The following is a 47,847-nucleotide window of genomic DNA, read 5'->3' as shown; positions in this document are numbered from 1 at the left end:
ACGCGGCCCTGGGTGGGAGCGAGCCTGCTCGCGAAGGGGCCAGTCAAAACAACGCAGGAAGCAACTATTCCACCCGCATCTCACCACTGAACACCAGCGTACTGCGGCAGCGCCGGCACAGATACCGCCGCCCTTGCCGCACCAGACCGTGACGCTGGGCGGTAAACGGGAAATCACTGTCGGGGCAAGGGCATTTGTAGATATAGCGGGTCACGCTGCGCCGCTTGATTTCATAGGTATGGCAGCGGTCCGGCGGCAGTTCGTAGACGCCGCGCATGATCAGTTGCCACTCCTCGCCATGGGGCTGGATGCGGTCGCCGAACAGTTGATGAGCGATCAGGTGAGCGACTTCGTGAGCGACGGTCTGCTTGAGGAAGTGCTCGGTGTTTTCCCGGTACAGCTGCGGGTTGAAGCGCAGCAGGTTCTCGTGCAGATGCGCGACACCGGCTTTCTGCCCGCGCAGCTTGAGGCTGACGACGGGGCGTTTGAAGGAGCGTTTGAAAAAGGATTCAGCGAGTTGGTAACAATCTTCGACGCGGGTATTGAGTTGCTCGGGCATGCTTGATGGATCTCCAGAGACGCCGAGTATGCCGCAACCCCGGCGACTTGCGAATCGCCGACCTGCCGAATGGTCGTCGCCCCAACGAGAAGGCCGCCTTGCGGCGGCCTGTATTGGCAGATGTTGTTTTTCTCAGGCAGGAAACAGGTCAGTTGGTATAGACCGGGCCGACACCCAGGCCCCAGACAATCACGGTGAACGCCATGATCGCCACCAGCACCACCAGGCCGACAGCAAGCACCGAGCTGGAAAACAGGAAACCTTCATCCGAAGGGATGTTCATGAAGGTCGGCAGGCCGACATACAATAGATACACCGTATAGCAGATGGCCGCTGTGCCGACGATCATCCCCAGCCACATGTGCGGATACAGCGCCGCCAGACCGCCGACAAACAACGGTGTCGCGGTGTATGTGGCAAACGCCACGCAACGGGCCAGGCTTGGATTGGCGTCATAGGTGCGCGCCATCCAGTGCACGAAGGCGCCCATCACCGCGACCCCGCCGAGCATCGCCAGGTACGACATGATGGTCATCCACAGAGCGCTTTCAAACGTGAGCATCACCGGCGCGCGGTTGCCGATCACCCAACCGACCTGGGTCGTGCCGATAAACGCCGAGACAGCGGGGATCGCCGCCAGAATCAGCGTATGCGTCAGGTACATGTGGCTGATGCTTTCCTCTTGGTCGCCACGGATCTCCTTCCATTCCTGATCGGGGTGGGTAAATAGTCCCACTACGTGATGGATCATGCCATTCACTCCTCTTGTCATTGCCATCGCCCCCCAATGGAGCGCCTACGGGCCAAGATGGCCGAGCAAATACAGGTCTTCAGATGTGTGCGACCTTATGTCGCAGTATAGAAAGGACTCCAGCGCACCGGTATGCCGGGCTTAGAGCAAATCGCGCTGTAAACATTGCAGGTAATCGCCTCGGGGTCTTGCGCGGAAGGCATTTTTGGGGTTGAAACACTTTTGTGGCGAGGGGATTTATCCCCGTTCGGCTGCGCAGCAGTCGCCAAGCCATACACCGCGCAGTGTCAGGCAATACGAGTTCTCAGGTTTCAGGGCTGCTTCGCAACCCAGCGGGGATAAATCCCCTCGCCACAGATGCTTCGCGCTACTGGGGTTTTTGCGTAAAATGCCGGCCTTTCGTCACACCTCACGGATTTCGCGTCATGGGCACTCTTACGGTCAACCAGAACAAACTGCAAAAGCGCCTGCGCCGCCTGGCCGGCGAAGCGGTCGCCGATTTCAACATGATCGAAGATGGCGACAAGGTCATGGTCTGCCTGTCCGGGGGCAAGGACAGCTACACCATGCTCGACGTGCTGATGCACCTGCAGAAGGTTGCACCGATCAAGTTCGACATCGTCGCGGTGAACATGGACCAGAAACAGCCGGGCTTTCCCGAGCACGTGCTGCCGGCCTACCTGAAAGAACTGGGCATCGAGTATCACATCGTCGAGAAGGACACTTACTCGGTGGTCAAGGAACTGGTGCCGGAAGGCAAGACCACCTGTTCGCTGTGCTCGCGCCTGCGTCGCGGCACCCTGTACACCTTTGCTGACGAAATCGGCGCGACGAAAATGGCCCTCGGTCATCACCGCGACGACATCGTCGAAACGTTCTTCCTCAACATGTTCTTCAACGGCACCCTGAAAGCGATGCCGCCGAAGCTGCGCGCCGACGATGGCCGCAATGTGGTGATCCGCCCGCTGGCGTACTGTAACGAGAAGGACATTCAGGCCTACTCGGACCTCAAGCAATTCCCGATCATCCCGTGCAACCTCTGCGGCTCGCAGGAAAATCTGCAGCGCCAGGTGGTCAAGGAAATGCTCCAGGACTGGGACCGCAAGACACCGGGCCGTACCGAATCGATTTTCCGCAGCCTGCAGAACGTGGTGCCGTCGCAACTGGCCGACCGCAACCTGTTCGACTTCACTAGCCTGAAGATCGACGAGACCGCGGCTTCGCGTTTCGTCAATGTCGTCAATCTGTAAACACAACCTGTAGAAGCGAGCCCTGTGGTTGAGGGGACAGCTTCTGCATGGGTTATTCATTTCCAAACCTCAGGAGAGGGCATGCGCGATTACAAGTGGCTGCACGAATACTGTCTGAACCGTTTCGGTTCGGCGGCTGAACTGGAAGCCCATCTGCCCGTTCCCAAGACCCCCGCACAACTGCGCAAAATCCGCGACGACCGCTACCTCTCGACCATGGCCCTGCGGGTTTTTCGCGCCGGGCTCAAGCACAGCCTGGTCGACGCCAAGTGGCCGGCGTTCGAAGAAGTGTTCTTCAAATTCGATCCGGAAAAAGTCGTGCTGATGAGCGCCGAACACCTTGAGCGGCTGATGCAGGACGCGCGGATCATCCGCCACCTCGGCAAGCTCAAAAGCGTGCCGCGCAATGCGCAGTTCATTCTCGATGTGGAAAAGGACAAGGGCAGCTTCGGCGCGCTGATCGCCGACTGGCCGGTGACCGATATCGTCGGCCTGTGGACCTACCTGAAAAAGCACGGCCACCAACTCGGCGGGCTGTCGGCACCGCGCTTTTTGCGCATGGTCGGCAAGGACACGTTCGTGCCGAGCTACGACGTGGTTGCGGCGCTTAATGCGCAGAAGATCGTCGACAAAGTGCCGACCAGCCAGCGCGATCTGGCGACGGTGCAAAACGCGTTCAACCAATGGCACGAACAGAGTGGCGGACGGCCGATGAGCCAGATTTCGATGATGCTCGCCTATACCGTGAACCATTAAGTCAATCCGATCGTTCCCATGCTCCGCGTGGGAACGCCGCCCGGGACGCTCCGGGTCCCTGAGACGCAGAGCGTCTCTGGATGCATTCCCACGCAGAGCGTGGGAACGATCGGTGTAGCAACTGATGGCGATCGGTCAGGCGACGCTGATCTCGCCTTCACCCGCCAATTTGCGATTCAACTGATAGCGCCAGCGCACATACAACAGCGCCGAGCAGAACACCGCCAGGCTCGCGGCCATTTCCAGCAGGCCGAACAGCTGCCGGTTGGGGTCGTACGCCGCCAGGGCGCCTTTGATGAAATACAGGTTCACCACAAAACACATCCACGAATGGCCACGGGCGCTGCCCATGATCATCGCCGGGGCGAGCACCAGCCACGGGATCAGCTCGACCAGCAGAATCACCCACGGCCGCGCGCCATGCAGATCGGCGAACACCAGGTAATAAACAGCGAGCAAGCCGGCGAGGGAGAAAAAGCTCAGCAGGCTGAGCACGCGCATCGCCTTGACCCGTGGCTCAAGCCACTCTATCGAGGGCAGGACTTTCGGCTTCTTCGCCATCAGCCCACCAGTTTCTGCGCGGTTTTCGCCAGGCGCAGACCGAGTGCGCGACACAGCGCCACTTCATGCTGATCAAGACCGTTCTTGCCGTCGGCACCGGCGTGATGGCTGGCCCCGTACGGCGTGCCGCCACCTTCGGTTTCGAGCAGGGCCGATTCGCTGTAGGGCAGGCCGGTGATCAACATGCCGTGATGCAACAGCGGCAACATCATCGACAACAGCGTGGTTTCCTGACCGCCGTGCAGGCTGGCGGTGGAGGTGAACACACCGGCCGGTTTGCCGACCAGCGCGCCAGTCAGCCAGAGGTTGCTGGTGCCGTCGAGGAAGTACTTGAGCGGCGCGGCCATGTTGCCGAAACGCGTCGGGCTGCCCAAGGCGAGGCCGGCGCAGTTCTTCAGATCATCGAGGCTGGCGTAGAGCGCGCCTTCAGCGGGAATCTCCGCCGCTACCGCTTCGCATTCGGTGGAAATCGCCGGCACTGTGCGCAGACGCGCTTCCATGCCTGCCTGCTCGATGCCACGGGCGATTTGCCGGGCCATCTCGTTGGTCGAACCGTTGCGGCTGTAATAGAGAACCAGAATGTACGGCGTGCTCATGGCAACAACTCCAGCACGTTTTCCGGCGGGCGACCGATGACGGCCTTGTCGCCGACTTCCAGAATCGGCCGCTCCATGAGTTTCGGGTGCGCGGCGATGGCGTCGATCAGCTGCTGCTCGCTGAGGCTGGCGTCGGCCAGGTTCAGGGTTTTGTATTCCTCTTCACCGCTGCGCAGCAGCTGCCGCGCGCTGATCCCGAGCTTGCCGAGCAGGGCCCTGATCTGCGCGGCGCTGAGCGGCGTTTCCAGGTAGCGCACGACAGTCGGATGCAAGCCGCGGGCTTCAAGCAGTTCCAGCGCGCCGCGGGATTTCGAGCAGCGCGGATTGTGATAAAGCGTCAGATCGGTCATGGCGGGTCGCTTCTGGCGTAAAGTGGCGGCTATTCTAACTGTGCGGCGCGCAATCCAGAACCGTCAGAGGCGATGGGTCGCAGGCGCTTTCGAATTTTCACAAGGAACACGACATGACACGGCGATTGGCAGCGGCATTGACGATAATCGGGGCGTTGATGCTGGGGGGCTGCGGCAATGATTACGGCATCGACCAGAACGGCCAGAAGGTTGCGTCCGAACGTCTGGACAAACAATGGGTGGTGCTTAACTACTGGGCCGAATGGTGTGGCCCGTGCCGCACGGAAATTCCCGAGCTGAATCATTTGGCTGATGAGCTCAAGAGCAAGAATGTCGGGGTATTCGGGGTCAACTTCGACAATGTGCAGGGCGCGGAATTGAAAGAGGCGAGTGAAAAGCTCGGCATCAAGTTCACCGTGCTCGCGCAGGATCCGGCCGAGCTGTTCGACCTGCCGCGCAGTGAGGCGCTGCCGGTGACCTTCATCATTGATGACAAGGGCAAGGTGCGTGAGCAGTTGCTGGGTGAGCAGACGGCGGCGGGGGTGCTGGCGAAGCTGGAGGCGTTGCAGGCTACGAAGTAAACCGCCAGAAGCCCCTCACCCCAGCCCTCTCCCGGGGGGAGAGGGGGCCGACCGAGGTGTCTTTCGTCGTACATCGACCTGAGACACCGAGTTGATTATGGTCCCGTCAGACAGGATCCAGTCGATTATGGATTCGGCGAAGAATTACCACGTCGACATAACTCTTCAATATCCCCCAATCAGTCCCCTCTCCCTCTGGGAGAGGGCTAGGGTGAGGGCCTTGGCGATCCAGGGCGGATCAACCTTCTTCCAGCCACCAGCGCAACGGTTTGCCTTCAGCCGGCCAGAAGCGCACCTGCTCGATTGGCGAAATGTCCCAGCGCTCGACTTTTTCCAGCGCCTGCAAGAAGCGTTGTTCCTGCTCCATCAACGCCGGGGCGCAGAGCTTGCGGGTCTTGCCGATCTTGCCGAACCTCAGCTTGTCGCCGTCCTGCGTGTACGGCGCGAACCAATGGTTGCAGCCGCCGTTGCCGTAGGCGCGGCCGTCATCGCCGAGGGTCACGGTCAGATGGCTGTAATCCATCAATGGCCGCTCGCCGATCCATTCCAGAATGTAGCTGCGGTTGTGCTGCAGTTGCACCGGCTCTGCGGCGCAACCGACCAGGCCGACACCGATCAGTGCGGTCAGGGCGAGGCGTTTCATCACGCAGGCTCCTGGCATTTCGGGCACAGGTGCTTGTCGCCGACGACTTTCCAGCCCAGCTCGGCGATGCGCGCGGTGGCGGCAGGTTTCTCGGCGGACTTGCCGAGTTTGGCATCCACGGCGAATTCGAAGCTCAGCTCTTTCGCGCAGCTGTCGCAGTTGACCTGCCAGGTGTGAATGGCCAGTTCGCCGAACACCGGGCCTGTGGTCATCGCGGTCCATTGGCCTGGCGGATTGATAAGGTGGCGCACAGTGTCGACGGTCAGGCGCATGGACAAATCCTTGCTGCCTTTGAGCGTGACCAACAGGGCATCGCCGATACGGATCGAGCCACCGTTGCCGGTCACCTGATAGCGGCCTGGAACCAGGGCGCGGCATTCGGTGAGGGTGTGTTGCGGGTTCATCAGGGTGTAGCGGAAATCGTGTTCGACCATGGGTCCTCCAAATATGCGCGACATGCTAGCACGGGCTCGATTGCAGAATGATGCACGCGTGCGACCTTCGATCCGGTTCAAATGCGCCGACAGTCATGGCAAACTGCCGGCCCCCGAATCTGAAGGAACGGAACATGGCGCTGATCGAATGTTATGAATGCAAGCGGAGCATCAGTTCCGAAGCGCTGGTGTGCATTCACTGCGGCGCGCCGATGGCCGAACATGCCGCCATGCAGGCGCAATCGACGGCGGCACCGGTGCAAGCCGCGACGATTTCCTTCGGCAGCCTGCCACGTAACAACGCAGTGCCCGAGGCGGTTGCGCCGCCAGTGTCCGAGCCTTTACCCAAAGTGATGCCGGCAGCGGCGGGGCGCCGACGTCGTCAGCAGGCTGCGGAACAGGCCCGCCAGGAACAACAACCGCTCAACGCCGATGGCAGCCGCCCGGTGGAGGGCTGGCTGAAAATCATGGTGTTTCTGTTGCCAGCGTTTTTCGTCTGGTTCCTGCTGCGCAACGGCCATTCGAGCAAGCAGCGCCTGCTCGGTTTCGGCTGGCTGGGCTTGCTGATCCTGGCGTCTTCGCTGTCCAAGTAAAACGGTTCAACCCTCGACCTGGTTCTGCGGCGCGCCTGCCGCCCAGGTCGCGATGTTGTGCAGGGTGGTCGCGGCAATCGCGCCCAGCGCCTCGCGGGTCAGAAACGCCTGATGCGCGGTGATGATCACGTTGGGAAACGTCAGCAGACGCGCCAACACATCGTCCTGCAACGGCAGGTCGGAGCGATCCTCGAAAAACAGCTGCGCCTCTTCCTCGTAAACATCCAGCCCCAGATAACCGAGTTGGCCGTCCTTGAGCGCGTCGATCAGCGCTGGCGTGTCCACCAGCCCGCCACGCCCGGTGTTGATCAGCATCGCCCCCGCCTGCATGTGCGCCAGTGAGTCGCGATTGATCAGATGCTTGCTCTGTTCGTTGAGCGGGCAATGCAGGCTGATGATCCGCGACTGTGCGAGCAATTCCGGCAGGCTCAGATAACGTGCGCCCAACGCCTGCACCTCGAGATTGGGATACGGATCGTAAGCGAGCAGTTCACAGCCGAAGCCGTGCATGATTTTCGCGAACGTTGCGCCGATCTGTCCGGTGCCGACGATGCCGACGGTTTTGCCGACCAGATCGAAACCGGTCAGGCCATGCAGGCTGAAATCGCCTTCGCGGGTGCGGTTGTAGGCGCGATGCAAACGACGGTTGAGGGCGAGGATCAGCGCCACCGCATGTTCGGCCACGGCGTGCGGCGAGTAGGCCGGCACACGAACCACGGCCAGGCCAAGGCGTTTCGTCGCCGGCAGGTCGACATGGTTGTAACCCGCCGAACGCAGGGCAATCAGCCGCGTGCCACCGGCAGCGAGGCGCTCGAGCACCGGGGTGCTGAGGTCGTCATTGATGAACGCGCAGACCACTTCGTGTTGCTCGGCCAGCGCCGCCGTATCGAGGCTGAGCCGCGCCGCTTGAAAATGCAATTCAAGCCCGGCCGGGCAGTCGGCGGCGAGAAAGCTGTCGCGGTCGTAGGTCTGGCTGCTGAAAATGATCGTGCGCATGAATCCTCCTGGAACATCGACGCGGGCCGCAACGGCCCGCGACAACTGTAGCGCTTTGCGCGCGCCGTGCCTTGCCGTGGATCAGGCGCTGATGCGCGCCTGCGCCGCGAGTCGATTGATCGAGCGTTCCAGTTCATCCAGCGCGGCGGCGGCTTTCGGATCGTCCTGCTTGAGCAGGGTTTCGCTGCGCTGGCAGGCGGCGCGCAGTTGCGGCACGCCGCAATAACGGGTCGCGCCGTGCAAGCGGTGCACGCGTTCGAGCAGGGCATTCTGGTCGTGGCTGTCACGCGCGGCGCGTATCGCTTCGCGGTCGGCTTCCAGCGAGGCCAGCAGCATGGCGAGCATGTCCGCCGCCAGATCCGCCTTGCCCGCCGCCAGACGCAAGCCTTCTTCGTGATCAAGCACCGGCAGTTCCTGCTGACTCGCCGCGCTGTCGCCGCTGCGCTCCGGGGCCTGATTGCGCAGGGCCAGTCCGGTCCACTTCAACACCACCTGCGCCAGTTGCCGCTCGCTGATCGGTTTGGTCAGGTAGTCGTCCATGCCGCTTTGCAGCAGCGCGCGTTTTTCATTGGCCATGGCGTGGGCCGTGAGGGCGACGATCGGCAGCGGCGTGCAATGCCGCTCGCTTTCCCACTGGCGAATGGTTTCGGTGGTCTGGCGACCGTCCATGCCCGGCATCTGCACGTCCATCAGCACCAGATCGAAAGATTCGCTCTGCACGGCTTTGACTGCTGCGTAACCGCTTTCCACCGCGAGCACGCGGGCGCCCATGTCTTCGAGCAGGGTCTGCACCAGCAACAGATTGGCCGGGTTGTCGTCGACACACAGCACGCGCGGCGCACGGCTCGATAATGGCTCGCCCGGTTCGCTGCGGGTCTGGCGCGGATTGACCAGATCGGACAGCGCCCGGCGCAATTTGCGCGTACACGCCGGTTTGGCCTGAAGCTGGCTGTGCGGGTTGGGTACCGACAGGTGAAACAGCGTCTGTTCGGTGGTCGGGCACAGCACCAGCACTTTGCAGCCCAGGTGTTCGAGGTCCCAGATGTGCTGGTTCAAGCGTTCCGGGAGCATATCGTTGCTGGTGATGCCGATCACCGCCAGATCGATCGCCTGATCGGTCTGATGCGCGCCGGTGACGCCATTGCTCAGGCTCTCCAGAGTATTGAACGGCGTAACTTGCAGTCCGCAGTCTTCCAGCTGATGTTGCAAGGCCTGACGCGCCAGTTCGTGATTTTCCAGCACCGCCACGCGGCGTCCGAGCAATGGCGCGGCGGGCAGGTCTTCGGCGTCGTCGCGAGTCTTGGGCAGGCTCAGGCTGATCCAGAATTCCGAGCCCTCGCCCGGCGTGCTCTCGACGCCAATCTCGCCGCCCATCTGCTCGATCAGGCGCTTGGAAATCACCAGCCCCAGCCCGGTGCCGCCGGGTTGGCGCGACAGCGAATTGTCGGCCTGACTGAAAGCCTGGAACAGCGCGCGCACATCCTGACTCGACAGACCGATGCCGGTGTCCTGAATGCTGATGCGCAGTTGCACGCTGTCTTCGTGTTCGTCTTCGAGCATCGCCCGGGCGACGATGGTGCCTTCGCGGGTGAACTTGATCGCGTTGCTGACCAGATTGGTGAGGATCTGCTTCAAGCGCAGCGGATCGCCGACCAGCGACAGCGGCGTATCGCGATAGACCAGGCTGACCAGCTCAAGCTGCTTGGCGTGCGCGGCCGGAGCGAGGATGGTCAGGGTGTCCTGCAACAGGTCGCGCAGGTTGAACGGAATGTGATCGAGTACCAGTTTGCCGGCCTCGATTTTCGAGAAATCGAGAATCTCGTTGATGATTCCCAACAGGCTGTCGGCGGACTTTTCGATGGTGCCCAGATAGTCGAGCTGGCGCGGGGTCAGTTCGCTTTTCTGCAACAGGTGAGTGAAGCCGAGAATGCCGTTGAGCGGCGTGCGGATCTCGTGGCTCATGTTGGCGAGGAATTCGGATTTGATCCGGCTGGCTTCCAGCGCTTCTTTGCGCGCCAGGTCCAGCTCGATGTTCTGGATCTCGATGGTTTCCAGGTTCTGCCGCACGTCCTCGGTGGCCTGATCGACGCTGTGCTGCAATTCTTCGCGAGCGTTTTGCAGGGTGCCGGCCATGCGGTTGATACCCGAGGCCAGTTCGTCCAGCTCCTGACTGCCGAGGGGCGGCAAGCGGGTTTCCAGATGACCGTCCTTGAGTTGCGCGACAGCCTGCTTGATCTGGCTAAGCGGACGGTTGATGGTGCGGCCCATGCGCAACGCGAGGAGGGCGGCGCCGGCAAGTCCGGCGGCGATCAGCAGCAGGCTGGCGAACAGGCTGCGATAGCCGCGCAGCAACATGCCGTTGTGCGAGAGCTCCAGCTCGACCCAGCCGAGCAGGCGTTCGGATTCTTCGGGAATGATTTCACCGGCGAGGTTGCGGTGCTTGCCGAACACCGGCATCAGGTAGCGCGTCGCGTCATTGCCGCTGCGTCGTTGCAACAGCGCGCTGTCACCGCTCGGGGCCTGATTGAGCATGGTCGGGCCGGCGTGGGCCAGTGGCGAGCGGTCCGCCGCGAGGAAAGTCACCGCGCGCACGTCGGGTTGTTCAAGGGACTGGGTGGCGATGCGTTCAAGCAGATCGGCGTCGCCGTGACCCATCGCCGGCGCCACCAGCGGCGCCAGTTGCTCGGCGATCATTTCGCCGCGCTGCATCAATTGGCTGTGCAGGTCGGTCTGCTGCGTCCAGGTGAAATAGCCACCCAGCACCAGCGCCATCAGGCTGGTCGGCAACAAGGTCAGCAACAGCACGCGACCTTTGATTCCCAGTTTCTTGAGCACGCCTATCTCCCGCATCCCGCTGATCTGTTGACACATGCGTGCATCCGGCACGCGACATGGGCGCAGTGTAGCGATTTGCAGGCGGGCAATCTTGCGGAAAATGCAGCGCCGCCCACGCACTCGTTCGTCCGACAGGCCAAGCTTGTGTTGCCCGCTGTCGGACAATCTTGAATAATCCGCCAACTGAGAATTACTTGCAGATACTCATGACTCCTGTTTCCGTTAGCCAACCACGCATCCTTTCCATTGAAGACGACCCGGTCCTCGGCGCGTATGTGCACGAGCATCTGGGCCGCAGCGGTTTTCAGGTGACCTGGTGCCAGAACGGCCAGGAAGGTCTGAACATCGCCCAGCGTCAGCCTTTCGACGTGGTGCTGATGGATATTCTGCTGCCGGGGCTCGATGGTCTGCAGTTGTTGACGCAATTGCGGCAGAGCCATTCGACGCCGGTGCTGCTGATGTCGGCGCTGGGTGCCGAGGCCGATCGCATCAGTGGTTTCCGCCTCGGCGCTGATGACTATCTGCCCAAGCCGTTCAGCATGGCCGAGTTGCATGTGCGCATCGAAGCGATCCTGCGCCGGGTGGCGCTGGATCGGCGCCCGCCTGCGGTTACCGCTGCGGTGGTCAGCGGCGCCCTGCGTTTCGATGACGAACAGTGCGACGTGTTTTTCCGCGAGCAAGCGGCCGGGTTGACCCGTAGCGAATTCCGTCTGCTGGAAACCCTGCACCGCAACAACGAGGAGGTGCTGAGCAAGGCCTTCCTTTATCAGCACGTCCTGCAACGCGGCTTTGCGGCGCACGACCGCAGCCTCGACATGCACATCAGCCAGATCCGCCGCAAACTCAAAGCCATCGGTTACACCGAGCGCGAAGTGCGCACGGTGTGGGGCAAGGGCTACGTCTTGAGCGGCGCCGATGAAACTGTCTGAACTGCCGGGGCGGCATTCGCTGTTCTGGAAACTGGCGTGCCTGCTGGTGGCGTTCTGTCTGCTGATGATCTGGTTGAGCTGGTCGTGGGGCCGCTACATGGAGGAGCGCAATCAGTTCCTCTCCAGTGACGCGCGCAGCACCCTCAGCCGTTATGCCGCGCAAGCCGAACAGGCGTGGCAGCGCGGCGGGCGCAATGGCGTCGATGACTGGTTGCAGAGCATGGAATTGCGCGAGGCCAGTTGGGTCGGCGTGATCGGCGCTGATTTGCAGTCGCTGAGCAGCCAGCCGTTGAACGCCGCGGAGGTGCAGCACCTGACCTTTTTGCGCGGCCTCGACTGGCCGATCCACAAGAAGGGCCGACCTTGGCTGCGGGTACCGTTCCCCCAGGATCCGACCGTCGGCATTCTCGTCATTGAATTGCCCGAGCGTTTTGTCCCGGGCAAGTACCGGGTGTTCTGGCGGGTGATCACCAACGGTGTGATTCCCGGGCTGTTCACTTTGTTGCTCTGTGTCGGCCTGTATCGCCTGCTGGTGGTGCCGCTGAACAACCTGCGCGAACAGGCCAACGCCTGGCGCGCCGACCAGTTGAATGTGCGCCTGTCGAGCGGCATCACCCAGCGCCCGGATGAACTCGGTGAACTGGCGCGGGCCTTCGATTCCATGTCCGAGCGCCTGCAAACCACGGTCGCCTTGCAGCAGCAATTGTTGCGCGACCTGTCCCACGAACTGCGCACGCCGCTGAGCCGCCTGCGCGTGGCCAGCGAAAGCGAACAGGGCCTGGCGCAATTGCGCGAGCGCATCGGCCGCGAGGTCGACGGCATGCAACGTTTGGTCGAAGACACCCTGCAACTGGCCTGGCTCGACACCGACCGCTCGCCGTTGCCGGATGAAGCGATCCAGATTCAGGCGCTGTGGGAAATGCTCACCGACAACGCCTGTTATGAAAGCGGCTGGCCGAGTCTGCAATTGCAATGCTCGGTCGAGGCATCGTGCTGGGTGCGCGGCAACCTCAATACCCTGGCGCAAGCGCTGGAAAACATCCTGCGCAACGCCATTCGTCACTCGCCCGAGGGCGGCATCGTGCGGCTCGATGCACGGCACGATGGCGAGTATTGGCATTTGTGGCTGGAGGATCAGGGCGGCGGCGTGGCTGACGAAGATCTGCAGCGGATCTTTTCGCCGTTCATTCGATTGGACGGATCGAGACCCGGGGATGGTGGCTTTGGCCTGGGATTGAGCATTGCGCGCAATGCGGTGCAGCGCCAGGGCGGGTTGCTCTGGGCGGAAAATACCGGGGCGGGGCTGCGGTTGAATTTGCGTTTGTTGGCGGATGATGGTGTTGCGCCGACTGACGCTATCGCGAGCAGGCTCGCTCCCACAATGGCTGTGCATTCACCGCAGATCGCATAAGCAACATTCATCCCCGTGGGAGCGAGCCTGCTCGCGAATTCCAAGCAGCACCACGAGAACTGAGTGTTGCGCAAATAAAAGTCTCACCACTGGTGAGACTTTTGTGCCTTATTCCCATAAACCATAAGCACCGCACTTTGCGTGATATGGCCTGCGCGGGTTTGCCGGTATGATAGGCGCCCCCGCACGTCTGGATTGCGAATACGCCATGACCCTGCAGTACCCAACCATCGCCGATTGCGTCGGCAACACGCCGCTGGTGCGTTTGCAGCGCCTGCCCGGCGCCACCAGCAACACCCTTTTGCTCAAGCTCGAAGGGAACAACCCGGCGGGTTCGGTCAAGGACCGCCCGGCGTTGTCGATGATCACTCGCGCCGAGTTGCGCGGGCAGATCAACCCCGGCGATACGCTGATCGAGGCGACCTCCGGCAACACCGGCATCGCGCTGGCGATGGCCGCTGCGATCAAGGGTTACAAGATGATCCTGATCATGCCGGACAACTCCAGCGCCGAGCGTAAAGCGGCGATGACCGCTTATGGCGCCGAGCTGATCCTGGTGACTCAGGAAGAGGGCATGGAAGGCGCCCGCGATCTGGCCCAGCGTATGGAAGCCGAAGGCCGTGGCAAGGTGCTCGACCAGTTCGCCAATGGCGACAACCCGGAAGCGCACTACACCACCACCGGCCCGGAAATCTGGCGTCAGACCCAGGGCAGCATCACCCATTTCGTCAGTTCGATGGGCACCACCGGCACCATCATGGGCGTGTCGCGCTACCTCAAAGAACAGAGCGACAGCGTACAGATCGTCGGCCTGCAACCGATGGAAGGCTCGGCCATTCCCGGCATCCGCCGCTGGCCGCAGGAATACCTGCCGAAGATCTATCAGGCTGACCGCGTCGACCGCATCGTCGACATGGCGCAAAGCGAAGCCGAAGACGTTACCCGGCGCCTGGCCCGCGAAGAAGGCATCTTCTGCGGCGTGTCCTCCGGCGGTGCGGTGGCAGCGATGCTGCGCTTGTCCAAAGAAGTTGAAAACGCGGTGATCGTCGCGATCATCTGCGACCGTGGCGACCGTTACCTGTCGACCGGCATTTTCGACGCGCCGAACTGATGGCCAAACACGAGAGAGGCCTGCGCTTCCAGCCCACCGGCGGCAGCAAGGCGCCACAGATCCCGACCGGCAAAAAGCAGCGCTTGAACATCGAGCGCCTGGCCAATGACGGTCGCGGTATCGCGTTTTTCGAAGGCAAAACCTGGTTCGTCCTCGGCGCCCTTGCCGGTGAAGAGGTCGAAGCGCGGGTGCTCGGCGCCCACGGCAAAGTGGTCGAGGCGCGCACCGAACGGGTATTCACTGCCAGCGAATTGCGTCGTCCGGCAGCGTGCGCGCACTTTGGTCGCTGTGGCGGTTGCAGCGTTCAGCACTTGCCCCACGACGAACAACTCGCCCTGAAACAGCGCATGCTCGCCGAGCAATTGTCGCGGGTCGCCGGTGTCGAACCTGAGGAGTGGGCAGCGCCGCTGACCGGCCCGGAATTCGGTTACCGTCGGCGCGCGCGAATCGCCGTGCGCTGGGACATGAAGGCAAAAAAACTCGAAGTGGGTTTCCGCGCTGCCGGCAGTCAGGACATCGTCGCGATCAGCGAATGCCCGGTGCTGGTACAGCCCTTGCAGCCAATCATGACACGCTTGCCGGAGATGCTGCGGCGCTTGAGCAAACCGCAGGCGCTGGGCCATGTCGAGTTGTTCAGCGGCTCATCTCTGGCGGTATTGCTGCGGCACATGGCGCCGTTGTCCGAAGCGGATCTGACCATTCTCAAGGATTTCTGCCAGTTCCATGAAGCGCAGTTGTGGCTGCATGGCGAAGGTGAACCGCAACCGGTCGAAGCCGGTCAGAGCCTCGGCTATCGCCTGGAACAGTGGAATCTCGAGCTGGCTTATCGGCCGGGTGACTTCGTTCAGGTCAACGCCGGGGTCAACGAAGCGATGATCGCCCAAGCGCTGGACTGGCTGAAACCAGCGGCTGAAGAACGCGTGCTCGACCTGTTTTGCGGGTTGGGAAATTTTGCGCTACCGCTGGCCAAAGGCGTGCGTGAAGTGGTGGCGGTGGAGGGTGTGCAGACCATGGTCGAGCGTGCCGCTGCCAACGCCGTCAGTAACAATTTGCATAACACAAAGTTTTTTCAAGCCGATTTATCCCAGCCTTTGAGCGATGCCCAGTGGATCGGAAACGGCTTTTCTGCGGTACTCTTGGACCCACCGCGTGACGGTGCTTTCGAGGTGGTGCGCAAGCTCGCGACCCTGGGTGCCAAACGGTTGGTATACGTGTCGTGCAACCCGGCCACGCTGGCGCGCGACACGCAGGAATTGATCAAGCAGGGCTACCGGTTAAAACGTGCCGGGATTCTCGATATGTTTCCTCAGACGGCACATGTCGAGGCCATGGCGTTATTTGAAGCGAGCCAGGACGGCTCGTCTGAATCCGTCTGATCTGTCCGCGCAGCGCTCGCCTGAGCCCCGCGAGCGCGAACGGACACTGAGGATCAGCGATTTGACGCATTGAATCTGCGTCGTAGGGAAGGTAAAGCAGCATGGTACAGGTGAGAGCACACCAGCCGATCAACACCGACGGCAGTATCAATCTCGAGGCCTGGCTCGATCACGCGGTCAGTGTCGATCTGGCACTGGATCGCGAGGCCTTGAAAGAAGCCTGCGAGTTCGCTCGCGAGGCCGAACAGCAGTCCAATGCGAAGAAGAATCTGTGGGCCGAAGGCTCCGGCAGTTTCAGCACGGGCCTTGAGATCGCCGAGATCCTCGCCGACCTCAAGCTCGATCAGGATTCACTGGTCGCCGCCGTGTTGTATCGCGGCGTGCGCGAAGGCCAGATCGAGCTGGCGGCCATCGGCCAGCGCTTCGGTCCGGTGGTGGCCAAGCTGATCGACGGCGTGCAGCGCATGGCGGCCATCAGCACCAGTCTCAGCCCACGGCAATCGATGGTCATGGGCACGCAAGGGCAGGTCGAAAACCTGCGCAAGATGCTCGTGGCGATGGTCGATGACGTGCGCGTTGCGCTGATCAAACTGGCCGAACGCACCTGCGCCATCCGTGCGGTGAAAACCGCCGACGATGAAAAGCGCAACCGCGTCGCTCGCGAAGTCTTCGACATCTATGCGCCGCTGGCCCATCGCCTCGGCATCGGTCACATCAAATGGGAACTGGAGGACTTGTCCTTCCGTTATCTCGAACCCGATCAATACAAGCAGATCGCCAAGTTGCTCCACGAGCGGCGGCTGGATCGCGAACGCTTCATCAGCGACGTGATGACCCAGCTCAAGGACGAACTGCAGGCCACCGGCGTCGACGCCGACATCAGCGGCCGGGCCAAACACATCTACTCGATCTGGCGCAAAATGCAGCGCAAGGGTCTGGAATTCAGCCAGATCTATGACGTTCGCGCGGTGCGCGTGCTGGTGCCGGAAATGCGCGACTGCTACACCGCGCTCGGCATCGTCCACACCCTGTGGCGGCACATCCCGAAAGAATTCGACGACTACATCGCCAACCCGAAAGAGAACGGCTACCGCTCGCTTCACACGGCGGTGATCGGTCCGGAAGGCAAGGTCCTCGAGGTGCAGATCCGCACCCATTCCATGCACGAAGAAGCCGAACTCGGCGTCTGCGCGCACTGGCGCTATAAGGGCACCGACGTCAAATCCGGCTCGAACCATTACGAAGAGAAAATTTCCTGGCTGCGTCAGGTCCTCGAATGGCATGAAGAGCTGGGTGATATCGGCGGTCTGGCCGAACAGTTGCGCGTCGATATCGAGCCTGATCGGGTTTACATCTTCACTCCCGACGGTCACGCCATCGACTTGCCGAAAGGCGCGACGCCGCTGGATTTCGCCTATCGGGTGCACACCGAAATCGGCCACAACTGCCGGGGCGCGAAGATCAACGGCCGCATCGTGCCGTTGAACTACAGCCTGCAGACCGGCGAGCAGGTCGAGATCATCACCAGCAAGCACGGCACGCCGAGCCGCGACTGGCTGAACCCGAACCTCGGTTACGTCACCACCTCGCGGGCGCGGGCGAAGATCGTTCACTGGTTCAAGTTGCAGGCTCGCGATCAGAACGTTGCGGCCGGTAAAACCCTGATCGAGCGCGAACTCAATCGCCTCGGCCTGCCGGCGGTGGACTTCGACAAGCTGGCCGAAAAGGCCAACATGAAAACCGCCGAAGACATGTTCGCCGCCCTCGGTGCCGGTGACCTGCGTCAGGCGCATCTGGTCAACCTTGCGCAGCAATTGGTCGAACCGGAGCGCGGCAACGAACAGTTGGAGCTGATCCCGCGCAAGGCTACCGGTTACAAACCGGGCAAGCGCGGCGATATCCAGATCCAGGGCGTCGGCAACCTGATGACGCAGATGGCCGGCTGCTGCCAGCCGCTGCCGGGCGATGCGATTGTCGGTTACATCACTCAGGGCCGTGGCGTGAGCATTCACCGTCAGGACTGCGCCTCGGTGCTGCAACTGGGCGGGCGCGAGCCGGAGCGGATCATTCAGGTCAGTTGGGGGCCGGTGCCCGTGCTCACCTATCCGGTGGACATCATCATCCGCGCCTACGACCGTTCCGGGCTGCTGCGTGACGTCTCGCAGGTGCTGCTCAACGAGCGCATCAACGTGCTGGCGGTCAACACCCGCTCGAACAAGGAAGACAACACCGCGCTGATGTCGCTGACCATCGAGATCCCCGGTCTGGATGCGCTGGGGCGGCTGCTGGGGCGGATTTCGCAACTGCCGAACATCATCGAAACGCGGCGTAACCGTACTCCGTGATGCAATTGATTGTTCCCTGTGGGAGCGAGCCTGCTCGCGAAGAGGGCGTGTCAGTCGACATCTTTGTTGCAGACACAGCGCCTTCGCGAGCAGGCTCGCTCCCACAATGGTTTTGTGGTGAGACAGAAAAATGATGTACAGCCTCGAAGACCTGCTCCACCTGATGTCCCGTCTGCGCGATCCGCAGTTCGGTTGCCCGTGGGACATCAAGCAAACCTACGCGACGATCGTCCCGCACACCCTCGAAGAAGCCTATGAAGTGGCGGATGCCATCGAGCGTGGCGATCTCGACCATTTGCAGGGCGAGTTGGGCGATCTGTTGTTTCAGGTGGTGTATTACAGCCAGTTGGCCAAGGAAGAGGGGCGGTTCGAATTTGCCGGGGTGATCGACAGCATCACGCGCAAACTGATCCGCCGTCATCCGCATGTGTTCCCAACGGGCGATCTGTACGCGCCGCTCGACGTGCCGCGCTTGAGCGAAGAACAGGTCAAGCAGCGCTGGGAAGAGATCAAGGCCGAAGAGCGCGCCGAGAATGCCTCGGCGCCCGAGCAGTTGTCCTTGCTCGACGACGTGCCGGCCACGTTGCCGGCACTGTCGCGCTCAGCCAAGTTGCAAAAACGCGCCGGGCAGGTCGGTTTCGACTGGCCGGACGCTTTGCCGGTGCTCGACAAGGTACGCGAAGAGCTCGATGAAGTGCTCGAAGCCATGTCGGAAAACGATCCGGTAGCGGTGGCCGACGAGATCGGCGATCTGCTGTTTTCCGTGGTCAATCTGGCCCGGCATCTGAAGGTCGATCCGGAAACCGCCCTGCGCGGCGCCAATGGCAAGTTTGAAAGACGTTTCCGTTTTATCGAACAGGCATTGCGCGACACCCACCGTCCCATGGAAGATTGCACCCTCGAAGAGTTGGACGCCCTGTGGGGCGAAGCCAAACGCCAGGAAAAGAATGAGCCCAGCTGCGGCTGAGCCGTTGCCCAAGTGAGTAAGCATTGATGAGCCTTTCCCTTCGCGACCAGTTGCTCAAAGCAGGCCTGGTCAACCAAAAGCAGGCCAAGCAGGTCAGCAAAGACAAGCAGAAGCAACAGCGCCTGGCCCACAAAGGCCAGGCCGAGCTGGACGATTCGCAGCAGCGCGCCGCCCAGGAAGCCATGGCCGAGAAGGTCAAGCGCGACCAGGAGCTGAACCGTCAGCAGCAGGAGAAGGCCGAGGCCAAGGCCCGCGCCGCGCAGGTCAAGCAGTTGATCGAAGTCTCGCGTCTGCCCAAGCTGACCACCGAGGACTACTACAACTTCGTCGACGACAAGAAGGTCAAGCGCATCTCGGTCAACACGCTGATGCGCAACAAGCTCAGTAGCGGTTCGCTGGCGATCGTGCATCACAACGGCGGCTATGAAGTGATTCCCCGTGAAGCGGCGCTGAAGATCCAGGAGCGCGACCCGCAGCGCATCGTTCAGCTCAACGTGCAGACCGAAGAGGTCAACGCTGAGGACGATCCGTACGCGGCGTACCAGATCCCTGACGATCTGATGTGGTAAATCCACGGCTGTAACAACGACGAACCCCGCTCATGGCGGGGTTTGTCGTTTTCAAATGCTGTGTTGTTTCAGGCGGACTTCAGTTCTCGTTGCTGTTCCTGCACTTCCAGTTCGGCCTTGTAGTTATGGGCATCTATTTCGTTGTGGAACATGCCGACCAGCAAGTCTTGTTGATGCACATCCCAGATACGGATACCGGCGGCCAGGCCTTCGTGGGACATGTGTGAATCGTCGCGTTCAGTTACTTTTACAGTCATCTGCTAGCTCCAAATCTCAAGTTACTGCACCAAGGCGTGTGCAGGACTCTGTTATAGGATTTGTTAGTCAGCTAAGTAAACCGCCAATTGGCGCAAGGTGTTGTTGCGGATTTCGCAACAAAGCTGGAGGCCGCGTAAACCGCGACATTCGGTCGCAGGGGGGTAAGTTTCATGACAGAAGTTTCATCTCCAGAACGCTCTGGATCCCTGTCTTTGATCGTTCCCACGCTCCGCGTGGGAATGCCTCTGGGGACGCTCCGCGTCCAGTGACGCGGAGCGTCACGGGCTGCATTCCCACGCAGAGCGTGGGAACGATCAATATCGCATTCGCGAGCAGGCTCGCTCCCACAGGGTTTTGCGGTGTACCTGCTATTTTCTGCAGGCCAAAAAAAAAGCCCCGAACCAGTCGGGGCGTTTTCATGTGCGGCTCAGCGGTGGGGAATTACTTGCCTTCCCAGCGCTTCAGCACCAGCGTGGCGTTGGTGCCGCCAAAGCCGAAGCTGTTGCTCATCACGGTGTTGATGGTGGCGTTCTCGCGGGTCTTGGTCAGCACCGGCAGATCGGCCACTTCCGGGTCGAGCTCGTCGATGTTGGCGGAGCCGGCAATGAAGTTGCCTTCCATCATCAGCATGCAGTAGATCGCTTCGTGCACGCCGGCGGCGCCCAGGGAGTGACCGGACAGGCTCTTGGTCGAGCTGATCGCTGGAGCCTTGTCGCCGAACACTTCACGCACACCTTTCATTTCCGCAACGTCGCCGACCGGAGTCGAAGTGCCGTGGGTGTTCAGGTAGTCGATCGGGGTGTCGACGGTGGACAGCGCCTGCTGCATGCAGCGGATCGCGCCTTCGCCGCTCGGGGCAACCATGTCGTAGCCATCGGACGTTGCGCCGTAGCCAACGATCTCGGCGTAGATCTTCGCGCCACGGGCCAGAGCGTGTTCCAGCTCTTCGACGACAACCATGCCGCCGCCGCCAGCGATGACGAAACCGTCGCGGTCCTTGTCGTACGCGCGGGAAGCTTGTTCCGGCGTGTCGTTGCGTTTGCTGGACAGAGCGCCCATCGCGTCGAACAGGAACGACTGGCTCCAGTGCTCTTCTTCACCGCCACCGGCGAAGACGATGTCCTGCTTGCCCATCTGGATCTGTTCCATGGCAGTACCGATGCAGTGAGCACTGGTGGCGCAGGCAGAAGCGATGGAGTAGTTCAGGCCCTTGATCTTGAACGGCGTGGCCAGGCAAGCGGAAACGGTGCTGCTCATGGTCCGCGTGACACGGTACGGGCCGACGCGCTTCACGCCTTTCTCGCGGAGGATGTCCAGCGCTTCCATCTGGTTCAGCGTGGAAGCACCGCCGGAGCCGGCGATCAGGCCGGTACGCGGGTTGGACACCTGCTCTTCGGTCAGGCCGGAGTCAGTGATGGCGTCTTTCATGGCCAGGTAGGCGTAAGCCGCTGCATGGCCGACGAAGCGATAGATCTTGCGATCGATCAGCTCTTCAAGGTTGAGGTCGATGGAGCCGGAAACCTGGCTACGCAGACCCATTTCAGCATATTCCGGGTTGAACCGGATGCCAGGGCGGCTTGCACGCAGGTTAGCGGAGACGGTCTCTTTGTCATTGCCCAGGCACGAAACGATGCCCAGACCAGTGATAACGACGCGGCGCATGCGAATAACCCTTAGAAGTTGTCAGTGGAGGTGAACACGCCGACGCGCAGGCCTTCGGCGGTGTAGATTTCGCGTCCGTCGACACTGACCGAACCATCGGCGATGGCCATGTTCAGCTTGCCCTTGAGGACGCGTTTGATATGAATGTTGTAAGTGACTTTCTTCGCGGTCGGCAGCACCTGACCGAAGAATTTCACCTCGCCCGAACCCAGCGCACGGCCGCGGCCCGGCAGGCCTTGCCAGCCCAGGAAGAAACCGACCAGTTGCCACATGGCATCCAGACCCAGGCAGCCCGGCATCACCGGATCGCCTTCGAAATGGCAGGCGAAGAACCACAGGTCAGGGTTGATATCCAGCTCGGCGACCAATTCACCTTTGCCGTACTTGCCGCCTTCTTCGCTGATATGGGTGATGCGATCCACCATCAGCATGTTCGGGGCGGGCAGTTGCGCGTTACCTGGGCCGAACAGCTCACCGCGACTGCAGCGCAGCAGGTCTTCCCGAGTAAAGGCGTTTTGTTTGGTCATGCGAGCTCCTCAATAATCCCATGCGGCAGGTGGGGCAGATCTTCCCGACCGTTCAAGGCGTTCATGCCTCGAACCGGCAGCCTACTCATAGACTATTGCGTTGTGGTGAAAGTCACAGCACCAAGGACATGAATGTACACTTGTGCACTGAAATTTTTAATCAAGCCCCTTTTGGGGCTCGTTCGGGTGCCTAAGACTGCCGCACTTTCGCTTTTCACGCCAGTCGCAGATGGTCGAAAGGCCCACACTACGACACCCAGCGCTGCAAAATCTGCTGCAGGTCATTGCGTTTGAACGGCTTGGCCAGGTAATCGTTCATCCCCGCCGCCAGACAGGTTTCGCGATCGCCCTGCAAGGCGTTGGCGGTCAGCGCGATGATCGGCACATCGCGGCGTCCGGGCAGGTCGCGGATCTGCCGCGTGGCCTCGTAGCCGTCGATGATCGGCAGCCGGCAATCCATCAGAATCACTTCGAATTCGCCACCCTCGGCACTGCGCACCGCTTGCGCGCCATCGGTCGCCACGCTGACGGCAAAGCCGAGGCTGCGCAGCATCGCTTCGATCACGGTCTGGTTGACCGGGTTGTCTTCGACCAGCAACACATGGCGTCCTTCACCCTGACCACTACCGTTCAGGGTGCGCGGCGCGGCCAGCGCGGGCATTGCCTGCTTATAGAGCGCCAATGGAATTTCCAGAGTGAATACCGAACCGCGTCCTTCCTCACTCTGCGCGCGCAACGTACCGCCCATGCGTTCGGCCAGGGTCCGTGCGATCGGCAGACCAAGCCCGGTGCCACCGTAACGACGGGAGATCGAACTGTCGGCCTGCTGGAAGGCATTGAACATCAGCTCCAGACTCTCAGAAGAAATGCCGATGCCGCTGTCGCGCACCGAGCAGGTGAACCAGAGCAGTTCATGATCCAGCGATTGCCACTGCGCTTCGATGCTGACCCGGCCCTGCTCGGTGAACTTCAAGGCGTTGCCGACCAGATTGACCAGAATCTGCCGGATCCGCGTCGGATCGCCCTGCACCTGCAAGCCGCGCATGTCGTCGGGAATGCGCAGATTCAGTGCCAGGCCTCGCTGCACCGCGCTGTGCTGGAACGACTGCGCGCAGGCGCCGATCAGCTCGGCGAGGTTGAACGGGATGTGCTCAAGCTCCAGCTCCGAACGTTCGATTCGCGAGAAGTCGAGAATGTCGTTGATGACCTTGAGCAAATGCTCGGTCGACTCCGAAGCAAGCGCGGCGTATTCGACCTGCTCCTCGGTCATCTCGGTGGTTTCAAGCAACTGCAACATGCCCAGCACGCCGTTCATGGGCGTGCGCAGTTCATGGCTCATCATCGCCAGAAAATCCGATTTGGCGTTGTTGGCCTTTTCCGCCTCTTCGCGGGTCTGGATCAGCTGCGCCATCGCCTGCTGCTGCTCGCGGCTGGCCTGTTCCAGCGCCTGAGCAAGGTTATTGATGTGCTGCGACAGCGCACCCAATTCAGTGTCATCGACAATCGGCAACGGGGTTTTGTAATCGCCTTCCTGAATCGCCTTGACCGCATCGCCGATGTCGCGGATCGGCTGCGACAGACTGCCGGCCAGACGACGGGCGACGACGAAGGTGAAGAGCAGGGCGAACAGCGCGAGAATCCCGGCCTTGAACAGGATCTCCTGCTGGCGCTGACTGAACGCATCGTTGGACAGGCCGACGATCACTCGCCCGAGATAATCCTCGCCGGCGGCGCTGTTGCTGACTTTGCCGTCCTGGAAAAAATCATTGTGCAAGGCGATCCGCTGCAAACGCACCGGCGCCTGGAACACTTCGACCTGATGCGGGCGGCTGTGGCTATCGGCCGGTTGTTCGACATACACCAGAATCCGGTTGGCGCTGTCCTGCACTTCGAGAAAACGCACGTTGGGCGTGGCGAGCGTCGCCTTGAGCAGGCTTTCCAGCACTTCGTTGTTGCCGGAGATCACCCCGTATTCGGTGGCCGGGGCGAGTTGGTTGGCGATCAACTGGCCGGTGTGGTTCAGCTCCTGACGCAAGTCCTGGATGCGCACGAAGGTAAAGAAGCTGATCAACAGTAACGTCAGCAACAGCGCCGGCCCGAGGCTGATCAGCTGCGTGCGGGTGTTGATGTCCCAACGGCGACGAAAACTCATGGGCGGCGCTCTCCTTCGGCCAAGGCACTGGCGACAGATGCTTCATTCAGCGGTTCGATGCCTAAGGAACGAGCCACCTGCGCATTACTTGAGACTTTGAAACGAGCGGGGTAAAGCGCTCGCGGCCAGGCGCTGGTCGGCTGATCGAGCAGATGGTCGAGAATCGCCAGCCAGTCGCTCTGGTCGCTGTAGGTACTGGCGAGGCTGCCCGCGCGAACGAATGCAATGTTGGGGCCGATCAGCGCAACCTGACGCGAGTAGCTGCTGAGCAGGAGGTTTTTCGCCGTTTGCGAGTTGTACAGATCGGGATCGTCGAGGCCGAGCAAAACGTCGCTGCTTTTCAGCACCGCTTGCAGCGGACGGCTGTCATGAATGTTGTCCCAGCGCTGGCTGACAATCTCCAGATTCAATGGCCGCGCAGCCACGCGCAGTTCGTCGAGAAGAAACTCGCCGTGTTCATCGAACAGCACGCCGACCCGCCGCGCCTGCGGCAAGATCCGCCGGATCAGTTGCAATTGCCGGCTCAGCGGTGGGTCGCTCCAGAGCAGACTCAGGCGCGCCGGTTGGGCATCGGCGAAACGCTGGCGCGCCTGCAAGCGGCTGATGCGCAACACCAGCGTCGATGGGCCTTGTGAGTCTTGCAGGCGCCAGTCGAGGCTGGGCAGGTCGAGCAGAATCAAGCGCAGACTGGCCGGTAATTGGCCCGGTGCCGGCAAACTGGCCAGCGGCTGGAACCGCACATTGTCGGTCGGGCGCAGTTCACTCAGCGCTTGCACGAAGGCCTGCACGCCGGGGCTTTCCTCGGCGCCGGTCAACAGAATATCCGCCGCTTGCACCGCGACGCCGTGCAGCCACGCGGTCATGAACAGGCAGAGCCCGGCCAGCCAGTGGCCCAGGGTGGGCGTCTTCCGTGACGGGCCGGTGCGCATCCTAGAACTCCAGCTCGGCACTGAAATACATCACCCGGCGTTCATCGTAATTATTGTCGACGAAAGTATTCGGCTGATGGTCGAGGCGCTGTTGCAGCACGCCGGCCAATTGCAGCTGAGCTTGGCCAATGGCGATGCGTTTGGCGATGCGCGTGTCGACGCGTTCGAAGCGATAGCCGTTGAGCGCGTTGTCACCGTAATAAAAGAGGGCGCTGTTCCAGCCATGGCCCCAGTTGCGCAGCCAACCGGCGGAACCACTGTTGCGCGAGGTGAACTGTTGGTCCAGCGGATTGCTCGCCTCGGCGTCGACGAAGGCGTAGGTCAAACGCAAGCGGTCGGCGCTGCTGAGGCGCCAGTCGAGTTGCGTTTCGGTGCCACGAAAGCGCGAGCTGTTAGCGTTGCTGGCGATGTACTGGTTGTTGCGCAGCGGCTCGCTGATCATCCCGGTGATTTCGTCGTAGAACAGCTTCACGTCCACGGCCAGCCCCAGTTCGGCGAAGTAGCCGTTGTAGCCCAATTCCCGCGAGCGCATGTGTTCCTGATCGAGATCACCGGGGCCACGGGTCTTGACGAAATAGCGCGCCGACGACTGGCCGTAGGCCGAGGGTCGCAGGTTGCTGACCTGATAGCTCCAGTTGACGTTGTTCTCGAACATGTCCGGCGAACGGATCGCCTCCGAGTACACCGCGCGCAGGCCATGACGCGGGTTGATCAGGTAGTTGACCGCGAAGCGCGGGGTCAGCGAACTGCCGATCAGTTGTGTGTCTTCGAACATCGCACCGCCCTGCACCAGCCAGTGCTCGGTAGCGCGCCATTCCAGTTGGCCGAAGGCGCGCCAGGTGGTGTCGTCGAGGGTGCCGTTGAAGTAGGTTTCGGAATCGGCGCGGTCGTAGCGGTAATTCAGGCCGCTGACCAGTCGCAGGCTGTCGGACAGGCTGAGGGTGTCCTGCAGCTCGAGGTCGTAGCGCGATTCGCGGGCGCTCTGGTCGATATCGCCGCACAAGGTCTGGCTGGCACCGTTGCGCCATTGCTCGAGCACTTGATTGGCCAGCGCCATTTCCTGCGGCGTGCCGGGTGCCGCGCCGGGGCCGGTGAACTGGTTGATGTTGCGCGCCAGCCGTTCGGTGTAATTCGGGTTGAGCTGCCACAACTGCGCCAGCTCGGGGCTGAACGACACCTCGGCATCGCAGGCGCGCCAGACTTGCTGGCGATCCCAGTGCTGCGCCGAACCTTGCACATAAAGGCTGTGTTCGGGGTTGATATCGAGGTTCCAGCGCACCGAACCGGCGTAATCCTTGGCCACCACGTCGGAATTGTTCCCGGCGTCGGTAATCCCCGAGAACACCGGGCGATAGGTATAAGGTCGCTGATTGCTACCGTCCTTGGCGTTGAGCTGCCAGTCGAGTCTTTGCCCTTCATTGAGGTCGTGGCTGACCGCCAGGCTCAGACGATTCAAGCGTCGACTGTCGCGATAATCGGCGCCGTTGCGGTCGCTGTCGAAACCGTCGTCTTCCTGGCCGGACAGCGACAGGCGCAGATCACCGCCGTCCCAACCGGTGCCCTGACTGGCATAAAAGTCGTTGATGCCACGCTGGCCGTGTGTGATCTTCAAACGCGTGCCATGGCTATCGGCCGGGTGGCGGGTGATGATGTTGATCACCGCCATCAGCGCGTTGGCGCCGTAGCTGACCGTGTTCGGGCCGCGAAATACCTCGATCCGGTCGATGTCTTCCATCGCTACCGGGATATCGCTCCAGTCCACCGTCGCCAAGCCGGCGCGGTACACCGAGCGGCCATCGATCAACACTTGCATGCGCCGTGCTTCGCTGGCGTTGGTGCCGTGGTAATTCACCGCCGGCTGATTGCCGTTGATGCTGCCAACCATCATCCCCGGCACCAGTCGCAGTAGCTCGCTGATGTCGCGGGCACCGCTGGCGCTGATCAGTTCGCTGTCGAGAACGGTCATGCTCCCCGGTACTTCGGCCGGGGTCTGCTTCAGCCGCGTGGCGGTAAGCACCTGCGGCAGCGTCTGGCTGTCGACGAACAGATCGTCCGCCAGCACCAGCGGGCTGAACAGCAGCGCCAGGAGCAGCGGCGAGCGCGGGGGAGGAGGGCCAGAAAACACGACACAGCCTGCAGAGAGAAGAATTGGCGCGCATGTTAACCGAGGGCGGCGACTTTTCCAGTGACGTTGCAGGCATTTTCCTAGGTTTTATTGGTCTTCTTCCTACAAATGTCGGTAATTGTTGCTGGGGCTGGCCGCCACCGGGTCGCCCCGTATAATGCCCGGCATCGCCACTGGTATGGATTAACGGATTGCATATGACTGAACAGCGCCCGATTGCGGTCCTGGGAGGCGGAAGTTTTGGTACCGCCGTGGCCAATCTGCTGGCCGAGAACGGCCATCAAGTCCTTCAGTGGATGCGTGACCCCGAGCAGGCCGAGGCCATCCGGGTCAATCGCGAAAACCCGCGTTATCTCAAAGGCATCAAGATTCTCCCGGGCGTGACTGCCGTCACCGACCTGCAAGCCACCCTCGACGCCTGCGATCTGTGCTTCGTCGCGCTGCCGTCCAGCGCCTTGCGCACGGTACTCGCTGCCCATGCCGAGCGTTTGAGCGGCAAGATGCTGGTCAGCCTGACCAAAGGCATCGAAGCGCAGACCTTCAAGCTGATGAGCCAGATTCTCGAAGAGATCGCCCCGCAGGCGCGCATCGGCGTGTTGTCCGGTCCGAACCTGGCGCGGGAAATCGCCGAGCACGCACTGACCGCCACGGTGGTCGCCAGTGAAGACGAAGAACTGTGCAAAGCGGTGCAAGCCGCCCTGCACGGGCGCACCTTCCGCGTCTACGCCAGCGCCGACCGTTTCGGTGTCGAGCTGGGCGGGGCGTTGAAAAACGTTTACGCGATCATCGCCGGCATGGCGGTGGCATTGGAAATGGGCGAGAACACCAAGAGCATGCTGATCACTCGCGCCTTGGCCGAGATGACCCGCTTTGCGGTGAATCAGGGCGCCAACCCGATGACCTTCCTTGGTCTGGCCGGGGTTGGCGATCTGATCGTCACCTGTTCATCGCCCAAAAGCCGCAACTACCAGGTGGGCTTCGCCCTCGGTCAGGGCTTGAGCCTCGACGAAGCGGTGTCGCGTCTTGGCGAGGTCGCCGAAGGGGTCAACACCCTCAAAGTGCTCAAGGCCAAGTCCCAGGAAGTCGGCGTGTACATGCCGCTGGTCGCCGGGCTGCACGCGATCCTGTTCGAGGGACGCACGCTGGAGCAGGTGATCGGTCTACTGATGCGTGCCGAGCCGAAAACCGACGTCGACTTTATTTCCACCAGCGGTTTCAACTGATTCAGCTGTTACACGGACAGGAAGCAACCCATGAACGATTCGAAAAGCGAAACCCAGTACGAATCCATCCTCCTGCGGGTGTTGTGGATGATCGTTTATCTGCTGGTCTGGCAAGTCGCGCAGTTCATCCTCGGCGCGGTGGTCTTGGTGCAACTGATCTACCGCCTGATCTACGGCGCACCGAGCGCCAGCCTGATGAATTTCGGCGACAGCCTCAGCCAGTTCCTCGCGCAGATCGGCCGCTTCGGCACGTTCCACAGTGACCAGAAGCCCTGGCCGTTCGCCGACTGGCCAGCGCCGCGCACCCCGGAAGGGGAAGCGCCGCACACCGTCGCCCCGGCCGCGCATCCGGTGCGCGATGAGGAGCCCAAGCTATGAAACTGTGGGTATTGCGTCATGGTGAGGCGGTGCCTCACGGCTCGAAAATCGATTCCGAGCGCGAGCTGACCGAGCATGGTCATAAAGAAGTCCTGCGCAGCGCGGGGCATCTGATCGGGCAGCCGCTGACGGCGATCTATGCCAGCCCTTATCTGCGCGCGCAGCAGACCGCGCAAATCGTGCGCGAGGCGCTGGGGTTCGAGCCGGAGATCCGTACGGTCGAGTGGCTGACGCCGGAGAGCGATCCGGACAAGGTGGCCGAGCAATTGGTGTCGGTGAGCAATGTGCTGCTGGTCAGCCACAACCCGTTGGTGGGCAATCTGCTCAGCTATCTGCAACACGGCGCCGGGCATCCGTCGGAGAAGGTCAGTACAGCGGGGCTGGCGGAGCTTGAGCACAGCGAGCTGCTGATTGGCTCGATGAAGCTCAACAGTCTCAAGCACCCTTAACGCCATATCCCTGTGGGAGCGAGCCTGCTCGCGAAGGCGGCGTGTCATTCACCCTTTTTGGGGCTGACATACTGCATTCGCGAGCAGGCTCGCTCCCACATTGATTTCTGCCAATCCGTGAAATTATTTGTTTGAAAATTCCAACCAAGCACTTGCTTGGTTGACTACGCTTGCTCCAGACCAAAAAAACAGGAGCGAGTCGCATGTCTGCCGCCTTCCGTTTGCCGCTGGACGTGTTCTACGAACGGGAAGCCCGGCACCCGCGCCAGCGCTTTCTGGTGCAGCCCATCGGCGGCGGTCAGGTCGAGACGCTGACGTGGGCCGATGTCGGCCATCAGGCCCGCTGCGCCGCGCACTGGCTACGCGCGCGGGAGTTGCCGCCCGGCAGCCATATCGCCCTGATCTCAAAAAATTGCGCGCACTGGATCATCGCCGACCTGGCGATCTGGATGGCCGGACATGTGTCGGTGCCGCTGTACCCCAATCTCACCGCTGAATCCGTTGCGCAAGTGCTGACTCACTCGGAAAGTGCGCTGGCGTTCATCGGCAAACTGGATGACTGGGCGGGCATGTCGCAGGGCGTGCCGGCGGGCCTGCCGACCATCAGCCTGCCACTGCATCCGCCAGGCGAGTTCGATTACAGCTGGGCGGACCTGCAGAGCTGTTCGCCAATCCAGGACGATCCACGTCCCGCCGCCGAGCAATTGGCGACTATCATCTACACCTCCGGCACCACAGGCCTGCCCAAAGGCGTGATGCACAGTTTCGCCAATCTCGGTTTCGCCACCAGTCGCGGCACGCAGCTGTTCGGGCTCAACGAGAACGATCGGCTGCTGTCGTATCTGCCGCTGTGCCACGTTGCCGAGCGCATGTTTGTCGAGTTGGCTTCGATCTATACCGGGCAGACCGTGTTCTTCGCCGAAAGCCTCGAGACTTTCATCACCGATCTGCAGCGCGCGCGGCCTACGGCAATGTTCGGCGTGCCGCGTATCTGGACCAAATTCCAGATGGGTGTGTACAGCAAGATCCCAGCGCAGCGTCTGGACTTCCTCCTCGGGTTGCCCTTCATCGGCAAGCGGGTCGGGCACAAAGTGCTCGCCGGGCTCGGCCTGGATGCCTTGCGCGTAGCGTTGTCCGGTGCCGCGCCGGTGCCGCAGACCTTGCTCGCCTGGTATCAGAAACTTGGCCTCGATGTGCTGGAGGTGTACGGCATGACCGAGGGCTGCGGTTATTCGCATATCTGCCTGCCGGGGCGATACAAGCAGGGCTGGATTGGCCAGCCGTGCCCGGAAGTCGAGGTGCGCATCGATGAGTCCGGGGAAGTGCAGGTGCGCAGCCAGGCCAACATGCTCGGCTATTTCAAGGAACCGCAGAAAACTGCCGAGACGCTCACCGCAGACGGCTTTCTGCGCACCGGCGACAAGGGCGAGCAGGACAGCGAAGGGCGTCTGCGCCTGACCGGCCGGCTCAAGGAAATCTTCAAGACCAGCAAGGGCAAATACGTCGCGCCGGCGCCGATCGAAAACCGCCTGGCGGTGCATTCACGCATCGAACAAGTGTGCGTGGTCGGCGATGGCCTTAGTGCACCGCTGGGGTTGTGCGTGCTGTCCACCGTCAATCAGCAAGAGCCTCGTGCCAGTCTGCACGCGAGCCTGGAAAAGCTGCTGGAAGAGGTCAACGCCGCCCTCGACAAGCACGAACGCCTGCACCGGCTGGTGGTGGTGAAGGACTACTGGGCGGTGGATAACGGCTTCCTCACGCCGACCCTGAAAATCAAACGCAACGTCATCGAAGACCGCTACGGCGCACGCTTCGAAGAATGGAGCGCGCGCAGCGAGGCGGTGCTGTGGCAGGATTGAGCATCGACTACAACAACAAAGGAAGTCTGCGATGAGCTTGTGGCGTACTACTCCCGACATCGAACAGTTGAACGCAATCCAGAAGAACACCATCGGCGAAGTGCTGGATATTCGCTTCGAAGCCTTCGACGAACAGTCGCTGACCGCGAGCATGGTCATCGACCATCGCACCCACCAGCCTTACGGTCTGCTGCATGGCGGCGCATCGGTGGTGCTGGCGGAAACCGTGGGTTCGATGGCCAGTTATCTGTGCATCGATGCCAGCAAGTTCTATTGCGTCGGCCTGGAGATCAACGCCAACCATTTGCGCGGCTTGCGCAGTGGGCGGGTGACGGCGGTGGCCACGCCGATTCATATCGGCCGCACCACGCATGTCTGGGACATCCGTTTGACCAGCGACGAAGGCAAGGCCAGTTGCGTGTCGCGCCTGACCATGGCGGTGGTGCCGCTGGGGGAGCAGCCGCCGCTGCGCTGATGGTAGCGGTCGGACGGTGGCATCACCTCACTTAAAAGTTGAGTTGTGCTCGGGAGTATCGTCGCTGGCCCGGACTGGTCTCGCTAACGACGTAGTATTGGTCGACATCGGTCGGTGGGCTTTCGCGAACGATGCCGGCGCCGACCTCGTTTTTTTCAAGGTCCCAGAAGGTTGTGCCCAGCTCTGCGCTCAGGCCGGGCTTGGCGATCGTGACGAAGGTCGAGCGTATGTCCCCGACTGCGCTCACGACCGCACGGCTAACCGCCGTTCGGGTATGTACGTCCAGCGCGTCGTAGCCAGGGATCTGTGACACGGCCAGATTGGCGATCTGCCCCAGAGATAAAAAGAAATGACGGCTGCTGTAGCCGACCACCGCGTTCTCCTGATTGAAGCTCGGTTCACTGTCGCTCGAAGGCCTGGCTGGTGTTCCCCGCGCCCCTCTTACCGCTGAGGCAGCGGCAGCACTGGCAGCCGTGACTGCCGAGACGGAAAGAACCGACTGCAACACATTACCGGTTGCGTCGTTGCCAAACAGCACTGAGCCACCGAATCCGGTGGCGCCTGCTGCCAATCCTGCCCCAACCACGCTGGCCGCTCCCGTGAGCGGATCGACACGGCCCACAGCCGGGTTGCTCGGACCGGCATTGGCGAGATACTGCGCCGATATCTCACGAAACAGCGTACCGAAGGCGCTGCCGATCTGGCCCGCCGCTGCGGGATTGCCGCGTGGATCGAGCATGCCGAGCAGTGAAGGCGCGGCGCCCAAGGCTGCACCTATTACGGCACCACCGATTTTTGCAGCCAGAGGTCCCCAATCGGCCGGGGAACTGATGTGCATGGAACTTTGCGCCCAGTTGGCACCGGCATAGCCACTTATGCCACCCGTTACGGCGCCCGCCAACGCACCTCCAATGCCCACCGCAACGTTGGCCGGAGGCAGGACACCGACGAAGGCCGCTTGCGCGGCGGCGGCAAAAGCTGCGCTAACAAACTCGCGCGTGGCTGTCGCGCCCGCTGCCTTGGTGGTGTCCCATCCAGTCAGTCCCTGGCGGTCGACAAACCTGACGGGATTGCCGCGCACCATCAAGTACTGATTCATACCATCGGTGATACCCACCGGATCCGGGCTGATCCAGCGCATCAACCAAGGCGCATAGAAGCGTTGGCCATAGTAGTAAAGGCCGGTGGCATCGAGCTCCTGGCCTGCGTAGCGACGGGTCTTGTAGCGGGCCTGTACCTGATCCGGGCCTGCCCACCACGAGGTGCCGCCATAGGGGAAATAGTTCTCCTCGCAGATGGTGTTGCCCTGATCGTCGAGGACCAGCATGTTCGAGCCAAGATGGTTGCTGAACTGGTAGCGATATTGATCGGCAACCTTGTCTTTCTTGTCCCAGTGCAGGATTTCAACAGCACAACGTCCGGCCTGTACGGAAATGACGTGCAAGGTTTCATCGGCCCGATGGCGTACTTCCAGCCCTGGCAGGTAGCGCGTTTCATGCGATTGCGCGAGTGCTGGCGATTGGATGAGGCGTATTTTGCGCTGGCGCTGGCCCGCACCGTCATACACATAGCGTTCGCAGTCGTTTGTAGCGTCCTTGCGCATGACCTGATCGACCTGAAGCAATCGTCCGCCAGCACTCCAGCGCAAAGGCTGGCCGGGCTGGAGCATTTTCCGGTTGCCGTTGCTATCGAACCCGGCGGAAATCTCCAGCTCGTCGGGCAACGTGCCGCTGACAGTCTGTTCCAGGCCACGATTGCTGTATCTGGAAATCGCCGTGCGCTGCGTCCAGCTCTTGCTTGCGGCGCTGTGAACCAGGGCGATGAGGTTGCCGGCTGCATCATAGGTGTAGGCCTGGCGGTAGTTTTCGAGCTGCGCCGAATCTGGTGGAGAGCTGAAGACCGGCTCCTGGGGCCCATTGACCGTGCTGCTTCGTTGCCAACCCGTGGCACCAATCAATTGGTAGAGGCTGTCATAGATAAACGAGGAAACAGGATTGATGGTCTGGTTGCGAAAAAACCGCGTGGGCTGCGCCATGTCCTCGACACTGAGGATGTTGCCGACCGGATCGTAGCAATAGACCAGATGTTGCAGGGCGGGGCGCCCGTCCTTTTCGGCAATGATCTTCAGGAGTCGGCCGCTCTGTGGATCGTAGAGATTCTGGCTGATAACGCCGTTAGCGGCTGCCTGACGCAAAACCTGATTGCCCGCGTTGTACTGGATATCGTGCAATAACAGTCTGGGCTGCGAATCCTGCGCGACTTTGAGACTGATCTGGTTCAGTTGCCCGCCGACATCCAGATGGAGCTGTTTCTGATTGCCCATAACGTCTTGCTGGCTGATCGTTTCGTTCAACGCGTTGTAGCCGATATGGGTTGCGGCACCGCTCTCGCATTCATGCAGCAGGTCTCTCTCTGCCACGGCTTGCGGCCAGTCTGGCTCGTCGAGGTCGCTGAGGAAATGCCGTACACACCTGAGCTGTTCACCCGTGAGGGAATATTCAGGAAAAAATTCGCTGCCGGCACTATCGTCATGGCGAACAATTCGGCCGCATTGGTTGTGCGCTGCGCACGATGACGAGCTGCCGCCGTAACTGAAAAAGCCACTGTTTCTGGCGCTCATGCCCTGTACGTGTTCGACGATACTGACCGGGCGCAGCAGCAAATCATAGTCGGTCAACGTCTGCGTCATCAGCCCGTCCCAGGCGATGAGGCGTTGTCCTGCTGCGCCCGGCAATGTCAGGCGAAGCGCGCCATCGACGCTGTCGCTGGAGAGGGATACCCCTGTGAGGCTGGAAATCACGGTCAGGTTGGGGCGGGCGTCGGGTTCGCGCTGATGCAGCGCACCCAGGCGTGGATCGCAGGCTTCGGTCAATTGACCTGCAACGTTGTAGCGCTGGCGATAAATGCGCGGGTCGATCGGCCCACCGGCCGTTTCACGACAATAGGACACCGTGGCAACGTTCAGTCCTCGTGAATCCATCACGGCGAGTGTCGGCGTATGAGTGTGCATGACGCATCCCGAGTGTTGGACCTGATTCGTTTATCGGACAAGAGCGGCCAGCGGTCAACTGTCAGAAATTACAGGTGAGCGTAGATTGCGACGACCGGTTCAACGTCTGTATGGATAAAACGTCATCGCCACTATTCGTGGCCGTTACGGTCATTGCTGTCGACGCGGCTCTTGCGGACAATCAACGCCACGATTCCCGCTCATGGATTTGCCCGCATGTCGCAACCGATCTTTTTCGCCCACGCCAACGGCTTCCCTTCGGGGACCTATGGCAAGTTGTTCGCGGCGCTGGCGCCGGAGTATCGGGTCGTGCATCTGGAGCAGCACGCCCATGACCCGCGTTTTCCGGCGGACGACAACTGGTACAACCTGGTCGATGAACTGATCCATCACCTGGAGCAGCAGGAACAGCCGGTATGGGGCGTCGGCCACTCCTTTGGCGGTCTGCTGCACTTGCACGCGGCGTTGCGCTGTCCCGAGCTGTATCGCGGCGTGGTGATGCTCGACTCGCCGGTGCTGACCCGCACCGATCAGTGGGTGATTCGCGCGGCCAAGCGCTTTGGTTTCATCGACCGGCTGACCCCGGCCGGGCGCACCCTCGGACGCCGTGAAGAATTCGCCGATCTCGACAGTGCACGCAATTACTTTTCCGGCAAAACCCTGTTTCGCGGCTTCGATCCGGAATGCTTCGATGCCTACCTGCAACACGGTTTGCATCAGGTCGACGACAAGCTGCGTCTGCGTTTCGACCCGGCCACGGAAATCAGCATTTATCGCGGCGTGCCGCACACCAGTCCGGGGCGCACCCGCCAGTTGCAGGTGCCGCTGGCCATCGTGCGCGGGCACAAGAGCCGCGTGGTCATGCGCCATCACACACGTTTCGTCTCGCGCCTGCCCCAGGGCGAGGCGTTGAGCATGCCCGGCGGGCACATGTTCCCGCTGGAGCGCCCGCAAGATACGGCACGGCTGCTAAAGAGCCTGTTCATGCGCTGGGAACAGCGGCAGAACAAGGATTGCGCATGAGCGCGACCTGCGAAGAAGTGCGCCTGAACCTGCCGCACATCGAATTGGCCGCGCATATGTTCGGCCCCGAGGACGGCCTGCCGGTGATCGCGTTGCACGGCTGGCTCGACAACGCCAACAGCTTCGCCCGGCTGGCGCCGAAGCTCCACGGTTTGCGTATCGTCGCGCTGGACATGGCCGGCCACGGTCATTCCGCTCATCGACCAAGCGGCGCCGGTTATGCCCTGTGGGACTACGCCCATGATGTGCTGCAAGTCGCCGAGCAGCTGGGCTGGAAGCGTTTCGGCCTGCTCGGACATTCAATGGGCGCGATTGTCTCGATGGTGCTGGCCGGTTCGCTGCCTGAACGCATCAGCCATCTGGCGCTCATCGATGGCGTGATTCCTCCGACAGACAAAGGCGAAAACGCCGCCGAGCGCATGGGCATGGCCCTGCAGGCGCAACTTGATCTGCGCGAAAAGCGCAAACCGGTCTATACCACCCTCGAGCGTGCCATCGAGGCGCGGATGAAGGGCCTGGTGGCAGTCAGTCGCGAGGCCGCCGAACTGTTGGCCCAGCGCGGTTTGATGCCGGTCCCCGGCGGTTACACCTGGCGCACCGACAATCGCCTGACCCTGCCATCGCCGCTGCGCCTGACGGAAGAACAGGCAATGGCGTTTGCCTCGCGCGTCAGTTGCCCGGCGCATCTGGTAGTCGCGGCGGATGGCATGCTGGCCAGGCATCCTGAGTTGCTGCAGCGTCTACCCTTCAGTCACGAACAGTTGCCGGGCGGGCATCATCTGCACCTGAATGACGAGTCTGGCGCAGCTCTTGTAGCAGACTGTTTCAATCGCTTCTTCGCCATGCCTTGACTTGCTACCGGCAACTGCCGAGGCTGGGCGGGTTGAAACAGGAGACAAACTTGATGGATTTCTATACTGCTGCGACCCCGACCCGCCCAGCTATGACCGTCCGGTGAGCCTGACTATGCGGCCACTCAGTCTTTTCGCGCTGTGCTGCTTCAGCTCCTTGTCCTTCGCTGCCGATGTGCCGGGCAGCCAGGATCTGCAAATCGTGCCGCGTCTGGCCGACGCACAGATCGTCGACTATCGCCCGGCGGCCGAGCTGGAGCGCATCTACCCGCTGGGTTCGATCCGCAAGATCAGCGGCCAGTTGCGCTTCGACGGTCAGGTCACCGCCCGTGGCCAGACCACCTCGGTAACCTACGAGTTGCCGCCGGAACATTCCGCCACCGAAGCCTTCACCGCCGCCCGCGAAGCCCTGCAACAGCAGGACGCCGAATTGCTGTTCTGGTGCCAGGCCCGCGATTGCGGCGAAAGCAGCCTGTGGGCCAACGAGGTGTTCGGCAACGCCAAGCTGTATGGCTCTGACGAGCAACAGGCTTATCTGTTGCTCAGGCTGGCGGCGCCAAAGGACAACACGCTTGTGGCGCTCTACAGCATCACTCGCGGCAATCGCAAAGCCTATCTGCATGTCGAACAGTTCGAGGCGACTGCGCCGTTGGGCGAGTTGTTGCCGACCTCGGCGACCCTGCTGCGCCAGTTGAAAAGCACTGGTGAGCTGGATTTCCCGAAACTGGTCGAGGAGCCGGATGCCACCTGGTTGCGCCTGATTTCCCGTGGCCTGAATCTCGACACGACCTTGCGGGTCACGGTTTCCGGGCCCAAGGCCGAAGCCTGGCGGCAGGCGTTGATCACTCAGGGTGTGCGGGCGGCCCGGATGGAAACCGGCAATCTCGAAGGCTCTGGCCTGCGCATCGACCTGTTGCGATAAGCTGTGCCGGGCGAGCACGCACGCGGTGTTCGCCTACTCTTTCGCTGACTGACTTTGCCGGGACTTTCCATGCTCAATAACGATCGCCTGCTGGTGCAGATTCTGCTGCTGGTGTTATTCGGTGCCAGCCTGTGGGTGATGGCGCCGTTCTGGTCGGCGCTGTTCTGGGGCGCGGTGCTGGCGTTCGCCAGTTGGCCGCTGATGCGTTTGCTGACCCGTGCGCTCAATGGCCGCGAATCGCTGGCCGCGTTGATCCTGACACTGGGCTGGATGTTGCTGGTGGCGGCGCCGCTGGTGTGGCTGGGCTTCAATCTTGCCGATCATGTGCGCGATGCCACGGCATTGATCAAGGATGTGCAGGTCGACGGCTTGCCGGAAGCGCCCACCTGGCTTGGCAGCGTGCCTTTGGTTGGTGAGCGTCTGGTGGCAATGTGGGACAGCATCGATCAGCAGGGCGCGGCGTTGATGGTCTCGATCAAGCCATATCTGGGCCAGGTCGGTAACTGGCTGCTGGCGCGCAGTGCGCAGATCGGCGGCGGGATTCTCGAGCTGACGCTGAGCCTGGTGTTCGTGTTCTTTTTCTACCGTGACGGGCCACGACTGGCGGCGTTTGTGCACAGTCTGTTGCAGCGCTTGATTGGCGATCGTGCCGGTTATTACATCGAATTGGTGGCGGGCACGGTGCAGCGGGTGGTCAACGGTGTGATTGGTACGGCGGCGGCGCAGGCGGTGCTGGCGTTGATCGGCTTTTTCATTGCCGGGGTCCCTGGGGCGCTGGTGCTGGGGATCGTCACGTTTATGTTGAGTCTGATTCCGATGGGGCCACCGCTGGTGTGGGTGCCGGCCACGGCTTGGCTGGTGTGGAAGGGTGAGTACGGGATGGCGATCTTTCTCGGGATCTGGGGGACGTTCATCATCAGTGGCGTGGACAATGTGCTCAAGCCGTATCTGATCAGCCGTGGCGGTAATCTGCCGTTGGTGATTGTGTTGCTCGGGGTGTTTGGCGGGTTGATTGCGTTTGGGTTTATCGGGTTGTTTATTGGGCCTACTTTGTTGGCGGTGGCTTATAGTCTTTTGACGGATTGGAGTAAGAGTCAGGCTCGGGTCTAGGGGGGGCTTGGCGGCCTTTGGGCCGACCAGGCTCTTGGGGTTTTGGGTGAATATCCGTTTCTGCGGGTGTTGCTGATTACGGTTCCGCCCTTACGGCGGGTCACCTTTTTCAAACGCCAAAAAGGTAACCCAAAAGGCTTGCTCCTGCGTTCGGCCCTCGCAGGCTCGGGTTCCTTCGCTGCGGGATCGATCCGGGCGCAGCGGCTACGGTTTGCTTCGCTGCACCTCCTTCCGCTGTGTCTGGCTGCGCCAGACGGTCGCTGCGCTCCCACGCCCTGATCAATCCCTCCACTCAGCCTTCCGACGTCGCCGGTGGATCAAGATCAAAAGCACTCGAGCTTGCGCTCATTGTTGAGTGGGGCGGCTTCGCCGCGGGCAGCTGCGCTGCTTTGCTTTGGCTTTTGATTTTGTGGGAGCGAGCCTGCTCGCGAATGCGGCCTGGCAGCCAACCCATCTCTCTCTGAAACCACTCGATCCCTGTGGGAGCTGGCTTGCCAGCGATAGCGCCCCCACATCCAACCAATATCTGCCGAATACACTCAGTTTCATTGTGGGAGCGAGCTTGCTCGCGAAGGCGGCCTGGCAGCCAACCCATCTCTCTCTGAAACCACTCGATCCTTGTGGGAGCTGGCTTGCCAGCGATAGCGCCCTCACATCCAGCCAATATCTGCCGAATACACTCAGTTTCATTGTGGGAGCGAGCCTGGTCGCGAAGGCGGCCTGACAGCCGACCATATCTTTCTGAAACCACTCGATCCCTGTGGGAGCTGGCTTGCCAGCGATAGCGCCTCCACATCCAACCAATATCTACCGAATACACTCAGTTTCATTGTGGGAGCGAGCCTGCTCGCGAAGGCGGCCTGGCAGCCAACCCATCTCTCTCTGAAACCACTCGATCCCTGTGGGAGCTGGCTTGCCAGCGATAGCGTTCTCACTTCCAACCAATATCTACGGAATACACTGAGTTTCATTGTGGGAGCGAGCCTGCTCGCGAAGGCGGCCTGGCAGCCGACCCATCTCTCTCTGAAACCACTCGATCCCTGTGGGAGCTGGCTTGCCAGCGATAGCGCCCCCACATCCAACCAATATCTGCCGAATACACTCAGTTTCATTGTGGGAGCGAGCCTGCTCGCGAAGGCGGCCTGGCAGCCAACCCATCTCTCTCTGAAACCACTAGATCCCTGTGGGAGCTGGCTTGCCAGTGATAGCGCCTCCACATCCAACCAATATCTACCGAATACACTCAGTTTCATTGTGGGAGCGAGCCTGCTCGCGAAGAGGCCGATACATTCAACAGATGCATTGAATCATCAGACGCTTTCGCGAGCAGGCTCGCTCACACTTCAAGTCGGCTGAGCCTCAGCCCCGTGGCAACCGGACAACGGCGGTCAGCCCACCCCCCGGTGTTTCCTCCAGATTCAATTGCCCACCCAACCGCTGCGCGGCTTCGCGGGCGATGGTCATGCCCAGTCCTACGCCGCCGGAGTTGCGGTTACGCGAGCCTTCCAGTCGGTAGAACGGTTCAAACACGGCTTCACGCTGGTCCTCAGCAATCCCCGGCCCGTGATCAATTACCCGAATCAGCAGTTCTTCGCGCTGTTCCAGCAGTTCAATCCTTGCCTGTCCTGCGTAACGCAGGGCGTTGTCCAGCAGGTTGTTGATGCACGAGCGCAGTGCCATCGGTTGCACTGGCAAAGGCGCGCAGTGGCCGCTGACCTGTACATCGGCGCCCTGGTCCTGGGCGTTCTCGCACAGCGATTCGACCAGCGCCTGCACGTCCAGCAACTGCAAGGCTTCGCTGATGCGTTGTTCGTGCAGATAGGTGAGAGTGGCGTCGAGCATGCCGATCATGTCGTCCAGATCCTGGCGCATCTGGCTTTGCAGCTTGTCGTCGCTGATGTTTTCCAGACGCAGTTTCAGCCGTGACAGTGGCGTGCGCAGGTCGTGGGAGACGGCGCCGAGCATGCGTGCGCGTTGCTGGACCTGTTCGCGGATGCGCCGTTGCATGAGGTTGAAGGTGTGGGCCGCTTGCCGGGCTTCGCGCGGGCCGGATTCGTCGAGGGGGTCGCTGTCGAGGTCTTCGCTCAGGCGCTCGGCGGCGTCGCTCAGGCGCTGGATCGGCCGGCTGAGCAGCTTGGCGCCGTACCATGCGGCAATCATCAGAGTGATGAACTGAAAGGTCAGCGGTACCACCGGGCCACCGAACCAGGGGCGTGTTTGCCTCGGTGGGTAAGCGGCGTTGTGCAGCGGCGGTTGGCCGTCGATGTTCGTTGAGAACTCTGGCGGTGGTGGGGGCGGAGGAGGGCCGTAGAGCCTGAACCAGGCGAAGGCCAGCAGGTGCGCCAGGACAATCGCCACGAACAGCACCCCGAACAGGCGACCGAACAGGGTATCCAAGCGCGCCTTCATCAGCCGATGTCCCGCGCGTCGAACAGGTAACCCTCGCCGCGCACGGTCTTGATCAACTGCGGGGCTTTCGGGTCGTCACCGAGTTTTTGCCGCAGGCGCGAGACCAGCAGGTCGATGCTGCGGTCGAAGGCTTCGATCGAGCGACCGCGAGCGGCGTCGAGCAGTTGTTCGCGGCTGAGCACGCGGCGCGGGCGTTCGATGAAGACCCAGAGCAGGCGGAATTCGGCGTTGGACAACGGCACTACCAGGCCATTGTCGGCGACCACTTGGCGCAGGACGCTGTTGAGGCGCCAGTTGTCGAAGCGAATGTTGGCGCGCTGGTCAGTGCGGTCGTCGCGCACGCGGCGCAGGATGGTCTGGATGCGGGCGACCAGTTCGCGTGGTTCGAACGGCTTGGCCATGTAATCGTCGGCGCCCAGTTCCAGGCCGATGATGCGGTCGGTGGGTTCGCAGCGGGCGGTGAGCATCAGGATCGGGATGTGCGATTCGGCGCGCAGCCAGCGGCACAGCGACAGACCGTCTTCGCCGGGTAGCATCAGGTCGAGGACGATGACGTCGAAATGTTCGCCCTGCAGCGCCTGGCGCATCGCCGCGCCGTCGGTGACGCCGCTGGCGTGAATGTTGAAACGGGCGAGGTAATCGATCATCAGCTCGCGGATCGGCACGTCATCGTCGACGATCAGCGCGCGGATGCTCCAGCGCTTGTCGTCTCTGCTTTCATCCGTCACGGTTGTCTGGGTGTTGTGCATGGGGCTGTTCACTGCCAGTGGTGGTTTCAGCATAGGCGTCCGGCCGAGAGGCGGGAAGTACTGTAGTAAGGACGTGTTGCGCCGGGCGAGGCTAACCCGGGTGGGTGTTGCCGGCGTGTCGGCTGTGTATCGAAGTCGACACAATAGCCGTGCGGGCTAAGCTGATAACCGCCAGCGCGACGATTTACCGATCATCGGGTGCCGCGCTGCCGCCGGTTCCGCTACAATGCGCGCCGTTTTCGACCAGCCTGAGAGCCCATCCATGTCCGCCTGCCAGACTCCTATCATCGTCGCCCTGGATTTCCCCACCCGTGACGCCGCACTGAAGCTGGCCGACCAGTTGGACCCGAAATTGTGCCGGGTCAAAGTGGGCAAGGAACTGTTCACCAGTTGCGCGGCGGAAATCGTCGGCACCCTGCGTGACAAGGGTTTTGAAGTGTTTCTGGACCTGAAATTCCACGATATCCCCAACACCACCGCGATGGCCGTGAAAGCCGCTGCCGAGATGGGCGTGTGGATGGTCAATGTGCACTGCTCCGGTGGCCTGCGCATGATGGCCGCCTGCCGCGAAGAGCTGGACAAGCGCAGTGGTCCGCAACCGTTGTTGATTGGTGTGACCGTGCTGACCAGCATGGAGCGCGAGGATCTGGCCGGTATCGGTCTGGATATCGAGCCGCAGGAACAAGTGCTGCGTCTGGCGGCGCTGGCGGAGAAGGCCGGGATGGACGGTCTGGTCTGTTCGGCGCTGGAAGCGTCGGCGCTGAAAACCGCGCACCCGTCGCTGCAACTGGTGACCCCGGGGATTCGCCCGGCAGGCAGCGCGCAAGACGATCAACGGCGCATTCTGACCCCGCGTCAGGCACTGGATGCCGGTTCCGATTATCTGGTGATCGGCCGTCCGATCAGCCAGGCGCCGAACCCGGCCCAGGCGTTGGCCGCAGTCGTAGCCGAAATTGCCTAAAGCTTATTGAAGATCCAACTGTGGGAGCGAGCCTGCTCGCGAAGAGGGAGTGTCAGTCGGCATCATTACCGACTGATCCTCCGCTTTCGCGAGCAGGCTCGCTCCCGCATTGGTTTCTGAGTGGTTTTAGACTTTCAACACCAACTTGCCAAAGTTCTCGCCGTTGAACAGTTTCATCAGCGTCTCCGGGAACGTCTCCAGCCCTTCAACCACATCTTCCTTGCTCTTGAGCTGCCCGTTGGCCATCCAGCCGGCCATCTCCTGGGCGGCGCTGGCGAACTGCGCGGCGTAGTCCATCACCACAAAACCTTCCATGCGCGCGCGATTGACCAGCAGTGACAGGTAATTGGCCGGGCCTTTGACCGCTTCTTTATTGTTGTACTGGCTGATCGCGCCGCAGATCACCACGCGCGCCTTCATGTTCAAACGGCTCAGCACCGCGTCGAGAATGTCGCCACCGACGTTATCGAAGTACACGTCCACGCCTTTCGGACATTCGCGCTTCAGTCCAGCCACGACATCTTCGGCCTTGTAATCGATGGCGCCGTCAAAGCCCAGTTCGTCGATGAGGAATTTGCACTTGTCGGCCCCGCCGGCGATGCCGACGACGCGGCAGCCTTTGATTTTGGCGATCTGCCCGGCCACGCTGCCCACCGCACCGGCCGCGCCGGACAGCACCACGGTGTCACCGGCTTTCGGTGCGCCGACGTCGAGCAGGGCGAAGTAGGCGGTCATGCCGGTCATGCCCAGTGCAGATAGATAGCGTGGCAATGGCGCGAGTTTTGGGTCGACCTTGTAGAAACCGCGCGGCTCGCCGAGGAAATAATCCTGCACACCGAGGGCGCCATTGACGTAATCGCCGACGGCGAAGCCAGGATTGTTCGAGGCGATGACTTTTCCCACGCCCAGTGCGCGCATCACCTCACCGAGACCGACCGGCGGGATGTAGGACTTGCCTTCGTTCATCCAGCCGCGCATGGCCGGGTCGAGGGACAAGTATTCGTTTTTCACCAGAATCTGTCCCGCCTGTGGCTCGCCGACCGGTACTTCCTGATAAGTGAAAGTCTCGCGGGTCGCGGCGCCCACCGGGCGTTTGGCGAGCAGGAACTGGCGATTGGTCTGGTTGGTCATGACAGGCACTCGAATGGAATGAAGCCTTGTTGATAGCTCTTCAACGGCGATGTCGCAAGGTTGGCTGATACGGCGAATGCGAGTCGATCCAGTGCAGTGATGGTTACAGGGCGGGTTTCATCACTGCGGCGCATGCGCCGGTAAACAGCGATTGCATAGTGCTGACGTGCTTTCGCTGCCCTTGGCTATGCTGCGACGCAACATCTCCCAGTTTTTTGCATTCGAGGACATCTCCATGAGCATGACGTTTTCCGGTCAGGTGGTTGTAATCACGGGAGCCGCCTACGGCATCGGTCGCGCGACAGCCCTGGCGTTTGCCGCCGAAGGCCTGAAAGTGGTGGTGGCTGACCTCGACGCGGCTGGAGGCGAAGGCACGGTGGCGCTGATTCGTACCGCCGGTGGCGAAGCGTCCTTCGTGCGCTGCGACGTGACGGTGGAAAGCGATGTAAAAAATCTGATGGATGAGGTGATCAATACCTACGGTCGTCTCGACTATGCCTTCAACAACGCCGGGATCGAAATCGAGAAGGGCAAACTGGCCGACGGTACGCTGGACGAGTTCGACGCAATCATGGGCGTCAACGTCAAAGGCGTCTGGCTGTGCATGAAGTATCAGTTGCCGTTGCTGTTGGCGCAGGGCGGTGGCGCGATCGTCAACACGGCGTCGGTAGCCGGGCTGGGCGCAGCGCCGAAAATGAGCATCTACGCGGCATCGAAACATGCGGTGATCGGCCTGACCAAGTCGGCGGCGATCGAATACGCGAAGAAGAAAATCCGCGTCAACGCAGTGTGCCCGGCGGTAATCGACACAGACATGTTCCGCCGTGCCTACGAAGCCGACCCGAAGAAGGGCGAATTCGCCAACGCCATGCACCCGGTCGGGCGCATTGGCAAGGTCGAGGAAATCGCCAGCGCGGTGCTGTATCTGTGCAGCGATGGCGCAGCGTTCACCACTGGGCATTCGCTGGCAGTGGATGGCGGCGTGACAGCGTTCTGAAAGTTGCCGTAATACAAAGAATCCGCCTGCGTGCGGGTTTTTTGTACCTCGCGGTTGGTCCCTGTGAATACCGTTAAACAATGTGTATCAAACCGTTAGAACTGCCGCATTTGGCGGCGTTGTCGCACAGCCTCGGCGGCGCGGCTGTGATTTACTGCTGCCAGCAAAACTGACAGGAGTTTGCGAGCTCATGGAACTGAGAATTGACCGACAGGCAATGGTGCCGGTCGTGCAGCAGATCGTCGACGGAATGACTGACTGGATTGTGCAAAGCGGCATCCCGCCTGCCACCCGGTTGCCCTCCGTACGGCAAATCGCCCGGGGTAATCTGCTCAGCCAGTCGTGTGTCGTCGAAGCCTGCGAGCGCCTGGTTTCGCAAGGTGTGTTGACTGCGCGTCAGGGCGCGGGATTCATCGTCGCGGCCTCGCCGCCGTTGCGCGAAACGGACTCGGAACTGGCAGTGTTCGAGGGCCGCCATGCGTGGTGCGATGAGGTGAGCGCTTCGACGGGCCGCTTGATCTTGGGGCAAGGAGGCTTGCCGCCGAGCTGGCGTGAGCCCGACGACCTCAGCTATGCGCTGCGCGAGGTGGCGCGCACCGACATGGCCAGCCTGTTCAACTACAGCTCGCCGCTGGGCCTGCCAGCGTTGCGCGAGCAAATTGCCAAGCGTCTCAAACTGCTGAACATCGACGCTTGCAATACCCGGCTGATGAGCACCAGCGGTGCCAGTCATGCGCTCGATCTGATCGTGCGCACCCTGTTCAAGGCCGGCGACTGCGTGGTGGTGGAAACGCCTGGTTATGCACCGTTGTTTGACCTGCTGCGCCTGCACGGCGTACAGATGCTCGAAGTGCGTCGGACACCGAGCGGGCCGGACATCGACATGCTTGAGTCAGTGCTGCGTCAGTTTCGTCCCGCTGCCTTGTTCATCGGCAGCCATCACCACAATCCCACTGGCAGTTGCCTGACGCCTGCCGTCGCCCAGCGCATCGTGCAATTGAGCAAGACCTACGACCTGCGCGTGATCGAAGATGACGTCTACGCTGATCTGCACACCGGCAGCGGTACGCGGTTGGCGGCGCTGGACCATGGCGGCCGGGTCATTTATGTCGGCAGCTTCTCCAAGACCCTGAGCAGTTCGTTGCGGATCGGCTTTGTCCTGGCGGACAGCGAGCTGCTGAAGCGCCTGGCCGAGGTCAAGATGATCAGCGGGCTCGGCTGTTCGAGGCTGGCCGAGGCGGTGCTGGCCAGGCTGATGGCGACCGGCGCTTATCGCAAACTGGTGCAGCGCCAGCGCCAGCGCTTGAATGCCGATCGCGCGGCGGCCTTGCAGGCTCTGGAAGATGCCGAGTGGGAAGTGTTCGGCAAGCCGGTTGGCGGGTTGTTTATCTGGGCGCGGGCGCGCTTGCGCGACCAGACGTCGGTGCGCAGGCAGGCCCAGCGTTGCGGGCTGGAGTTATCAGCAGCGGACGCCTTCAGTCCCAGCGGTGAGTGCGGTGACTGGCAGCGCATCAATGTGGCCTGTGCCTGCGACCCTCGGGCGCGGCAGTTTTTTCGCAATACTTGCGCGGATCGACCTCCAGCATTCTGAAAACGACGCGGGCGTAGCTTTTTGCCATTATTCCGACGCCATAGTCTTGTGCTGGTTCGAGCCCGTTGCGAATCTTCGGCAACAGACTTTGGCAGGGGACTACGCGCAATGATTTCGGCCGTGCAAGGACGTTTTGCCAACCTCGGTATGGCGAAAAAACTGGGTATCGGATTTGTGCTGGTCTTGCTGCTGACTGCATTGGTCGCGGCGATCGGCGTCTGGTCTCTGCAAACCATCAGCCTGCGTTTCGACGGCTTGAAGCAGATGTCCGCGCTCAACAGCGGCCTGCTCAAGGTGCGCCTGCTCGAGCAGGAGTACGCCCTGCGCGGCAACCCGAAGACCGCCGATGCCTTGCGCGAAGGCGTCGATGGGCTGATCGTCCTTGCCGGTGAGCTCAAGGCGCATTCCCCGGCCAACGTCCCGGTGATGAGCGATGTCGAGCAAGCGCTGGGCGCTTATCGCAAGGCCTTCGATGAATTCGTCTCGCTGAGCCAGGCCAAGGACCTTGCGCTGGAGATGGCCAGTTGGTCGGTGTCGAGCGTGGCCAATAACCTCGATGTGTTGCAGAGCGGGCTGGCCGATGATGGTGCCTACACCTTGAAAGACACCGAGGGCAAGGACGGCGCGCAGTTCATCGAACAGGCGAATCAGGTCAGTCAGGTCTCGCGACTGATGCTGCAAGCGATGAACGAAGCGCGGGTGCGTCTGGATCAGAGCCGCAAGGGCGATACCGACAATGCCGGTCAAGGCAATATCGAACAGGCCGCGCAAGCGCAGGAGCAGGCCGAGGCGCTGAAAACCACGGTCAAGGACGAGGGCTATCTGACGGTGCTCAACGAAGTGTCGGGGCATATCGCCGGATTCAACGAGAAACTGGCTGAATACACCGGTTTGCTGGCGCAAGAAAAGACGGTTTATGACCAACTGCATCAGCGTGCTGCGCAGGTGGTGGACCGGGTCAATCAGGCCTACGTCGCCGAAGACGCTTCGATGCAGGCGGAGCTGAAAAAGAACACGGTGTTGATCATTGGCTCTTCGGCGCTGGCCTTGTTGGTCGGATTACTCGCCGCGTGGGTGATCACGCGCCTGATCGTTGCGCCGCTGCGCAGTGTGATTCGTGTGGCGCAGCAGATTGCTGCGGGTGATCTGACGGCGATGGTCGAGGTGACGCGCCGCGATGAAATGGGGCAGCTGATGTTGGCGATGCACCAGATGGCTGCCGGCCTCGGCACGATTGTCAGTGGCTTGCAGGCCGGTATCGAGCGCTTGGCCGGTTCCGCGCAATCGCTGTCGGCGGTGACCGAGCAGACCAATCTGGAGGTCAACAGCCAGAAGGAGGAAACCGAGCAGGTCGCCACGGCCATGAACCAGATGACCGCCACCGTGCATGACGTCGCGCGCAATGCCGAAGAAGCGGCGCTGGCGGCGCAGACGGCGGATGAC

At 61.5% G+C, this 47,847-nt stretch carries 43 protein-coding genes and 1 pseudogene (1 of these 44 only partly in view); 25 read left to right on the top strand and 19 right to left on the bottom strand.

Going from position 1 to position 47,847, the window contains the following annotated elements; genetic code table 11:
* Positions 1-64: 64 nt before the first annotated feature.
* A complete protein-coding gene (locus OK411_RS21030; protein ID WP_024013976.1) occupies positions 65-559 on the bottom strand; it encodes a SprT family zinc-dependent metalloprotease in 495 nt (164 codons plus the stop codon).
* A gap of 148 nt (positions 560-707) precedes the next feature.
* The gene (locus tag OK411_RS21025; protein WP_016773629.1) at positions 708-1,310 is read right to left on the bottom strand and encodes a Yip1 family protein; all 603 of its coding nucleotides are present in this window, start codon (positions 1,308-1,310) and stop codon (positions 708-710) included.
* A gap of 425 nt (positions 1,311-1,735) precedes the next feature.
* Here OK411_RS21025 and ttcA point away from each other — a divergent pair, with 425 nt between their 5' ends.
* Complete coding sequence (gene ttcA / locus OK411_RS21020) at positions 1,736-2,560, top strand: tRNA 2-thiocytidine(32) synthetase TtcA (protein ID WP_024013975.1); 825 nt, start codon at positions 1,736-1,738, stop codon at positions 2,558-2,560.
* An 81-nt stretch (positions 2,561-2,641) separates the two neighbouring features.
* On the top strand, positions 2,642-3,316 hold the full coding sequence (locus tag OK411_RS21015) for a DNA-3-methyladenine glycosylase I (RefSeq protein WP_016773632.1): 675 nt from the start codon (positions 2,642-2,644) through the stop codon (positions 3,314-3,316).
* Between the two features lie 135 nt (positions 3,317-3,451).
* Here OK411_RS21015 and OK411_RS21010 read toward each other — a convergent pair whose 3' ends face one another.
* Genes OK411_RS21010 through arsC form a run of 3 tightly spaced genes read right to left on the bottom strand, consistent with a single transcriptional unit; the run spans position 3,452 to position 4,823 of the window.
* On the bottom strand, positions 3,452-3,877 hold the full coding sequence (locus tag OK411_RS21010) for a DUF2069 domain-containing protein (RefSeq protein ID WP_136492904.1): 426 nt from the start codon (positions 3,875-3,877) through the stop codon (positions 3,452-3,454).
* Positions 3,877-4,473, bottom strand: coding sequence for an NAD(P)H:quinone oxidoreductase (wrbA, locus tag OK411_RS21005; protein ID WP_041479575.1), 597 nt, complete (start codon positions 4,471-4,473; stop codon positions 3,877-3,879). Before wrbA ends, OK411_RS21010 begins: the two co-directional genes overlap by 1 nt.
* A complete protein-coding gene (gene arsC, locus OK411_RS21000) occupies positions 4,470-4,823 on the bottom strand; it encodes an arsenate reductase (glutaredoxin) (protein WP_136492905.1) in 354 nt (117 codons plus the stop codon). The genes wrbA and arsC overlap by 4 nt, the downstream gene beginning before the upstream one ends.
* Positions 4,824-4,936: 113 nt before the next feature.
* On the opposite strand from arsC, the gene OK411_RS20995 reads away from it, so the two are divergent.
* Positions 4,937-5,404 (top strand): TlpA disulfide reductase family protein, encoded by a 468-nt coding sequence (locus OK411_RS20995; protein WP_130900990.1) that lies wholly within the window; start codon positions 4,937-4,939, stop codon positions 5,402-5,404.
* Positions 5,405-5,642: 238 nt separating this feature from the next.
* On the opposite strand, the gene OK411_RS20990 is transcribed toward OK411_RS20995, so the two are convergent.
* Together OK411_RS20990 and OK411_RS20985 are read right to left on the bottom strand one after the other, a co-directional pair.
* On the bottom strand, positions 5,643-6,047 hold the full coding sequence (locus tag OK411_RS20990; RefSeq protein ID WP_136492906.1) for an META domain-containing protein: 405 nt from the start codon (positions 6,045-6,047) through the stop codon (positions 5,643-5,645).
* Positions 6,047-6,481 carry a hypothetical protein gene (locus OK411_RS20985; protein ID WP_136492907.1) on the bottom strand — a complete coding sequence of 145 codons (435 nt, stop codon included), beginning with the start codon at positions 6,479-6,481 and terminating at the stop codon, positions 6,047-6,049. The genes OK411_RS20990 and OK411_RS20985 overlap by 1 nt, the downstream gene beginning before the upstream one ends.
* A 134-nt stretch (positions 6,482-6,615) precedes the next feature.
* Here OK411_RS20985 and OK411_RS20980 point away from each other — a divergent pair, with 134 nt between their 5' ends.
* On the top strand, positions 6,616-7,074 hold the full coding sequence (locus OK411_RS20980; protein WP_110602370.1) for a hypothetical protein: 459 nt from the start codon (positions 6,616-6,618) through the stop codon (positions 7,072-7,074).
* 6 nt (positions 7,075-7,080) lie between these two features.
* Here OK411_RS20980 and OK411_RS20975 read toward each other — a convergent pair whose 3' ends face one another.
* A complete protein-coding gene (locus tag OK411_RS20975) occupies positions 7,081-8,070 on the bottom strand; it encodes a 2-hydroxyacid dehydrogenase (RefSeq protein ID WP_264365633.1) in 990 nt (329 codons plus the stop codon).
* An 81-nt stretch (positions 8,071-8,151) separates the two neighbouring features.
* On the bottom strand, positions 8,152-10,905 hold the full coding sequence (locus OK411_RS20970; RefSeq protein WP_264365632.1) for a response regulator: 2,754 nt from the start codon (positions 10,903-10,905) through the stop codon (positions 8,152-8,154).
* Positions 10,906-11,111: 206 nt separating this feature from the next.
* Here OK411_RS20970 and OK411_RS20965 point away from each other — a divergent pair, with 206 nt between their 5' ends.
* The 7 genes from OK411_RS20965 (at position 11,112) to OK411_RS20935 (ending at position 19,613) form a co-directional block, all read left to right on the top strand.
* Positions 11,112-11,834: a response regulator transcription factor gene (locus OK411_RS20965; protein ID WP_264365631.1), complete on the top strand. Its 723-nt coding sequence runs from the start codon at positions 11,112-11,114 to the stop codon at positions 11,832-11,834.
* The gene (locus tag OK411_RS20960) at positions 11,821-13,245 is read left to right on the top strand and encodes a sensor histidine kinase (RefSeq protein ID WP_264365630.1); all 1,425 of its coding nucleotides are present in this window, start codon (positions 11,821-11,823) and stop codon (positions 13,243-13,245) included. The genes OK411_RS20965 and OK411_RS20960 overlap by 14 nt, the downstream gene beginning before the upstream one ends.
* Before the next feature lie 208 nt (positions 13,246-13,453).
* Complete coding sequence (gene cysM, locus OK411_RS20955; RefSeq protein ID WP_039757833.1) at positions 13,454-14,356, top strand: cysteine synthase CysM; 903 nt, start codon at positions 13,454-13,456, stop codon at positions 14,354-14,356.
* The gene (gene rlmD, locus OK411_RS20950; protein ID WP_217878683.1) at positions 14,356-15,732 is read left to right on the top strand and encodes a 23S rRNA (uracil(1939)-C(5))-methyltransferase RlmD; all 1,377 of its coding nucleotides are present in this window, start codon (positions 14,356-14,358) and stop codon (positions 15,730-15,732) included. The genes cysM and rlmD overlap by 1 nt, the downstream gene beginning before the upstream one ends.
* 101 nt (positions 15,733-15,833) lie before the next feature.
* A complete protein-coding gene (relA, locus tag OK411_RS20945) occupies positions 15,834-18,077 on the top strand; it encodes a GTP diphosphokinase (RefSeq protein ID WP_264365629.1) in 2,244 nt (747 codons plus the stop codon).
* 133 nt (positions 18,078-18,210) lie between these two features.
* On the top strand, positions 18,211-19,044 hold the full coding sequence (gene mazG / locus OK411_RS20940; protein ID WP_136492911.1) for a nucleoside triphosphate pyrophosphohydrolase: 834 nt from the start codon (positions 18,211-18,213) through the stop codon (positions 19,042-19,044).
* Between the two features lie 26 nt (positions 19,045-19,070).
* Positions 19,071-19,613: a DUF2058 domain-containing protein gene (locus OK411_RS20935; RefSeq protein WP_016773645.1), complete on the top strand. Its 543-nt coding sequence runs from the start codon at positions 19,071-19,073 to the stop codon at positions 19,611-19,613.
* Between the two features lie 68 nt (positions 19,614-19,681).
* On the opposite strand, the gene OK411_RS20930 is transcribed toward OK411_RS20935, so the two are convergent.
* The 6 genes from OK411_RS20930 to OK411_RS20905 form a co-directional block, all read right to left on the bottom strand.
* Complete coding sequence (locus OK411_RS20930; RefSeq protein WP_016773646.1) at positions 19,682-19,870, bottom strand: hypothetical protein; 189 nt, start codon at positions 19,868-19,870, stop codon at positions 19,682-19,684.
* A gap of 442 nt (positions 19,871-20,312) precedes the next feature.
* Complete coding sequence (gene fabB, locus OK411_RS20925) at positions 20,313-21,533, bottom strand: beta-ketoacyl-ACP synthase I (protein WP_016773647.1); 1,221 nt, start codon at positions 21,531-21,533, stop codon at positions 20,313-20,315.
* Between the two features lie 11 nt (positions 21,534-21,544).
* Positions 21,545-22,060 carry a 3-hydroxyacyl-[acyl-carrier-protein] dehydratase FabA gene (fabA, locus tag OK411_RS20920; RefSeq protein ID WP_024013962.1) on the bottom strand — a complete coding sequence of 172 codons (516 nt, stop codon included), beginning with the start codon at positions 22,058-22,060 and terminating at the stop codon, positions 21,545-21,547.
* 247 nt (positions 22,061-22,307) lie between these two features.
* Positions 22,308-24,212 carry an ATP-binding protein gene (locus OK411_RS20915; protein WP_016773649.1) on the bottom strand — a complete coding sequence of 635 codons (1,905 nt, stop codon included), beginning with the start codon at positions 24,210-24,212 and terminating at the stop codon, positions 22,308-22,310.
* Positions 24,209-25,141: an ABC transporter substrate-binding protein gene (locus OK411_RS20910; RefSeq protein WP_264365628.1), complete on the bottom strand. Its 933-nt coding sequence runs from the start codon at positions 25,139-25,141 to the stop codon at positions 24,209-24,211. The genes OK411_RS20915 and OK411_RS20910 overlap by 4 nt, the downstream gene beginning before the upstream one ends.
* 1 nt (position 25,142) lies before the next feature.
* Entirely contained in the window at positions 25,143-27,266 is a 2,124-nt protein-coding gene (locus OK411_RS20905) for a TonB-dependent receptor plug domain-containing protein (protein WP_264365627.1), read from the bottom strand.
* Between the two features lie 197 nt (positions 27,267-27,463).
* Between OK411_RS20905 and OK411_RS20900 the strand changes: the two genes are divergently transcribed.
* The 5 genes from OK411_RS20900 to OK411_RS20880 all read left to right on the top strand — a co-directional run bounded on the left by OK411_RS20900 (position 27,464) and on the right by OK411_RS20880 (position 31,650).
* A complete protein-coding gene (locus OK411_RS20900) occupies positions 27,464-28,489 on the top strand; it encodes an NAD(P)H-dependent glycerol-3-phosphate dehydrogenase (protein ID WP_024013958.1) in 1,026 nt (341 codons plus the stop codon).
* A gap of 30 nt (positions 28,490-28,519) precedes the next feature.
* Positions 28,520-28,867 carry a DUF4389 domain-containing protein gene (locus OK411_RS20895; RefSeq protein WP_024013957.1) on the top strand — a complete coding sequence of 116 codons (348 nt, stop codon included), beginning with the start codon at positions 28,520-28,522 and terminating at the stop codon, positions 28,865-28,867.
* Complete coding sequence (gene sixA, locus OK411_RS20890; protein WP_264365626.1) at positions 28,864-29,316, top strand: phosphohistidine phosphatase SixA; 453 nt, start codon at positions 28,864-28,866, stop codon at positions 29,314-29,316. The genes OK411_RS20895 and sixA overlap by 4 nt, the downstream gene beginning before the upstream one ends.
* Before the next feature lie 203 nt (positions 29,317-29,519).
* A complete protein-coding gene (locus tag OK411_RS20885) occupies positions 29,520-31,175 on the top strand; it encodes an AMP-binding protein (RefSeq protein ID WP_264365625.1) in 1,656 nt (551 codons plus the stop codon).
* A gap of 31 nt (positions 31,176-31,206) precedes the next feature.
* The gene (locus OK411_RS20880; protein ID WP_016773655.1) at positions 31,207-31,650 is read left to right on the top strand and encodes a hotdog fold thioesterase; all 444 of its coding nucleotides are present in this window, start codon (positions 31,207-31,209) and stop codon (positions 31,648-31,650) included.
* A 31-nt stretch (positions 31,651-31,681) separates the two neighbouring features.
* Here OK411_RS20880 and OK411_RS20875 read toward each other — a convergent pair whose 3' ends face one another.
* Entirely contained in the window at positions 31,682-34,660 is a 2,979-nt protein-coding gene (locus tag OK411_RS20875) for an RHS repeat domain-containing protein (protein WP_136492915.1), read from the bottom strand.
* A 216-nt stretch (positions 34,661-34,876) separates the two neighbouring features.
* On the opposite strand from OK411_RS20875, the gene OK411_RS20870 reads away from it, so the two are divergent.
* The 4 genes from OK411_RS20870 (at position 34,877) to OK411_RS20855 (ending at position 38,566) form a co-directional block, all read left to right on the top strand.
* Positions 34,877-35,683, top strand: coding sequence for an alpha/beta fold hydrolase (locus OK411_RS20870; RefSeq protein ID WP_122691444.1), 807 nt, complete (start codon positions 34,877-34,879; stop codon positions 35,681-35,683).
* A complete protein-coding gene (locus OK411_RS20865; RefSeq protein ID WP_264365624.1) occupies positions 35,680-36,534 on the top strand; it encodes an alpha/beta hydrolase in 855 nt (284 codons plus the stop codon). The genes OK411_RS20870 and OK411_RS20865 overlap by 4 nt, the downstream gene beginning before the upstream one ends.
* 115 nt (positions 36,535-36,649) lie before the next feature.
* Positions 36,650-37,456 carry a DUF4892 domain-containing protein gene (locus OK411_RS20860; RefSeq protein ID WP_258606546.1) on the top strand — a complete coding sequence of 269 codons (807 nt, stop codon included), beginning with the start codon at positions 36,650-36,652 and terminating at the stop codon, positions 37,454-37,456.
* Between the two features lie 69 nt (positions 37,457-37,525).
* The gene (locus OK411_RS20855) at positions 37,526-38,566 is read left to right on the top strand and encodes an AI-2E family transporter (RefSeq protein ID WP_024013952.1); all 1,041 of its coding nucleotides are present in this window, start codon (positions 37,526-37,528) and stop codon (positions 38,564-38,566) included.
* Between the two features lie 1,359 nt (positions 38,567-39,925).
* Here the strand turns inward: OK411_RS20855 and OK411_RS20850 are convergent.
* Both OK411_RS20850 and OK411_RS20845 read right to left on the bottom strand, forming a co-directional pair.
* Entirely contained in the window at positions 39,926-40,975 is a 1,050-nt protein-coding gene (locus OK411_RS20850) for an ATP-binding protein (protein ID WP_264365623.1), read from the bottom strand.
* Positions 40,975-41,724 carry a response regulator gene (locus OK411_RS20845; protein WP_217878677.1) on the bottom strand — a complete coding sequence of 250 codons (750 nt, stop codon included), beginning with the start codon at positions 41,722-41,724 and terminating at the stop codon, positions 40,975-40,977. The genes OK411_RS20850 and OK411_RS20845 overlap by 1 nt, the downstream gene beginning before the upstream one ends.
* 262 nt (positions 41,725-41,986) lie before the next feature.
* Between OK411_RS20845 and pyrF the strand changes: the two genes are divergently transcribed.
* Positions 41,987-42,685: an orotidine-5'-phosphate decarboxylase gene (gene pyrF / locus OK411_RS20840; RefSeq protein WP_123443619.1), complete on the top strand. Its 699-nt coding sequence runs from the start codon at positions 41,987-41,989 to the stop codon at positions 42,683-42,685.
* Between the two features lie 126 nt (positions 42,686-42,811).
* On the opposite strand, the gene OK411_RS20835 is transcribed toward pyrF, so the two are convergent.
* Positions 42,812-43,816 (bottom strand): NADP-dependent oxidoreductase, encoded by a 1,005-nt coding sequence (locus tag OK411_RS20835; RefSeq protein WP_016773662.1) that lies wholly within the window; start codon positions 43,814-43,816, stop codon positions 42,812-42,814.
* A gap of 235 nt (positions 43,817-44,051) precedes the next feature.
* Here OK411_RS20835 and OK411_RS20830 point away from each other — a divergent pair, with 235 nt between their 5' ends.
* The 4 genes and pseudogenes from OK411_RS20830 to OK411_RS27210 all read left to right on the top strand — a co-directional run.
* Positions 44,052-44,813, top strand: coding sequence for an SDR family oxidoreductase (locus OK411_RS20830; protein WP_016773663.1), 762 nt, complete (start codon positions 44,052-44,054; stop codon positions 44,811-44,813).
* 190 nt (positions 44,814-45,003) lie between these two features.
* A complete protein-coding gene (locus tag OK411_RS20825; protein ID WP_136492917.1) occupies positions 45,004-46,404 on the top strand; it encodes a PLP-dependent aminotransferase family protein in 1,401 nt (466 codons plus the stop codon).
* A gap of 108 nt (positions 46,405-46,512) precedes the next feature.
* A pseudogene (locus OK411_RS27215) lies at positions 46,513-47,619 on the top strand (HAMP domain-containing protein); the annotation flags it as partial.
* Positions 47,599-47,847, top strand: the start of a protein-coding gene (locus tag OK411_RS27210) for a methyl-accepting chemotaxis protein (RefSeq protein WP_413694519.1). 633 nt of this gene lie beyond the right edge of the window; only the first 249 of its 882 coding nucleotides appear in the window; it begins with the start codon at positions 47,599-47,601; its stop codon lies beyond the right edge, outside the window. The pseudogene OK411_RS27215 and the gene OK411_RS27210, both read left to right, overlap by 21 nt.

The sequence above is a fragment of the Pseudomonas sp. RG1 genome (assembly GCF_025910115.1).
Classification (GTDB): domain Bacteria; phylum Pseudomonadota; class Gammaproteobacteria; order Pseudomonadales; family Pseudomonadaceae; genus Aquipseudomonas; species Aquipseudomonas atacamensis.
Note: the sequence above shows the minus strand (reverse complement) of the source record. Positions and strands in the feature narration are given on the sequence as shown.

Bases quoted from the DNA above. Each gene is read 5' to 3' on its own strand.
- OK411_RS21030 (WP_024013976.1), bottom strand. From the start codon at position 559: ATGCCCGAGCAACTCAATACCCGCGTCGAAGATTGTTACCAACTCGCT.
- OK411_RS21025 (WP_016773629.1), bottom strand. From the start codon at position 1,310: ATGATCCATCACGTAGTGGGACTATTTACCCACCCCGATCAGGAATGG.
- ttcA (WP_024013975.1), top strand. From the start codon at position 1,736: ATGGGCACTCTTACGGTCAACCAGAACAAACTGCAAAAGCGCCTGCGC.
- OK411_RS21015 (WP_016773632.1), top strand. From the start codon at position 2,642: ATGCGCGATTACAAGTGGCTGCACGAATACTGTCTGAACCGTTTCGGT.
- OK411_RS21010 (WP_136492904.1), bottom strand. From the start codon at position 3,877: ATGGCGAAGAAGCCGAAAGTCCTGCCCTCGATAGAGTGGCTTGAGCCA.
- wrbA (WP_041479575.1), bottom strand. From the start codon at position 4,473: ATGAGCACGCCGTACATTCTGGTTCTCTATTACAGCCGCAACGGTTCG.
- arsC (WP_136492905.1), bottom strand. From the start codon at position 4,823: ATGACCGATCTGACGCTTTATCACAATCCGCGCTGCTCGAAATCCCGC.
- OK411_RS20995 (WP_130900990.1), top strand. From the start codon at position 4,937: ATGACACGGCGATTGGCAGCGGCATTGACGATAATCGGGGCGTTGATG.
- OK411_RS20990 (WP_136492906.1), bottom strand. From the start codon at position 6,047: ATGAAACGCCTCGCCCTGACCGCACTGATCGGTGTCGGCCTGGTCGGT.
- OK411_RS20985 (WP_136492907.1), bottom strand. From the start codon at position 6,481: ATGGTCGAACACGATTTCCGCTACACCCTGATGAACCCGCAACACACC.
- OK411_RS20980 (WP_110602370.1), top strand. From the start codon at position 6,616: ATGGCGCTGATCGAATGTTATGAATGCAAGCGGAGCATCAGTTCCGAA.
- OK411_RS20975 (WP_264365633.1), bottom strand. From the start codon at position 8,070: ATGCGCACGATCATTTTCAGCAGCCAGACCTACGACCGCGACAGCTTT.
- OK411_RS20965 (WP_264365631.1), top strand. From the start codon at position 11,112: ATGACTCCTGTTTCCGTTAGCCAACCACGCATCCTTTCCATTGAAGAC.
- OK411_RS20960 (WP_264365630.1), top strand. From the start codon at position 11,821: ATGAAACTGTCTGAACTGCCGGGGCGGCATTCGCTGTTCTGGAAACTG.
- cysM (WP_039757833.1), top strand. From the start codon at position 13,454: ATGACCCTGCAGTACCCAACCATCGCCGATTGCGTCGGCAACACGCCG.
- rlmD (WP_217878683.1), top strand. From the start codon at position 14,356: ATGGCCAAACACGAGAGAGGCCTGCGCTTCCAGCCCACCGGCGGCAGC.
- relA (WP_264365629.1), top strand. From the start codon at position 15,834: ATGGTACAGGTGAGAGCACACCAGCCGATCAACACCGACGGCAGTATC.
- mazG (WP_136492911.1), top strand. From the start codon at position 18,211: ATGTACAGCCTCGAAGACCTGCTCCACCTGATGTCCCGTCTGCGCGAT.
- OK411_RS20935 (WP_016773645.1), top strand. From the start codon at position 19,071: ATGAGCCTTTCCCTTCGCGACCAGTTGCTCAAAGCAGGCCTGGTCAAC.
- OK411_RS20930 (WP_016773646.1), bottom strand. From the start codon at position 19,870: ATGACTGTAAAAGTAACTGAACGCGACGATTCACACATGTCCCACGAA.
- fabB (WP_016773647.1), bottom strand. From the start codon at position 21,533: ATGCGCCGCGTCGTTATCACTGGTCTGGGCATCGTTTCGTGCCTGGGC.
- fabA (WP_024013962.1), bottom strand. From the start codon at position 22,060: ATGACCAAACAAAACGCCTTTACTCGGGAAGACCTGCTGCGCTGCAGT.
- OK411_RS20915 (WP_016773649.1), bottom strand. From the start codon at position 24,212: ATGAGTTTTCGTCGCCGTTGGGACATCAACACCCGCACGCAGCTGATC.
- OK411_RS20910 (WP_264365628.1), bottom strand. From the start codon at position 25,141: ATGCGCACCGGCCCGTCACGGAAGACGCCCACCCTGGGCCACTGGCTG.
- OK411_RS20900 (WP_024013958.1), top strand. From the start codon at position 27,464: ATGACTGAACAGCGCCCGATTGCGGTCCTGGGAGGCGGAAGTTTTGGT.
- OK411_RS20895 (WP_024013957.1), top strand. From the start codon at position 28,520: ATGAACGATTCGAAAAGCGAAACCCAGTACGAATCCATCCTCCTGCGG.
- sixA (WP_264365626.1), top strand. From the start codon at position 28,864: ATGAAACTGTGGGTATTGCGTCATGGTGAGGCGGTGCCTCACGGCTCG.
- OK411_RS20885 (WP_264365625.1), top strand. From the start codon at position 29,520: ATGTCTGCCGCCTTCCGTTTGCCGCTGGACGTGTTCTACGAACGGGAA.
- OK411_RS20880 (WP_016773655.1), top strand. From the start codon at position 31,207: ATGAGCTTGTGGCGTACTACTCCCGACATCGAACAGTTGAACGCAATC.
- OK411_RS20875 (WP_136492915.1), bottom strand. From the start codon at position 34,660: ATGCACACTCATACGCCGACACTCGCCGTGATGGATTCACGAGGACTG.
- OK411_RS20870 (WP_122691444.1), top strand. From the start codon at position 34,877: ATGTCGCAACCGATCTTTTTCGCCCACGCCAACGGCTTCCCTTCGGGG.
- OK411_RS20865 (WP_264365624.1), top strand. From the start codon at position 35,680: ATGAGCGCGACCTGCGAAGAAGTGCGCCTGAACCTGCCGCACATCGAA.
- OK411_RS20860 (WP_258606546.1), top strand. From the start codon at position 36,650: ATGCGGCCACTCAGTCTTTTCGCGCTGTGCTGCTTCAGCTCCTTGTCC.
- OK411_RS20855 (WP_024013952.1), top strand. From the start codon at position 37,526: ATGCTCAATAACGATCGCCTGCTGGTGCAGATTCTGCTGCTGGTGTTA.
- OK411_RS20850 (WP_264365623.1), bottom strand. From the start codon at position 40,975: ATGAAGGCGCGCTTGGATACCCTGTTCGGTCGCCTGTTCGGGGTGCTG.
- OK411_RS20845 (WP_217878677.1), bottom strand. From the start codon at position 41,724: ATGCACAACACCCAGACAACCGTGACGGATGAAAGCAGAGACGACAAG.
- pyrF (WP_123443619.1), top strand. From the start codon at position 41,987: ATGTCCGCCTGCCAGACTCCTATCATCGTCGCCCTGGATTTCCCCACC.
- OK411_RS20835 (WP_016773662.1), bottom strand. From the start codon at position 43,816: ATGACCAACCAGACCAATCGCCAGTTCCTGCTCGCCAAACGCCCGGTG.
- OK411_RS20830 (WP_016773663.1), top strand. From the start codon at position 44,052: ATGAGCATGACGTTTTCCGGTCAGGTGGTTGTAATCACGGGAGCCGCC.
- OK411_RS20825 (WP_136492917.1), top strand. From the start codon at position 45,004: ATGGAACTGAGAATTGACCGACAGGCAATGGTGCCGGTCGTGCAGCAG.